This window comes from Haloferax denitrificans ATCC 35960 (assembly GCF_000337795.1).
In the GTDB taxonomy this organism is placed as follows: domain Archaea; phylum Halobacteriota; class Halobacteria; order Halobacteriales; family Haloferacaceae; genus Haloferax; species Haloferax denitrificans.
Map to the genome: position 1 here is coordinate 115,344 of NZ_AOLP01000001.1, position 56,649 is coordinate 171,992.

Here is a 56,649-nt window from a genome sequence, read left to right on the forward strand (position 1 = left end):
AGTCGTAGATTCGGTCGATGAGTTTCGTGCTCATTGTACTGCGTCGAATGTCAGTTGCTGTTCAGTCGCGGTGTCGTCTATCGTCCGTGCGAGTTCCAGCGCCGCAAGTCCGTCTTCGACGGTGACGACGGGTGTCGAGTTGGTTGCAACGGCATCGACGAACGATTCGAGCTCGTTTTTCAGCGGTTCGCCGCGGTTGACCGTCGGGCGCTCGACGATACTTTCGTGACGGTATTTGATGTCGCCGTTGTTTTCGATATACTCGGGGACCGACTGGCGGTGAATTTCTATCGACTGGTCCATGTAGTCCACCTCGACGACGCACTCTTCGGCGGTGACGACGAGTCGCCGCACCTTTCGCTGTGTCAGTCGGCTGGCCGTCAGATTCGCAATCGTGCCGGATTCGAATTTGATTGTCGCGGTCGCGTGGCGGTTGTCCCGCACGCCGGCGCTGTGAACATCGACCGGGTCGGTATCAACGAGCGAGAGGACGATGTCAAGGTCGTGAATCATCAGGTCCAAGACGGCACTGTCGTCTATCGTCCGCTCCGGCGGCGGGCCGAGGCGCTCGGCCGTGATGCTCAGGACGTTCAGGCCGGGGATGATGTCGATGAGCGCCCGAATCGCGGGGTTGAATCGTTCGATGTGACCGACCTGAATCAGCGTGTCAGCCGCCTCGCGCGCCGAGAGCAACTCGTCTCCCTCCGAGCGGTCTTCGACGACCGGCTTTTCGATGAGCGGGGCGACGCCCGCGGACAGGCACGCTTTGGCGGTCGAAAGGTGGTACTGCGTCGGAACGACGACGGAGACCGCGTTGGCGCGGTCGAGCAGGTCGTCAATGTCGAGCGCGTCGGTCTCGTGTTTGCTGGCCACCGTCTGGGCCAGTTCCGTATCGACATCCGAGACGCCGACGAGGTTCGCGTTCGAAAGTTCGCTGTATACGCGTGCGTGGTGGCGACCCATCGAACCGACACCGATGACGCCAACGTCGAGTGGAGATTGCTTACTCATAGCTGTGGACTGCGTCGATGATTTGGTCGAGGTCCGAGTCGTCGAGTTCAGGGTGAACGGGAAGCGACAGCACTTCGCTTGCGACCCGTTCGCCGACCGGAGCCGTGTGGTCGATATGTTCGTACACGGGCTGTTCGTGCATGCACGTTGGGTAGTAGACGCCGGAGCCGACGTCGTGCGCTTCGAGATGTGATTTGAGTGCGTCGCGGTCGTCGGCGCGGACGGTGTACTGGTGGTAGACGTGCGTACTGCCGTCCGGTTCGACCGGAAGCGTCAGCGACGTTGATGACAGTCCTTCGGTCAGTCGCTCGGCGTTCGCCCGGCGCGCTTCGATGTACGACGGGAGGCGTTCCAGTTGCGCCCGTCCGATTGCGGCACCGATGCTGGTCAGCCGGAAGTTGTGGCCGACCTCGGAGTGGCCGTATTTCGCCGTCCGACCGTGGTTCACGAACCGAGCGGTTCGGTCGGCGATGTCGGCGTTATCAGTAGTAACCATCCCACCCTCGCCAGTGGTCATATTCTTCGTCGGGTAAAACGAGAAGCAGCCGACATCGCCGATAGAGCCGACGCGGTCGCCGTCGTAGACCGCACCGTGGGCTTGGGCGGCGTCTTCGACGAGCGGAATGTCGTATTCGTTGGCCAGTTCGGACAGTCGGTCGAGGTCGCAAGGAAGTCCGTAGAGGTGAACCACGAGAATCGCGTCGATTTCGTCGCTCGACTCGCGGAGCACTGCTTCGGCGGCGTCCGGGTCGAGGTTGTAGGTCGCCGGGTCGATATCGGCGAAGACTGGCGTCCCGCCCGCCAGCCGAATCGCGTTGGCCGTGGCGATAAACGAAAACGGCGTCGTGAGAACCCGGTCACCGGGGCCAATGCCAACGCCTTTGAGCGCAGCGTGGAGCGCGGTTGTTCCGTTCGACGTCGCCACGGCTTCGTCGGTGCCGCAGTAGTCGGAAAACTCGTCTTCGAACGCCCGAACTTCGGGGCCATCTGCGAGCATCCCACTTTCCATCACGTCGAGGACGCGGTCTTTTTCTGCCTGTCCCATCTGTGGGTTTGCAATCGGGATCATCGAATCAGATTTGGTCCATCTAGCTTTGCTGGCAGTTCCTCGTGGCTGGTGGGGACGCCTACCGCGAGCGTGTGCGGCGGTACGTCGTGGGTGACGACCGCACCCGCCGCGACGAACGAGCCTTCTCCGACGGTCACACCAGGGAGGACCGTCGCGTTCGCCCCGATCGAGACATCGTCTTCGATTGTCGGACCATCCATATCGACCTCGGCCCGTACAGGAACGGGGTCGTTGGTGAAAACGGCATGCGGGCCGATGAAGACGTCATCGCCAATCGTAGTGTGCGTCGGAATGTATACGCCTGTCTGGAGGCTCACACCAGACCCGATTTCAACCCGGCCGTCGATGACAGTGTTCGTGCCGACGAGCACGTCATCACCGATATCCGTCAATTCGCGGACGAGCGCGTTGTGGCCAGTACTGAACCGATCACCAATCACAACGTCATCGTAAACGATTGTGCCAGCTCGAATTGTACATTCGTCGCCGATGACCGGCGGCTCTGTGTCGGAGTGGTAGGCGTGACCAACCGTGGCATTCGCTGCGATGTCACAACCGTTACCGACAATTGGAGCGACAGTCATGCAGCTACGCCCTCCTAAATTTCTGTACTTGAGGGTAGTTCACGTTATCTCGTAACTCTACATCATCTGTAAAGAATATGTCGGCTATGCCGAGATATTCAACGTGAAATCTAAATAGGCTCATGAAGACCTACCGTGGGTCAAAACCCGGATATTACCTTCATCCATCTCATACTATACACGTTATAATCATGTAGAAGAAAATGGCGTGTCGTGCAAGTACTGGGGTTGATATAAGTCGAGTCTGAACGGGGAGTTATGAAGGCCGTGATTCTGGCCGCCGGAGAGGGAGTCCGGCTTGACCCACTTACAGCGACGCGACCCAAGGGAATGCTCCCTATCGGCGGGAAACCACTTTTACAACACATCATCGAATCGGTCGCGGCGACGGGAATCAACGACATCGTCCTCGTCGTCGGCCACAAACGAGAGCGGATCCAGAGTCACTTTAAAAATGGTGGTGACTGGGGAGTCAACATCCAATACGTTGTCCAAGAAAATCCACGAGGGACCGGAGACGCACTCCTCGAAGCAGAACATGTCGTCAGCGGCGAATGCATCGTCATCAACGGAGATCGAATCGTCGAACCAGACCTCATAAAACGACTGATTGAACGTCATCAAACGAACGGCCAAGCGTGTCTCGCAATCACCGAAGTTGAAGACCCGACCCAATACGGGGCGGTCATGATTGAGGGCAACCGTGTTATCGACATCAAAGAGAAACCGAAGGAACACGAGATCCAGTCGAATCTCGTCAACGTAGGGGTCTACGCGTTTGGCCCGGATATCTTCGCAGCCATCCGCCGAACTAACCACTACGGTGAGCTCAAACTGACTGACACGCTCAGAGAGTTCATTGACGACCACCTACTTCACGCGGTTCACTACGACGGGATGTGGCTTGAACTCTCACGACCATGGGACCTCTTGTCCGTCAACAGTGGTATTCTCGCTCAAACCGACTCAGTAATCGCCGACCCAGCAGTTGTAAGCAAAGGCGCAACCCTCGGTGACCCTGTTGTCGTTGGCGAACACTCCCGTATCCAACCCGGTGCACGGATCTTTCGAGATGTCGTGATCGGGGACAACGTGACGATTGGCGCGAATACCGTCATTACGAATGCGATCATCTTCGAAGACGCGGTCATTGAACCCGGGTCAGTCATCTCTGACTGCATTATTGGTTCGGGAACGACCATCGGCCCGCTGAATTCGATCGAAGGTGGTCGAACTGATGTCCGCGTTGACGACGAACTGTATACAGATGTGAAATTCGGTGGTCTTGTCGGTGACAACGTTGAAACCGCTGGGAATGTGACAATCGAACCGGGGACGATTATCGGAAACAACGTCTCTGTCGAAAGTGGCTCAACACTAACTGGTCGCATTCCGGAGAACGCACACGTCTTCCGAGGGTAGCTAGATAAAACAGGCATACGACTGTTTACCAACCGCGCATTGTATAATCTAGATGTATATTCAGGTTCGAATTAGTCGCTCCAATAACACTAAATAGTTTCATTCTGAAATGACAGTATCAACCGACTTGGTGAGTGAACTGCTAGCGGGAAGGCTACCGCTAGCTACCTCAGCACCAAAGGGGAGAATACGTCCACAATGTGCGGAATCACCGGCTACATCGGCGACAACGAGAGCGCATCAGTTCTCTCTGCAGGATTGAAGAATCTAGAATACCGTGGGTACGACTCCGCAGGGATTGCCCTCATTGGTGACGACGTCACCGTCCACAAACAAGAGGGGACGATTGATGGGTTGACGATCCCGTCGAACGCAGACGCAACACACGGCATCGGTCACACTCGTTGGTCGACCCACGGCGAGCCGACTGACGCAAACGCCCACCCACATACCGATTGTAGTGGGGATGTTGCAGTCGTCCACAATGGAATTCTCGCCAACTACCACGAACTCAAAGAAGAACTCAATGGCCACATCTTCGAGAGTGAAACCGATACAGAAGTCATTCCACATCTCATCGAAGAGGCAATCGCTGATGGTGCAGATCTTCGTGCAGCGGTGATGCGAGCGCTTGACCGTCTCGAAGGCAGCTTCGCGATTGCTGCAACGCACGCTGACTACGAAGGAATCGTCGCAGCACGCCAAGACAGTCCGCTCGTCATCGGACACGGCGACGAAGGGATGTACCTCGGAAGCGACGTCACGGCATTCGTCGAGTACACTCGCCAGGTATCGTTCCTCGAAGACGGCGACGTAGCCCATCTCTACGACGACGATATCGAGATCTTCAATGATGGCGAGCGCGTCACTCGTGAGGTCCAGACTGTTGACTGGGACGCATCTGCCGCTGGGAAAGCTGGTCATGACCACTACATGCACAAGGAGATTCATGAGCAGCCGACTGCGCTCCGGCAAGCAATTTCAGGTCGTGTCGATGATCTCGCTGGTAACGCATCGCTCAACATCGACCTCGACGACGGCTTTCTCCAGACGATTGATGAAATCCACATCGCTGCGTGCGGAACGTCGTACCACGCTGGTCTCTACGCAAAGGAATTGATCGAACCGCTGGTCGATATTTCGGTTCGTGTCGATCTTGCGAGTGAGTACGAGGTCTACGATGGCCACAACACCCAGGATACGCTTGTCGTCGCAGTCACGCAGTCTGGTGAGACAGCAGATACGCTCTCGGCAATTCGACGTGCAAAGGCATCGGGAATGACGACGTTCGCGGTGACCAACACTGTCGGTAGTACGATTACCCGTGAAGTCGACGACTCGCTGTTTATCAAGGCTGGGCCGGAGATTGGTGTCGCAGCGACGAAGACGTTTGTCTCGCAAGTAACTGCACTCGCGTTGTTCGCAACGTATCTCGGCCGGCTCCGGGGGACGATTTCCGCCGATGAAGGCGCAGACATCCTCGAAGATATTCGGCAACTCCCGAGTGCTGTCCAGGCGATTCTCGATGAAGAAGCACAGATTCGGCGCTTGGCCGCACAGTACAGCGATAGTAAGGCGTTCTTCTTCATCGGCCGCGGACTTGCACAACCGGTCGCACTCGAGAGCGCCCTGAAACTCAAAGAGATCTCGTACGCCCACGCAGAGGGATTCGCTGCGGGTGAGTTGAAACACGGCCCGCTCGCACTCGTCACAGAAAATACGCCTGTCCTCGCGTTCTTGAACCAGAGTGCCGCTCCCGAGGAGACGCGGAATAACGTCAAAGAAGTTGAATCTCGGGGTGCCCCCGTTATCGGTCTGGCGACCGACGGTGCTGACGAGTCGTTCTGCAAGCACACGATCGACATCCCTGAACTGGGTCGACTCGAACCGCTTGTTGCGAATGTCGCACTCCAGCTGTTCGCCTATCACGTCGCCAACGAGATGGGTCGTCCAATCGACAAACCGCGGAATTTGGCGAAATCGGTGACTGTGGGGTAGCTACCGAACTACGACACCAGTTGCTTCTCTTTCGATACACCTTATGCTTCGCTTTGTGTAGCCCTCGTTAATGCTCACCACACGAGGTCAGAGGGTTGCTGGTGTCGTCGTGCTGCTCCTGTGTCTCGGTGGGTTATTGGTCTGGTTCGGCTCACTTGCACCGAACCCTGCAGTCGGTGCATATCCGGGTGATGACGAACTCGGGGCAAACTATGACGCGTACCTCGACGAGCCGGTCGCTGTTGGTGGGACAGTCATCGAGGTGGAACCGCTGACAATTGTCGTTGAGTACGGTGCTGGCGAGGTGATAGAACTCCGTCTTGTAGACGAAGACTCACAACTCACAGCGTCCCACGGAGACCATGTTACACTCTTCGGGACGGTGAAACCCGACCGGACGATCCTCGTTGAACACGCCTACGCCGTTCCGGGAGGGCAGTATCTCTACATGTATCTCGTTTCATTTGGCGGCGGCCTCTGGGTACTTGCTCGACTTATCCGAACCTGGCGTTTCGATTGGGACACATGGGCACTCATTCCTGACGATGAAAATTCCATGACACGAGGCGACGATGCCTGATCTGCTTTCACATGCGCTCATCGCCTATAGTCTCGCGACGATTGCGTCGTGGCGATACGACTGGATTACTCGCCCCTATGTGACGGCTGCGATGGCTAGCGCGTTCATTCCCGATATGGCGAAAGCAGCACTCGTTATCCCGAGCGCACGAGTTGCACAACTCATCGGAATGCCGTTTGACTGGTTCGGGCTCCACACCCTCGGTGCCGTCGTTTGTTCTGTACTGATTGGGGTGGTCCTCATCAGCCAGCACGAGCGCCGTCGTGTTGGGTTACTGCTGAGCCTTGGTGCGAGTTCGCATCTTCTCGCAGATGCGCTTCTCCGCAAACCGACTGGGCTCTCCTATCCACTCCTGTGGCCACTCTCTCGTGTGTATCCACCAACTCCTGGGCTCTACCTGAGCACGGATATCTGGCCTGCAGTCGTGTTGAGCATTGTCGCAGCCGTCGTTTGGAGCGTCGATAAACGTCTGGCACCCACCTAGGTCTCTGTTGAGTCGTAACGACTGTCTGTCTGTGACCTGCCGTCTGGTTCAGTCTTCGCCGTGACTGATTTTCAACTGAGAGTCACAACTATTTTCGTTCAACTTTCAGAGTACTACCCATGCAGACAATCCTCCTTGCCGCCGGCCAAGGAACGCGGATGCGTCCGCTAACTGAGCAGCGTGCCAAGCCGATGCTTCCTGTCGTCGACAAGCCACTTGCAGCCCATACTGCAACGACAGCCGTCAACGCAGGCGCAAGCCGTCTCATCATCGTCGTCGGCTACGAATCCGAAGCCGTACGCGAGTACTTCGGAGACGAGTACGCTGGTGTTCCCGTCGACTACGCAGTCCAGTCCGAACAACGCGGAACTGCAGATGCAGTCCGAGCCGCCGAACCACAGCTTGACGACGGGCCGTTTGCCGTCCTGAATGGTGACGCCCTCTACGATGAAGCCTCTCTCACACAGCTCTTCGAAAATGCACCCGCAGTCGGGTCGTATCGAGTCGATGATCCCACGCAGTACGGCGTCCTCTACACCGACGAGGACGATACCCGCGCAACAGGTGTCATCGAAAAGCCGGCAGACCCACCATCGAACCTCATTAACACGGGGGCGTACGTGTTCCCGGCTGCGGCCCAGTCATGGCTCGAAGTCGGCGAAAGTGAACGCGGCGAACTCGAACTCACGGACGTACTCGAACGTGCTTGTACTGAAACGACTGTCTCTGCGGTACCGTTCGAGCGCTGGTTAGACGTCGGCCGTCCGTGGGAGCTCCTCGAGGCAAACGAATGGAAACTTGAGGGAGTCAGCCGGTCGCTTGACGGCGAGATACATGAGGATGCCAACATTCGCGGAAATGTCGTCGTTGAGGAAGGGGCGACTGTCGACGCGGGCGTGGTAATCGAAGGCCCGGCGCTTATCCGCGAGGGTGCAACCGTTGGCCCGAACGCGTACGTCCGTGGGCACACGCTCATCGCTCGGAACGCAACAGTCGGCCATAGCGTCGAAGTCAAAAACAGTATTCTCATGGACGGGGCGACGGTTGGTCATCTCTCGTATGTCGGCGACAGTATTCTCGGTCGTGATGTGAATTTCGGCGCGAACACTACAGTTGCGAACCTCCGTCACGACGACGAATCTGTGCGTGTCCAGGTCAAAGGTGAAGAGACGACAACCGGACGCCGAAAGTTCGGTGTCGTTTGCGGTGATGATGTGAAGACGGGGATTCAAACCAGCTTGAACGTAGGCGTCAAGCTCGCGAGTGGTGCTCGAACGAAACCTGGTGAGGTTGTCTTAGAAGAGAACCGGAATTAATGCCAGCGCTCGTTGCCCCACAGCGGGCTTCGGCCTCACTGATGTAACTCACATGAACGACTTTCTCGGTCGTTTCGACCGATAGCTCACCAACTTCGTCTTCAACCGTGTGTTCGTCATCACTCTCTGATTCCTGAGTGTCTTCGAAATCGTCGCTTTCCATAGCGCTCGGTACGAAGGTCCGGTAGATAACCGTTACTGGGAATTACGCTTGCATGTGCAATGATTCAATTAAAAATAGTCACGAGACCAAGAATGACGACTAAACGAAGCGAACTAACTATGAAAGGGCTACTCTCTTTCGGTCTTCTCAACGACGTCACGTGCAGTCTCAAGTAACGCATCAGCCTGCTTTTCAGATCGCGCCTCGGACGTGAGCCGAATCAATGGCTGTGTGCCGCTCGCACGGACGAGGATCCAACCATCGTCGTGCTCGACGCGAACGCCGTCAAGCGTGGAGACCGCCGTCGAATCGTACTGTTCGAGCAGTGACGAGCGGACGGCTTCCATTATACCGTGCTTCTGGTCAACTTCGAGGTCTGTCCGACGAAGCGGATACGACGTGAGCTCGGAACGCTGGGTTGCAAGCGAGCCACGTTGTTCAACGAGTTCGACAAGTTTACACGCCGCAAGCGGGCCATCGGGACACAGCGTTTCGTCGGGCCAGATCCACGCACCACTCGGTTCACCGCCGAAGACTACGTCATTGTCCTGTGTCGCTTCGGCGACGAACACATCACCCACTTTCGTCCGCGTGAGCGATGCACCCTGTGACTCAAGCACGTCGTCGACGAGGAGACTCGTATTCAGTGGGGCAGCGACACGCTCACCAGCAGAAACCACATCACGGCCGAAGAGTGCGAGTAGTTCGTCGCCCTCAACGAACGACCCCGTTTCGTCAACTGCCATCATTCGGTCTGCATCACCATCGTGGGCGATTCCGAGGTCAGCACCAGTTGCTTCAACGACGGAACACAACGTTGCACACGTCTCTGCTGTCGGTTCACTTGGCCGTCCGGGGAACCGACCGTCTGGCGTTGCATTAAGCGTCTGAACATCACAGCCCATCTCCAGTAGCGCGTCAACGGTTGCACCACCCATCCCGTTTCCAATGTCGACGACAACAGAGACATCGCCATCGATATCGACTGCGTCACATAATTGACTGACGTGAGATTCTGTAAGGTCTGAGACGGTCGTTTCGTTGCCAACAGAGTCCCACGAAGCGGTAATCTCGTCATCTGCTTCAAGTGCGCCCTCAATTGCGTCACGACGTGGTTCGTTGAATGCTTGTCCCGACGGCGACCAGAGTTTGAATCCGTTATCTGCCGGTGGATTGTGTGAGGCGGTGACCATCAGGCCCGCGTCGGCGTCAGTCACCGACACACCGCGCGCAAGCGTCGGTGTTGCGACACGGCCAGCACGGATGACATCGACACCTGCCCCACGAAGTGCCGAACTCGCGGCGTCTGCGAGGAGCGGACTCGTTGTCCGTGCGTCGCGACCGATGACAATACGGCCGTAGTTACAGGCGGCAAGCGCGTGCCCGAGCGATGCGGCGAACTCAGGAGTGATGGTGTCTCCGAATCGACCTCGAACCCCACTCGTTCCGAACATACAGACAGATTCACATATTTCGCAATGAACGCTTCGTCTCTCAGATCATGTTCATTTTAATAACTAGGTTGTGACTGAGAATGTAGGATCATTCGGTGCGTTCAAGTTGATGTCATTGAATGTGTGTGCAAACCAGAACATGAACCTCACCTTCGTCTCGAACGTCGTTTATCCCTACATCACTGGTGGCGCAGAAAAGCGTATTCACGAAATCGCCACCCGACTCTCACAGAACGGCCACGACGTGACCATCTACGGCCGCCACTTCTGGGACGGCCCGAAAGAGACGACCCACGAGGGCGTCACCCTCCGTGCAGTCGCCCCCGAAACAGAACTCTACACCGACGACCGTCGCTCGATCACCGAAGCGCTCGATTTCGCCGCCCGTCTCGCCTACCCACTCGCCAAACGACTCCACAACGAGAATCACGACCTCGTCGTCGCCTCCGTCTTTCCGTACTTCCCTGTGCTCTCCTCGAAGCTCGCCGCCCTCGGGACCGACGTGCCCGTCGTCACGACCTGGCACGAAGTGTGGGGCGACTACTGGGACGACTACCTCGGCGTGCTCGCCCCCTTCGGGAAGTTCACCGAACACCTCACCGTTAGAGTCCCCCAACACCCTATCGCCGTCTCGGGTATCACCGCCGACCGCCTCGCCGATATCGGCCGGGACAGAGACACTATCGAAGTCGTCCCGAACGGCATCGACGTCGACCAGATTCGAAACGCGCCGCGTCCCGACGAGGGCGACTCGTTCGACGTGCTGTTCGCCGGGCGACTCATCGCCGACAAGAACGTCTCCACCCTCCTCGACGCCTTCGACCGCGTGGCCGACGACTACGACGACGTCACCCTCGGCATCGTTGGTGATGGCCCGGAGGTCGACCGTCTCAAACAACAGGCGAACGCGTTGGATCACGCCGACCGGGTGAGTCTGCTGGGCTTCCTCGACGAGTACGAGGACGTGTTGGGGCAGATGCGCGCCGCGGACGTGTTCGCCTCTCCCAGTACGAGAGAAGGATTCGGCATCACCTACGCCGAAGCGATGGCCGCCGACTGTACCGTTATCGGCGTTCAGCATCCCGAATCTGCGGCGAGTGAGGTCATCGGCGACGCGGGGTATCTCGCCGAACCAACCGTCGATTCAGTCGCAGACTCATTAGACCGAGCACTTGCGGGTGAACGACCACCGACGGAACCCACGAAACGCGCTGAACAGTATGATTGGGATAGCGTCACCGACCAGGCTGAAGCGGCGTATCGCCGGGCAGTTAACGGCAGCTGGTAACTGCCGAGGTGAACTTGGGGGCGAACCACAGTCGTGAACACTTATCGGCCACCCTCCAAAGTAACATCCAATGCCCAATTCTCCACGTCGGCGTATTGTTGGTATCCTCGTCTTACTGGGGTGTCTGTTCGGACTCATGGTTTGGTTTGGGTCACTCGCTCCTGCCCCAGAGGCGGGCGCATATCCTGGGTCGGAAGAGTTGGGAACGGACTACGACGCATGGGTGGGCGACCAGGTGAGTCTCACGGGCACCGTCATCGATACTGACCCACTCACGATCAGCGCCGAGTACGGAGCTGGTGAACAGGTCCGCCTTCGCGTCAGCAACGCTGCTGTCGATGCACAACAGGGCGATACTCTCTCAGTATACGGCGTCGTCGAACCGGATCGGGAACTCAGTTCGTTGAACGCCTACACCGTCCCGCCGGGGAACTATCTGTACATGTACGCCGTTTCGTTCCTCGCTGGCCTGTGGGTGCTTGGGAGGATTATTCGGTCGTGGCGTCTCGACGAGACGTGGTCGCTCGTGCCGCGGGAGGCACCACTCCGAATTCGTGACATCATCTCCCGACCTAAACACACGGAGGACCACGATGCCTGACTTGCTCGCACACGCTCTTCTCGCATACACGATTGCCACGGTCGCCTCGTGGCGCTACGAGTGGATCACGCGTCCATACGTCACTGCCGCGATGGCTGGGGCGTTCATCCCCGACATGACCAAGGTCAGGTTACTGATCCCGAGCGCTCGAGTCGAGCAATTGCTTGGCATTCCGTTTGATTGGATCGGCCTTCACACAGCAGGCGCAGCACTGTGTTCGGTCCTCATTGGTGTTCTTCTTGTCTCTGAGACAGAGCGCCGCCGTGTCTTCACGCTCCTTTCAGTAGGTGCTGCGTCGCACCTCATCGCGGACGCCTTCCTGTTGAAACCGACCGGGTTGTCGTACCCACTCCTTTGGCCGGTTACTCGCATCCACCCGCCGACTCCAGGCTTGTACCTGAGTACTGATTTCGAACCGGCGCTCGTCCTCGGGATAGTTGCACTCGTCGCCTACGGTGTTACCCGAGTTAAGACAGATCAAGGCCGTTCGTAATTCAGTCGCTTCGTCTGCTCCTGTTGTATCGCCCTCCAGTTAACCTTCACACCCAGGCAACCGGCCAGCCTAGATTACCCACACCGACCCACGAATTGGGTTGACACACACGATACCATCGAGTGTGAGAGTACAGTTCGTCTGCTACGGCTCTGAAATCCTCAGCAAGTGAGATATTCTGTCCCAGTCACGGTTACTACAGGACGGGAACCTATCGTTCGGTCCTAGTGAGACTGAGGTGCTGGACTGTATTTATTAGCGAGGTGTGAGTTTCAATATCTCGCTTCGAACGTCGTCGGCAGAGTCGTATGTTTTAGTATCGGATGAAGAAAACACTTCTTCAAGAGATTTCTGTCCGTTTTGAGTTTTGACCTCATAATTGCCATAGGCATCAACCAATTCGTCAGTTGTGGTTGGGTAGTTATGCGTTTCGAGCGCGTTATTTAGGTCACCAAGCCGCTCGTCAGGGTTGCCGCGTACCGGCTCATTTTCATCGGCGCGGTCAAGTGCCTCCTCTTGCATCCGCTCTTGCTGGCGTCGCTCTTCATTATTCACTTGCTCGTCTCGGCCCTGTTTGTTATCTGCCATCCTTTCTACTAGGAGACCCATTCGGATAACCGTGTGGGTGCTCATTGGTGGATATATTCACCCATTGTACGCAAAAAACGCACGACACACACGCGGAAAGCATACGAAATGTACTCTCTAACGTAGAACGCGATGGCCTAAGCGGGACGGGATAGAGTGCATTTCGCATGCTTTCGTTCGTAGTTGGAAACGCAAGACGGCATCGAGGAGAGCATACGAACTGTACTCTCTGACTCGGCCGTCAGTTCGACGTTAGTATTGTTCGTCGGGAGGGTGCAACGCTGTCCGTCGCTGTGTCTGCCGAAGAAACTGACGCCAGCGAGTGTACAGATACATCCCGCCGAAGATGAGGCCGACGAGCACCACGAGTCCAGTCACGTCCGTTTCGGGCACACCAATACGGAAGGGAGGTGTTTGGAGGGCCACCCCAGACCACAGGAGAGAGATCGCGGGCACAGCTAGCAGTATCGAGCGTCAATTGAGTTAGTGGTTGTGTCCATCGTATCGTCGCGCTCGCGTCGTCGAACGGACCACGCCGAACAGTACGAGCGGGGGCCGCGTCGCTAACTAGCCAGTGAACACCGCAGTCGAGAACTACAGTAGCGTTTGCAAGTCAATGCACACTCAATCGCATGCTACCGTGCGATTGGATGTGTAACCAGTTGCAAACGCTACTATAATCGAGGAGGTCGAACCTCCTCCCCCCATGACTTCATCTGTTCTTTCAATGTCGACATGGGGTGACTCGTCGACCAATCGAAGCCAATGCAGTCAGGGAAAAACACACAAAGTACTGTCTTTCAGAGCAGATGGAATCCGCTGAGAGACCTGAGTCGAGCTGATACACAGTCGTGTGCTTCCGAGTCATAAACGTCCGTGGAGACAGCCCACTCGGTGGGCTATGGGAGTCAGGCGTCGATCGCAGAAGCAGACGAGACGAACAAACACCGGTTTCGGGTATGAAGGCAGACGTCGCGTGAGACAGCAGTTGAGGACCGGGGGTACTCCACCACTACATCTGTTTTTCGAGAGACAGAACAGAGCCATGACCACCCACACCCCGTCACTTCATCTGTTCTGTGGGCTACTGCTCCGAGGAGTTCTTGGCGAACGATTGAATCGAGCGGTGGACGCCGATTTCATCGATTGTGTCGGCGAGGGTTTCCGTAATTAACCCGAGGTCGTAGTTGAGTCCGTACAGCACCTTCTTCCCGCCACGACGACCCAGATTCCGCTCTTTGCCCGTAATGACACCCATCATTTTCAACTCGGAGAGATGGCTTTGCATCTGTCGATGTGAAAGCGGGTCGATGCCACTCGAACTGCAGAGTGCGAGATAGCGTTCGCGGATTGTCGGTGAAGTGACTGGCGTCTCACCGTCTGCGGCGAACGTCGTAAGCGCGTACAGCGTCAGTCGGGCGTGCTCTGTGAGTTTCGACACGCCAGTCGTGATTTGGTCGGATTCGAGCTTTCGTTTGGCTTGGTCGACGTGCGGTTTCGTTACCTGTGGCGCGTTCTCGTTCCGTGCGATATCCCCCGCCTCCAAGAGGAGATTAATCGCCTGTCGAGCGTCGCCCGAATCCTTCGCACCATAGGCGGCACAAAGCGGGATGACATCTTCCGAGAGAGCGTCATCACGGAAGGCGACTTGGGTCCGTTGTTCGAGCACTTTGCGGAGTTCTCCCGCATCGTACGGTGGGAAATAGACCTCTTTTTCGCACAGACTCGACTGGACCTTTGCCGAAAGCCCTTCTCGGTACGACAGATCGTTCGAAATACCGATCAGCCCGATCTTCGCTGACGTGACGTAACCGTTGTCTCGTGCGCGCGGAATTTGATACAGAAGTGAGTCGTCGTTGACGTGGTCGACCTCGTCAAGGATGATGAGGATGGTCCCGTACTGATCGAGTTCTTCCCACAGGAACTGGTACACCTTCGACTGGGGATAACCAGTCATTGGAATCTGGTCTTCCGGACTACGCAGACAGTTAATGATCGTTACAGCGACTTGATAGCTCGTGTTGAGCCCGTCACAGTTGACCCGTACCGCGTGCAAGTCGAGGTGTTGAATCGACCGAGCGGCGTCTCGGAGTCGATCCAGTAAGAATCGTGTTGCGGCTGTTTTCCCGACACCGGACTTACCGTATAGAAAGATGTTTGAAGGGAGTTCGTTGTTGATTACCGGCTGGAGAGCGGAATGATACTCACTCAGTTCTTCATCCCGGCCGACGAGTTCTTCGGGGGTATAATCCTCACGTAGCACATCCCGATTTTTGAAGATCTGATTTGATTGCGAGAACTCGAAAGATCCCATATGTATCGCAGACCCCTATACCACATATATCCACCGTTTCATCTGTTTCATCTGTTCTATAAATATATAAGTGAGGAACTCCGTGACTTCATCTGTTCTATGCTGTGTGATCTGTCTACGACTGACAATGATGGTTAAGAGCCAGCGACCACCCGAACTATCGAGCCCCAAACCACACAGAAACAGTGCAGATAATCAGAACAGATGAAGTGGTGGGGTGGGAGAGTCTCCAACATTGTTGGTCATGGCTGTTCAGGTAGCCGAGAGGATTTGGTAATCGTTCTACCCCCACCACTTCATCTGTTTAGCAGCCATACAGGGGTTCAAGATGCCAATATCTTCGAGTCGAAGCCAGTTCGAGACGGAGATCCCGGTGGTAGTGCAGCGCTGCTGTAGGTAGAGACGAACCACAAGAACACATGAAGCGATGGGGGGAGACAACCAAACTGTAAACTGAACCAGTTCGTATACCCGAAACGAAGGAAATAGACTGCAAAGAAATCGTTCTGAGAATCCGGGACAAAAATCTGACCCCCACAACTTCATCTGTTTAGATGCGTCTCAGGAAGTGGTACACACGAAATCGGCAACAGAGACTCCGAGGCCGATGCGAAGGACACGAGATCAGATACACTCGAAGTCGTGGAGATACATTCGAAACGGTACTCCCCGAGGAACCGTCATGTCGTCATCGCATCTGCAGTGACCTGTACAACGCGATACATTCAAAACTCCACACCCTCCCCCCTCGTAGAACGCTTCATATTGAGGAAAGCATGCGAACTGTACTCTCTCACTCAGCAGAGATGACCGAAGACGGGCGAGTCAGAGTACGTTTCGTATGCTTTCTTTCTTGGTTGAAACCGCAAGACGGTACAGACGATAGCATACGAAATACACTCTCTCACTTGAGTTTCAGTTCGATGACGGACAAAATCCAGACGTAGTCGTCATCGCGAGAAAAACAAAGTCCAGTTCGTATGCTCGAGTCTGTGTTTAAAAACGACAGGCACCGACGTGGAAAGCATACGAAGTGTACTCACGCAGAACGCGATGGCCTAAGCGGGACGGGATAGAGTGCATTTCGCATGCTTTCGTTCGTAGTTGGAAACGCAAGATGGCATCAAGGAGAGCATACGAACTGTACTCTCTGACTCGGCCGTCAGTTCGACGTTAGTATTGTTCGTCGGGAAGGTGCAACGCTGTCCGTCGCTGTGTCTATCGAAGAAACTGACGCCAGCGAGTGTACAGATATATCCCGCCGAAGATGAGGCCGACGAGCACCACGAGCCCAGTCACATGCGTTTCGCGCACGCCGATGCGAAAGGGAGGTGTTTGGAGGGACACGCCGGACCACAGTGGAGGTACTGAGAACACAACTAGCGGTGTCGAACGTCCATTTAGTTAGAGATTGTGTCCGTGGCATCGTTGTGACCACATCGTCGATCGGATCACGCCGAACAGTAACGGGGCCGCATAGACAACAGAGAAGGGAGATATAACATCCATATGTCCGGTACACCGGTTCGTAGTTTCCGACACTCACTGGGACACCACGAGTCGGACACAGCCATGGTTGATTTTTGGAATTCTGGTGGCCACGTAGTGTGTTGTGTGGATCTTCCGTCATGACCAAAAGTGAGTGATTACTGTCTAAAAATGGGAACAGTCAGTTTTCATACTGTTGTATCTGTTGACTAGGTATATTGTTCAGCATTTGGGTTGGAGAGACGGGAAAATAGTGGTTTGATGTGTCTACCTCTACCTATTCAGCCGTTGAGCAGTATGTGAGCCATCGTGTCGGTGACGTGTCAATCGACAGTATTTCTAGAAGAGAATCGTCTATCAGAAACCGTTGTGTCGACAGATCATAGCAGTCTATGCGGTTGTCTCTACTTCACCACCGTTGGTACACTCGTTTTCAGGATTCGAACTGAAATATACTATATCAATAATACTCAATAAGTTGGTAGCTCTGCGTTAAATATAGGTTTGCTCTGATAACGTTTGAGACTCGATTTATCCACGTCGACAGTCGTGTATCTCAATCCGCTCTGGCAGCCCCACCGTGCCACACGCAGGACACGCCACGAGCGTCGTCGGCAACTCCTGACAGGACTCCAACGCGGCGTTCAGATGCGCCTGTACGTCGGGTTCGGTCGTTCGCGTCAGCGCTTGAGCGAGGTGCATTCGCAACTCTTCGTGGGCACTCATACGCGAGGGGTCTCCTTCCGCTCAGAATCCACTCGAAGCCCGAGGGGTGCAAGTTGGCCCATCGAGGCCCACCCACGTTTTTGAGAGACGAACGCCTTCCACTCAGTGAGGGGCCGGCCATCAAGCGCCTGGTAGTGATCGAGAGTTCGGCCGTCAAAAACGACGACGGCGTCGGCCCGGCGGTAGTAGTGATGTGTACAGCCCTCAGTGTCGATACCAAGGGTAAACGAGCGTGCGAGGGCGTTGATAAGGTGGTCGGCTAGCGATACGGTACGCTCTTGTGCCGCGGTGTGCGTAGTTGACATTGGCTTACTCTGATCTGAGAAGCCACCGGTCACGTGTTCTAGCACGTGGCCTTTCTACAAAAGGCGAATCCAGTGCTTCTCAGTTCTACCTACGTTCTTCGATCACTTAATACTATGCACAATGCCAAGTCAGATTGCATATTAGTAATGCCATTCTTTATAGCACATAGTGGTCTAGTAGCAACTATGAGCGCCTCAGATCTCACTGGGACGGACAAAGCAATTCTCGACGTACTCAAGCGAGGACGCGATGGGGATAGTCCGTGGGGAATTGCGACCAAAGGCTATCTCGTCGACGAGACTGGGTACTCACGAAATAGTGTGTATAATCGCCTCGAAGTGCTCGAAGCTCGTGGCTATGTGAAACTCATTCATGAGCCTACGCGACTCTTCGAATTCGTGAGTGATCCGCGAGAAGAGTGAGAAGAGATCAGTTACTACAGCTCGGATGCGTCGACATCCCCAGATAGATAGCCACGTCCGGTTTCGCTAATCTCGTATTTCCCCCTCTCAACGCGATCTACAAGCCCCTTCTCGACGAATTCTGATAAGCGTCGGTTCACGTGGGACCGATCAAATCCAGCATTGAATGCGACAACAGTAGGCGTTAATACGAGACCGGAATCACCCAATATCTCTAGAATCTGGTCGTCAGTCGGCTTCATCCAGTCACCCCGTTTTCGCATACAGACTCAATTCAGAACATCCTGTTAACAGAATCGATATATTAGATATTAGTCACCATAATGTAGATTACAGGCATCAATTAGTGACCAAATTGAAGTAGCTGGACTGAATTCACTAGCGTAACGACTCATCGGATTTCCAAGTCCTCTCAGAAAGGACCCGTGCTGAAGACACGGATCCGGTGCGGTCTAACCCCAACCGCATGTCTTCGAACACACCACCCACGCAAAAAGGTCTCGTCGCACAGCCACCCCGTACGGAGGGACACGAATGACCTCCATCGAGGACCTCGCCGCCCGGATCGACGAACTCGAAGATCGCGTCGACGAACTCGAAACCGACACCCAACAACTCGAAGAGACACTCGACGCCCAAGCACAGACAATCGCGTCCCAACGCGAGGAACTCTCCCAATACAACACTCACACCCAAGACCTCGAAGCCCAACTTGACGCAGCAACCGACCACCGCAAGCACCTTCAACAGCGCCTCTACGCCGTGGAATCCGAGGATACCCCCACCGACGAATCCACCACCCCAACCTCCCCACTCCAACAACTCATTCGACTCCCCTCGAAAGCGCTCTCAAAACTCACTGCCAATCAAAAACGCGCTCGCTTCATCGCCAAAGACATCAGGGAGTACGCTACGAACGTCCCCGCAGGCTTCGCACTCGATTCGAGTACTATCAGGACCGTCCTCCACGCAAAGGAAGGCCGAACACCCCATACCCAAACCGTCACTCGCGTCATGGACTTTCTCGATGACCTTGGCAAAGAAGGCGTGAAGATCGTGAAACGCCGCGGGACGAAACGCGTCATCTTCTCTGAACACGCCGTCTCAGAACTCGCAGAGACGTCACCTGCGTCCGCGGGTGGAAGTGGGATCACGGACGTTGTGATGGGGTGGCGCTAGCGAGCGTGTGATCAGCGAACGATAATCGGACGCACGCCACAAGTCGTCGACACCCACTGCGGGTACAGACGCTCGTTCTAGCAGCAGCACTGGAGAAAGCCCCTTTGTGGACAACGGTAGTGTGAGTGAATAAAACGAGTTTGTGGTGGTGAGTCCATCGAGACAAATCACAACAGGTGTGATTAGTAGGCTCTGTTGAATGCCGTAGAGCCTGATAGAACCTGTGTGACACAGACAGAGGGTGGATTTAGCACGTGGGTGTCGTTCGTTTCATAGCCTCGTGAGCGAAAATGACTGTTACGTAGGGTTGCGAACACAAATTTCGAAGGACACTATTCGAGCCACGTCAGGCCGTCTCTCCCTAATAAAATCGCCTCCACTTTGTGAAGGTGTTCGTGGAGGGTCGAAGTGGTAATCCCCAATTCATCCGCTAATTCGCCGGCCGACGTTTCCTTCGGATACTCGTAGTACCCCATCTCACGAGCGAGTTGAAATACCTCTAACTGACGCTTCGTGAACTGATCCACTGGCAGTGTGGTTGGCGCATCTCCCCGATTCTGCTGTTTCATACTCCGCACATGAATCTCCGCACTCATCTGCTCACGAACTTCATCAAGCTTGATTCGAGCCGTCTCCCGGTCGTGGTTCGTTACGAGACTCCAATACTCCCTCCCATCTCGAATATCAATCGGCCCCGTACACACGAATCCACGAGAAGTGAGTGGCTGACTAATCTGCTTTCGCCCATCGTGAACAACGAGGAGTTCGCGCGTTGCATTTCCGGGCTTTGGAATCGATGCCTGTCGGAAACCAGTCGCCATCTGGGAGACAGAACGAACGTGTTCAGACGCACGAATAGCTTCGATACCCTCGGTAACCGATTCGTGATTGTTCGCGTAGATAGTGAAAAGCGTCGCAACCTCGCCGCCAGTCATGTAAATCCCATAACCGAGAATCCCGACGTCGAGACGCTCCGTGATTTTGATTTCCCAGCATTCTGGGTACCAGAGATCAAGAGACACCTGAAGTGCTTCGTCAGACCGCTCGGGAGACATCGTAATATCGAATATCCCTATAGCCCGATAACGGTTCTGTGAGCCGGGGCAGACAGCCGACGACCCTCTTGGTCGGCTCTGTTGAAATCCTTCAGCGTTGACATTGGAGAGAGCGCTCTTTCTGGCTAGTTTCCGTGGATCACAGTGAAAGCTAGTCTCTCAACAAATCGCAAGACAGCGAGAGGACTTCAACAGAGCCTCTTGGTCAGTTATCATGTCGCTCGAAGATGGCCTCAGCAAGCGTGTTCTTGTGACCTTCGTTCGGGCCACCGGCAATCGTGAGGAGTTTCGCGTCGCGCAGATACCGCTCGACATGGTGCTCAGTCGTGTAGCCGATACCACCGTGGAGTTGAATCGCGTCGTTTGCGTTGTCCACGGCGGCCTGTGTGGCGTTGATTTTCGCCATGCTGAACTCGCGTGTGACGTCGTATCCACGTTCGGCACGGTCGGCCGCGCGGAGGGTGAGTAACCGGGCGGTATCGACTCGTTCAGCCATCTTCCCGACCTCCCATCCTACACCTTGGAAGTTGCTGATGTGCTGGCCGTACTGCTTACGTGCGCTCGTGTAGGCCACCGTATCTTCGAGGGCAGCGCGGGCGATACCGATACCGCGAGCTGGGACGTTCACACCCGTATGTATCTCTCCACGCTGAACGTAGCCCTCGCCCTCCTCGCCGACGAGTCGGTCATCGGGAACGCGAACGTTCGAGAGGGAGACGCGCGGGGATTTGACGCTGTTCGCGCCCAGTGTCTCCCATACTGTCTCGATTTCGAAATCATCGGTTGGTACGAGAAACGCGCTGATGTTGTGTGGGGCGTCCTCCTCGGGGCCAGTTTTCGCGTACGTAAGGACGTAGTCAGCGTCAAAGAAGTTCGTCACCCACTGTTTGTGGCCGTTGAGTACCCACTCATCCTCGTTACGTTCAGCGGTAGTCTCCATCTCCAATTTATTACACCCCGCGTTCGCCTCACTCAAGCCGAGTGCGCCGACAGTGTCGAAGGACACCATCTCTGGAAGGAAGTCCTCGCGCTGCGCCTTGGTTCCGAAGCGCTCGACGACTGTCGCAACTCCGATGTGGAGTCCGATGGCACTTGCCACGGACATGAGTCCAGCCGATAGCTCTTCGATCATCAACGCGAGTTCGACGAGGCCTTCGCCCCGGCCCCCGTATTCTTCCGGAAGCGTCACGCCCGTCAAACGACGTTCGCCGAGTTCGTCGAAAATCGTGCTCGGGTACTCCTCCTTTCGGTCGAGGTCTCTCGCCTTTGGTTCGATTTCCGTTTTTGTAAACTCCCGAACCTCATCTCGAAACTCCCGTTGATTCTCCGTCAGGCCGAACCTCATATATCATGGGTATGCACCTAACCGAGTAAATGTGGAACCTGCTATAGCAGGCTATCTGGAGATACCCATCAAGATGATTTTCTATACTAAACGAGTTTTCATCCAACTCTGTGACCGACTTGCGACCTGTATTCAGCACGGCCGCAGCAAGCTGTTAGTACTGAGGATTTCAACAGAGCCGAGTAGTATTGATTGGCCATCCTCTGGCAACGACGACTGCCTGCCGAAATATCCAACTGTGAGCCACGAGTGGATTCGCTTACGATGTCGGTCGAATCGTACGGTCCCACGCGTCCAGACCCGCTCACTCGATTCATGGCCGCCTGTCAGGGTGCCGGTATTGCCTCCATCGCGTCTCCAACGGTCGGAAGTGCGTCGGTCCTCGCCGTGAGTGCAGTCACTCACTGGACGCCAAGTGAGCTCCTGCGTTGGAGTGGACAAACGCTGTTGTTGCTGTTCGTGTGTGCAATCGCCGTCGGCTTCATCGCGGGGTCGTACTGGCCGGTGGTCGATGGCCACCCACAAGAACGCGAGCACGAGCTGTACTGGGTTCGAAAGCGCTTCACCATGTGTCTGTTTGGCGGCCTCGGGTGTTACGGCGTGTTCTCGCTTATGTTCGTCGTGACGGTCACAGACCTACTCCAGAATATGGTCGGCCTTGGCGCGGCGATTCTCGTGTGTACCTATTTGTATGCGTACTCCACGGACCGACGTGGGGTGAGGTGAGCAGTCGAAGTCACGCGTCAAGACACCACAGAGAATCGAACGATCGGGACTCCCTTCTGGCCGTTCGAATCGCTTACTGTAGAGGGTTTATTTTCAATTGAGAGTAGTAACAGTATTGAACCACTTTTGTCGAGGACAGTACGCTAAGGCGGAGATGGATACAACCTGAGAACTGACCGAAACGTCTTTATGACACAATCGACTACATTCGGGTACATAATGCCGGTGCTCCTCAAACATCACGACGCTGAACTCAGTCTTCGGCCAGGGACCACGAAATCAGATCTCGTGGCGTACCTGTACCAAAATTCTGAGTGGGGATACTCCCCCCAGGAGCTCAAGGAAGCACTTGACATCCCTCGAGGGACCGCTACGACTACACTCAAGCGTCTCTACGACGACGACTACATCGGAAAAACGGATGACGGCTACTACTACGCGCTGAGCGAACGAGACGACATCCGGCGGTACGTCTCCAGCCTCAACCAAGTCAATCGACTGTTCGGTCACCACCGCGATGCGGACGCCACTCCCGAAGAACCCGACAAACAAATCGGAGGCGGTCGCACTGACGAGGAACTCGATGCAGAACTCGCAGAGCTGGAAGCCGAAGTAGATGAGTAACGTCGAACAGACAGATTACGATTCCAGGCCGTCCCCGCCAGTAGTTCGATCTTGAGAGAGGACGAAACTTGCTGATCGTGCCGACCGATTTCGGACTCGTACTAATGAAAATCGGGTTGCCGCCAGTCACGGAGTTCCAGCAGCGTGTAAAAAAACGTGCCAGCGAACGCGAATGCTTGATGGACGAGATTACTCAACTCGTACACGACGCCCGAACTGACGACTGAAGGCCGTCCTCGGTACGAACGTTCTGGAAGACTCGGCACGCAGACCACCAGCGACTGCGCGTGAACGAGTGCTTCGAATTCGAAGGCGCGCCGAACGGAGTGCTCTGACCAAAACGAATACGTCTATTCCCACTCTATGTGGGAATATGACCAAGGTAGACTCAAAAGGGCGAGTCGTCCTCCCAAAGGATGTACGAGAGCGTCTCGGTATTGCGCCCGGCACAGAAGTAGACATCCACGAAGAAGACGGGAAAGCAGTTGTTGAACCGAGAGACGACCCCGGCGAAATTCTCGCCCGCATGGAGCAACTCATTGAGGAAACGTCTTCGAAGCGAGAAGAGACGACGCCGCGTATCGAAGGGGCCGACCCAATTGCCCAGAAGCACAGAGATGCGGTTCGAAAGGGAGCGGAGAAACACTGCGATGAGTGACGCTGGTGGTCCCTATCTGTTTGATGTCGGTGTGATTGCCCTCGCACATACCGATGCCCCGGTTCGTGATACTGCGCTCTCATATGTCCGAGACGCCATCGTTGGCGACATCGATGCTGTTGTTCCGTATCCTGCGGTATTCGGAGCACACACCGTCTTGACAACGTACTACGGGCGCTCAAACACAGACGCATCTCAGCTCCTACAGAATTTCATGGATGCACAACGAATCCATTGGTACGACGAGATGCCCGAAGACGTAGTTCGGGGTGGGCTCTCTCAGGCGAGTGATGCAAACGTTGGTGGATGGGACGGGTACTATGCTCGGGTGGCGATTGACCAAGGGGTGAATACTGTGTTGACGATTGATGATGACTTCGAACGATTTGATGTGTTCGATACTGAGGTGATTCTCTCACCCGACGAATTTACCGAACTGAACCGGTTTCTTGGAAACTGACTCCCAGAAAAAACCGTCTCTGACCACCTCGAAAATCAAACGCAAAACCGCCCAGCCGAACCACGAACGCTTCCGTCAGTCGAGATACGGCTCACAAACCCGCTCGACACCTTCTTCGAACGAAACCTCGGGCTCCCAGCCAGTCGCCTCGTGTATCTTCGAGTAGTCCGCCTTCGTGTCGTGGACGGACACTTCGACGGAAGGAACCACCGACACGGAGTTGACTCGGCGCTCCAACACGACCGAAAGGTTCACCCTACTGGGTAAGGAATTCTTACGTAGACCCAACATGAGCACAGATGATCCCGAGGTGACCACGGTAACGTCGAAAGGACAGATCACGATTCCAAGCCGTCTCCGCAAGCAGTTCGGTCTCGAAAAGGGGACGAAACTGATGGTCGTTCCGACCGATTTTGGACTCGTACTGAAGAAAATCGAGTTGCCGTCAGTCACGGAGTTCCAGCGGCGTGTTGAAAAGCGTGCCAGCGAAGACGAACTCTCGATGGACGAGATCAACCAACTCGTACATGATGCCCGAACTGACGAATGAAGGCCGTCCTCGATACGAACGTCCTGATTTCGAGCGTTATCGCGACCGGCGTTCCTCACGACATCGTTGTCAAAGGATTCGAAGGCGAATACGAACTCGTCGTTTCGGTTGACACACTCACCGAGTTCCGAGAGACGCTCCTCAAGTACCCAGACCGATTTCACCTAAATGAAGACGAGGTACAACAAGAAGTCGAAACCATCCGGTACTTTGCCGAGTTTGTTGACCCCCAAGAAGAGATTCGCGCAGTTGCAGACGATCCAGACGACGACAAATTTCTCGAGGCTGCTGTCGCTGGAAACGTCGACTACGTCGTCTCAGGTGATAACCACCTTCTGACACTCGATTCGTTCAGAGGGATTTCGATTGTTGACCCACGCACGTTCTACGAACACCTCGAAGCGTGAACCAAAACGCCCGGTTGAAACACAACCGCAAGTGCCGTCGTCAGTCGAGATACGGCCCACAAACCCGCGCGACTCCCTCCTCGAACGAAACTTCAGGCTCCCTCCCTGTCGCTTCGTGGATCTTCGAGTAGTCCGCCTTCGTGTCGTGGACGTACACCTCGAAGAGGTTTTCCACATACTCAGGCTCGATGTCCGTCCCAAGCACCTCGTTGATCATCTCGACCGTCTCGTTGAACGAGTAGCTCTCGGCAGTTCCGAGGTTGTAGATACCCTAGAGTCTTTCGTCTGCGGTGAGTCTGAACCCCCGAACGATATCATCGACGTGGGTGAAGTCCCGAGTTTATGACCCATCACTGAACAGTTCGGGCGACTCGCCGTTCGCAATCTGGTCGGTGAACTGCGCGACTGTATTCGCGACCTCGCCTTTGTGTTCTTCTGCACCGCCGAAGCCCTGGTACACCGAGAAGAAACGCATCCCTGCGAGTTGCATGTCGTAGTGGTGGAAGTACTCCGTGTAGCGCTCCCGCGCCAGTTTCGACGCTTCGTAGCCCATCCGGGTTCGACCGGCATATCCTTGGGCGACGGTTCCGTCCGCGACCCGTAGATCGAAGAGGTCGTCGTCAAGGACCGTCATGTCGTGGAACTCCACAGAACTGTGTGACCCAGACAGCGGGTGGTGAATATCGTATGTATACGCTCGCCATCGAGTGAATAGCACACGTATCTGTGTCCATACTTGCTGTCGAAGTAGAGCACACCACCATCCAAACTGATCCGTGTGTTCTGGTTCTTTATACGACACCCACACAGTGTTTTGCAAGTGTTTAACTAGAAGACCCAGACAAGCGTGACTTGGCGTCGGCTGTATTAAGCGGGTTCTCTGATAGAGAAAAAACACATGCAAAACGGTGTCTTCGAGGGTGTAGCTGAGTAGCCGCACACGAATTTGCGTCCCTCGCTACGACAGTCGTTCAGAGACGGCGTCATACACAGTTGGGTGAGACGTGACGGCGAGGCCGCCAGCTGGTTACCGTCGCAATCCAACAGTGGCGGCTCCCTCAAACTACATTCACCCGCATACACAACGTATGCACATGAGCACATCAATCCGCGTCTCTGACGAGACAAAGGCGAAACTGGCGCGGTTAAAGCGTGAAAATGAAAGTTGGGATGAGTTCCTTGACCGGTTGGCGAACCAGGGTTCGGGAATGACGGCTGGTGCGTGGAACGGAACTGACAAAGCCGAACCGGCGCGCGAGGCAATCAAACGTTCCCGAGAGAGCTTCCAGCGGTGACCATTCTCGATTTGTTGGTTATCATCGATTACCTCGATGGTGTTGAGGAAATCGTGGAGTTTGTCGATGAACAACCGACGTTGGTCACGTCCAGCATCTGTATCTATGAAGTTCTCGCTGGAGAGGTGTTTTCAGCGGGTGAGACAGACCTCATCGGGGCGCGTAAAAACTTCGGGAGGGTCACTGCTCTTGACTTCTCCGAAGACGTCGCGTTCGAAGCTGCACGGACGCAGAACCGCCTTCTCGAATCTGGCACCCCCATGTCGCCACGTGATTTCATGATTGCAGCGACGGCCCGATCTGAAGGGAAGGAACTGGTCGTCTCCGACGCTGACTTCGATACAGAAGGCCTCGGTGAACTCCTCTCTATCCGGAGATTTGGACCGTATTAGCTAAGTGGGTATCAGGGTGATTCGACTCGCTATACGGCCGTGGGCGTGAACGAGTTCGGCTAACAAGACAAATACACTCAGTCACCGTGTGAAGAAGTATTGCCGAGGTAACGAGGGGGGTTCAAGCGAGCCCAATTTGCCGAAATTGATTTGGTAAGACGTGCGTAATACCAACGTATGTCTGGAGCAACTACGAACTCAAACGGTGATGACGAAATTGTCACAGTGAATTTCAAAGTCACACAGTCATTTCTCAACGAAATTGATAGCACATGGCAGGGGCGTGGGTTCAACAGCCGAAGTGAATTCATTCGCTACACCCTCCGAGATGCGATTGAATTCCCGACGTTCGACCGCGATGAACTCATCGCACTCCTCCAAGCAGAAGGGGACATCCGTGATCGGCGGACGATGAGTGCCGACGAAGCTCGCGAGCAGTTCGGAACGGACAGCGATGAGTGAGTCTCTTGTTGCGATTGAAAAGCGGATTCCAACAGAGTGAGTCGATGCTGACCGAGACGCGACCTGTATGCAGCCCGACGTGCACAAAATAACGGGTGGCGCTCAGATATCCGTGCACCCACAAAGTAATATTAGCGGAACACATAACACCGGTCATGACTGAAGAGACGCCGACGCCACCGGACGTGAACCTCACCGAGGAGTGGGAACGCGCCGTTACACAGCGGACTGTGAAAGACCGTGTGTACGAAGCGGCCACGACGCTCACCACACCAACGACTGTCGCGGATATCGCGGCTCGCGCTGATTGCACGAAAGAGGGTGCTCGCCCCCACCTGGAGTGGTTCGTTGATCTCGGCGTCCTCGAGAAGGTCGCTGACAACCCTGCACTATTCGTTCGGAACGAGGCGTACTTCGAGTTTCGTCGGGTCACCGAACTGATTCGCGAGTTCGAGACGTCTGCAGCGATCGCTGAGGCGATTGACGAGTATCGAGCCCGCGAGCGCGAACTCGCAGCGCACTTCGACGAACCGTCACCGGACGCGGTCGCGTACGCTGGGATTGCTGCTCGCGACGACGACGCGGCAGAGCGCCTGCGTGAGTGGCGAACGGTCACCCGTCGGCTCCGGGAACTTCGGGAGGCGAAACTCCGACTTGACTCCGATGGTGGTCACAGCGCTGCGTCGCTGTTTCCCTAACGATGGGTCGGCGTGATGACCTCAACGAAGAACGAATGTGGATGCTTGGCTCCCGTCTCGCAGCGCTCTCGATGGTTGAGTCGGTCCACTATTTTCCCCTCGAAAAACCCGACCGTGTTGTTGCATCGTTCGAGGAGACGTATTATCCAGACGTGGTTGACGCTGCGGCTCTTGAGCTTCGATTCCGGTTGAATGGCGAGTTCAATCTATTATATCGCGAACGATGGGCGGGTGACCGCTGGGTTTGTCGATGGGACCGTCATCCGAATACACACAACACGGACGACCACTTCCACGTCCCACCACGACCCAGCGAAACGACCGCACTTGACGCGGAATATCCTGCCGATATAAACGACGTACTCCGACTTGTCTTCGAGACGATCGAAGCGCGAGTTAACGAGGTGTGGGCGGAGACGACAGCACCGGTATACCCCACAGAATATGAATTTGAACGACAATACGAACTGCCGTACCTCACAGACACGTAAATCTTCTCCGCGGTCGGCCAAGTACTACCGAAAGCGCCCCGTTCCTGCCTGTTCACTCGACGGCGATCGGCTGGGGCTGGAAGGCGGTCGGCCGCTGTGCGTTCGCCCACCGTCGGTAGTCCCAGAAGACGACGAGTGCCAGCAGCAAGACGAGGAGCGTCAAGTCACCGACTGGCGCACCCGTCTCGCTGACGACGAAGAGTGGGTTGAGGTCGAACGTCCCGTGGAACAGCCCGACGAGGACAACATTCCGAGTCAGTTCGTAGGTCACACCGAGCAGCAGCGCGTACACGGTCGTAAGCACAGGTGGGCGTTCCACCGCTTGTTCGAGTACGTCACGTACAAAGCCGAGTCTGCAGGACTTGTGGTGAAGCAGATTAATCCAACGTACACGAGCCAACGTTGCTCAAAGTGTGGGTTCACCCACGAGGATAACCGGCCACACACCAACGGTCAAGACGAAGTTGGTTGTCTGAAGTGTGGATACGATGTTCACGCAGATTACAACGCGGCGAAGAATATCGGCTTGAAGTATCTCCGCGACCAGCAAAAGTCTGGACGTGGAGGCGCACCCGTAGGCGTGCGCTTGAACAGCGGGATGTTGAACGTGAATGGTGGGTATTCACCTACTGTCTTGAGCAGTTAGAACGGGAGTCCACGCTGAATGCCACGCTCTTCGGGGCGTGGGAGCTTACTTCGATCACGGTGTGGGTCCCCCTCCGTGACACCGTCGTAGTCGAATGCCTTCGACTTCCCACGACGTGACGAGAACACTTGCAAACCGGTGTGAGAGAGGACATAAAGAGACAGAACACGGAACACATTGGAGGGTGGTCTTTGTATGCATCGTCAGGAGCGACAGTCACAGGCGTTCTTGCATGGCCAGCGATACGCTCTTCGTTGGTCCTGTTGTGTGTGCTGTTCTACGACTTCAGGCGTCACAACGCCGTCACTCACCAGTCTGTCACTCGGTACGAGGGGTGTGGGTTACCACGTTTGAATACGGTATCCCCGTGACCACAACCGAGACGCCGAGTCCACGACCGACTGTTCACTCGCGACCGACGCTATTGAGCGCGCTGTTCAGTTCAAAGAGTTCTCGGACGACGGTGCTGTCTGTGAGCCGGTACCGGCGCGGGGACGTGTCCGGTACTTCTTCGATGAGTTCAACCTCAATCAAGAGGTCCGTGTAATTGCCGACAGTCTGGCGTGTGACGCCGGCGTGGTCTGCGAACTCTGTTTTGTTGAACTCACGGTTTGGCGGAAGATCGAGCAATGCGTCTACGAGAATCGGGATGGCGTCGTGTTGCGTGAGATAGAGCCATCCACTCGGGTGCTCCTTTCGGAGTTCCTTTTTGTCTCCTCGATCAGCCGCGTGCTCTATACTGCTCATACAGAGATTCACCCATTCTGCGTGTATAAACGTTTCCACTAGTGTTAACGACCATTAACAGCATTTATATGCGGCCGACTTGATTCTTCGATCATGGAGAAGCCGTCGGTGAAATGCGCCCTCTTAGCAACAATGATCGCGAAACACAAGTGGGGGACACCGATTACCGAAGAAGACCTCCTCAACCTCTCGGCTATCGGCAATGACTACCCAGTCGCACGTGAGGTCTACGCCGATCTTCGGAGCGAGCCCTATATCACTCACCGTGGAAATCGTGGTATCGAACTCGACAAAAGTAATTTCGACAAGCTTGCTGATGTCCTTTACCATGAATGTCGCTGGGAAACGTGGGAGATTGAGACTCGTCTGAAACACTACGAAGGGATCAAAGATCACGACTGGGGGTGAGCCGACCGTAGAAGATTGAGCGGGAGAGCGTCGAATTCGTAGTGGTAACCTGAGCTGTCTCCGTTCAAAAACGGTGTGTGAGGGTGCCAACAATCGGCCTCGGATTGGGGAGATTTCGTTTCGATTGTGGTGTGGGTCCCCCTCACCGTGACACCTTCTCATGGATGACTATCGACCCCGCGACGTGCTGAAGAACACGTGCAAACCGGTGTGTGGCACCATATAAAGAAACAGAACACTCAGAACACATTGGAGGGCGATCTTTTTACGCATCGTCAGGGGCTGCGGCCTCACAGTCGTTCTTGCATGGCCAGCGATACGGTCCTCGTTGGCACGAGTTGTGTGCAGTTCTGTGACTGCGGGCGTCACAACGCCGTCACTCGCCAGTCTGTAACTCGGGTGCGAGGGGTGTGGGTTACCTCGTTTGAATACGGTGTCTCCGTGTCGACAATCGAGTGCAGTATCGAGTCTACGACCGACTAGAACGCCACCCCACCCTGTTCGAAATGAAATTTGCTGAGACGAGTCGACCACCCAATATCGACGCAGACGACCGTCAGACCGGGTTTCACGGAGTGAATTCAAATCGAACACGGTGTGCGAAGAACCCTCCCGTCGTGGGGTTCTGCCTTCGTGATTGACCCGTAGAGTTAGAGTTTAAACTATTATAGCTCAAACTATTATAGTTTGATTCCTAACTTCGGAGCACATATGTAGCTCCCACCACGACATGGAGGTATGGACCAGTTCGTCAATCGTATCGAGGAACTCGATCGGTTACAGGCCCTCTACGAGAGTGGTACTGCAGAACTCGCGATCATTTATGGCCGCCGCCAGATCGGCAAGAGCGAACTCGTCCGCCAATCGATTGCCGACCGCGACGATGCTGTGTACTATCAGGCAGTCCAAGGAACAGCGACGACACAGCTCAGGCGATTCGTCGAGGCAGCAGCGTCGACCTATCCAGACATCACAGCCGTCAAAGAGGAATGGGAACCACTCGTAACGTACCTCACCGACAGAGACGCAGTCATCATCATCGACGAATTCCCGTACCTCATCGAATCGAACGAGGGACTTCCCTCGGTCATTCAACACCTGTGGGATACAGCTGTCGGTGAGAGTCAGGCAACACTCGTACTCACAGGCTCTGCAATCGGCATGATTCACACCCACGTCCTCGATGGGGGTGCGCCGCTCTACGGCCGGGTATCCCAGACACCGAATGGTCGCCTCGAACTCACGCAGCTGCCGTTTCGATCCATCCAAGAGTTCGTGCCGACGTACGATCCCGAAGAACGGGTGTTCGTCTATGGCGTCTTCGGTGGCACACCCCGATATCTCAGCCCACTTGATCCATCACAGAGCCTCGGAGAGAACGTCACGCGGCTACTGTGCGACCCGGATGGCCCACTCCACGACGAGCCCGAGACCGTCCTCCAGATGGAGCTCAACGAGGTGAACACGTATTTTTCGGTTCTCGAGTCGATGGCCAGCGGGAACCGCAGTCGAAACGAGATTGCGCAGGGAGCTGGCATCGAGAGCACCAATACGTCGTACTACTTCGACCGGCTGGAAACCCTCCAGATCATCGAGAAACAGCATCCGGCACTCGCCGACCCGGCGCGCAGCAAGCGGACTCGGTACAAGATTCGAGATCCGGTATTCCGGTTTTACTTCCGGTATCTCTACGGCCGCGGGGGACAGTACGAACTCTACGGTGAGAACGCCTACGCGGATCTCATCGAACCGAGATTACCAGACTTCGTTAGTGAAACGTTCGAATCGCTCTGTCACCAGGCAGTACCGGCGCTCTATACAGACTACCAGCTCACACAGGTGCCAAGTCAGTGGTGGTACAAGGGCCAGGAGATAGATGTCGTCGCACCAACCGACGAATCAACGCTGATCGCTGGCGAAGCGAAATTCACCAACGCTCCCCTCGGTTATGACGTGCTCGCGGATCTCGAAGACGACGTGGAGCACATCGATTGGACACCCACGGGGGGTGGTAAGCCGACGTATGAATTCGCCTTGTTCAGCCGTTCTGGGTTCAAACGCTCCGTCGAGGAAGCCGCAGACGAGCGTGATGACCTCCGCCTCTTCGATCTCTCGGATATCGTTACTGCTCTCGAAAGTTAGACATTCACGCTTGCCCCCTGGGAACGGGATTGAAGAAGGGTCTGCACGGGACTTTTCACCGTCCGAACGCTTATCGTCTGAGATCGATTCGAGTTCAGTATGGCAAGTGCGACCCGGAACGGTGAGCCCAACGGAGTTGAGTTCGTCCGCGAAGATGATGGGAGCATCACCGCCCGCGATACCGAGACCAATCTCGCACGTGGTGGCGACACCCGGGCGGAAGCACTCTCGCAACTTGCGGAGGTTCTTGTTCTCCACGAGGGAGGTGGTGAACCCCTCACCGACGATGACCTCGAAGAACTTGGCCTCAACCCCGATGAGTTCGAGAACCGCGACCTGCCCGACTTCACGCAATAACGCGGCGTGCTCAGGGTACTCGATGAGTCCCTTGTTGCCTTTGAGCAGATGACGCAGACAGGATGATGCGGCTGTCTCCCACCCCTCGAACCGAGTGATAGACTGACGAATACAGGCGTCTCCCGCCAGACAACTGCATCGCATCGAACGAGTATCCATGCACCCAAACTCTTGCTCATCACCATGCGAAACCCCGTATTGCAGGGCTAGACGACTGAGAATACGAGAACGTTTGCCAATCCCTCTCAGACCTCGGTGAGGCCGAGACTGTATTCGAGTGCGGTATCGACCTCGTCCATCCGCTCTTGCGGAATCGAGCCGATGTTCTCTGTGATGCGGTGCTCTATGGAGACGGTTCGAACCTGGCTACAGAGCGCGACAGAATCCTCCCGAAGCGCACACTCTTCGGCTGGGACGAGCACTTCGAACGGGTAGAGCTGCTCTCCGAACGAGGTAGTGAACGGAACAACGATCGTTGTCGGTGCGTTTGCATTCCCGACGTTATTCTGCACGACGAGACACGGACGCGTTTCCCGTTGTTCGGATCCCTGCGTCGGGGTGAGTTCAACAATAACGACGTCTTCGACGGACAGACGTGGCCATTCACTACCACTCTGGGGCATCGCCCAGGTGTTCATCAGCCTCCGCCGAGACACCCTCCAGTTCGTTTGCGAGTTCGCGGGTCCGTTGGGCACGCTGTCGGTACCCCGCGGCCAACTCTTCACGAGTGATTGACCGCTCGATAACGAGCTTGCCCGCCTCTTCGTGGATCACGACGTCGTCTCCTCCCTTTATTCCGAAGCGTTCGCGGAGCTCTTTGGGAATCGTTACCTGGCCCCGCTCCCCGACTTTCCGGCGTTCACCCTTACTCATACATATTCATACTGATAAGCACTTCGGGCGGAAGGCAGTCAGTACAGACCGATGTGGGAATCTGTCGAAAGAGCTCTGTTGAAATCCTCAGAAAATGATAGATTCTGACCCAGTTGTGGTCAATACAGGAGTTACACCGAGCAGGGGGGAGTGGCGACTGAAAGACGTATTAGAGTTGGCAGGGTCGCCCGAGTTCTCGTTCGTACTGCGATTTAATTTGCTCGAACAGGTCCTGGCCGACTTCTGTCTGGAAACGAGGCGCGGCGGTAGCAAAGAACTCGTCCAGATTCTCGAACTCGGCAAAGTGGTCGTTCGCTTCAGCGTCGTCGTACCGACCTTGGCACTCGTACTTGAGCGCTTGGAGACAATTATCAATCAGATCCATGTCCTTGACGAACTGTGCTGTCGGGGTGTCACGAGCTTCGTACTCTTCCCAAAGCGACAGCAGTTCGGTGTCCGCGAACGGTCCGACGAGATCGGTTACTGCGCTCCGTTCAGCCGACTCCTTCTCGGACGTGGGGATGGTCTGGCGTCCGTCCTCCACGCGGGTTGCGATATCACCCGTTCGAGCTTCGCCGAGGTCGTGAATGAGTGCCATCGTCACTGCTTTCTGACGGTCAACATCTTGCTGGTCGGCATAGAGCAGACAAAGCGATGCTGTCCCCCACGTGTGGGCTGCGACCGATTCAGGCGAGTCGATATTCCGAAGCTCCCATCCCGTCCGAAGTTCGTCCTTCAACTCGAACCATTCAAGCAAGGAGTCGAGTTCGTTGGTCATCATATCGGAGAGAAGGGAAGTGGCCAGTTCAACTCATCGAGACTAGTCCGCCGGGTTGCCGACATTCAACTGAAGCGGTAGCGCGGAGTCCCCTTCCTCAACGAACGAGCGAAGCGAGTGAGGGAGGGGAGGAGCGCGTTCGTATTGGCTACAACCACCAACCTACAAATAGCCACGTATCTACATTGAAACTGTGGCGGATGACTACGTGCGTCGGACAGCAATAACCCGCCTCTCGGTAGACGGTGAGCAACGCGAGTTGCTCGAGGAGACCATCTCCGAGTGGAAACGTGGGTGCCAAATCGCCACCGACATGGCGTGGGGCAGGTGCAACGCGAAAAGCGACGTACAGCCCCTCGCCTACGACGACGTGCGCGAACACACCGGCCTCGGGAGTCAGCACGCGATTCTCGCCACTCACCAGGCCGCAGAGGCCATCACTGGCTGTCTCGAACACCGGTCCAACGGCAAGACGGTGAGCAAGCCGACCTTCACCGCACCCACAGTGACGTACGACACTCGAACCATGACGCTGTTCGATGATGATACGGTGTCGCTCACCACCACGGAGAGTCGCGTCCGGTGTCCGCTTGCGCTCCCCGACGCCGACGATGGCTACCAACGGCAGTACCTCGACTCCGACGAATGGAGCGTCACCGAAAGCACGCTCACTGCCCGCAACGGCGACTACTTTTTACATATCGGCTTCCGCCGACCCAAGACCGATACCGAACGGAACACCGCCGAGGACGGAACGGTCCTCGGGGTCGATCTCGGCATCGAAAACCTCGCCGTCACCAGCACCGCCTCATTCGTCAGCGAGCGGGAGTTGACCCACAATCTCCGCGAGTTCGAGACGGTTCGCGCCGGACTCCAACAGACCGGCACACGAAGTGCTCACCGAACGCTCGAACAGTCGAGTGGCCGAGAACTGCGATACATCCGCGACGTACTCCACAGAGCGTCGAACGCCATCGTGAACGAAGCACGCCGTTATGAGTGCGACGTGATTGCGTTCGAGGACTTGACCCACATCCGCGACCGCACGGGTGCGTCGTGGGGACACAAGTGGGCGTTCCGAACGCTGTACGAGCAAGTTGAGTACAAAGCCGAATCGGAAGGCATCGCGGTGAAACAGGTGGGGTCGGCGTACACGTCGAAGCGGTGCGCCGAGTGTGGATTCACGGCAGACGAGAATCGTCTGACTCGAAACGAGTTCCGATGTCTGAAATGCGAGTCGGAAGCGAACGCAGATTATAACGCGGCAAAGAATATCGGAATGCGGTATGTCCGTCGGGGCCAACAGTCGTCTCGGCGGACGGGCGACAGTCAGCTTGCCCTAAAGTCTGGAACAGTGACGCTGAGCGGCGAGTTTACCGCCCACCCAGACGGGTTCGAGGCCGAGTTCATGGACAAGCCCCACCCTCCACGAGCGAACCCGCCAGGGTGAGCGAAGTAGGGTGGGGTAGTTGACTCTGAAGTTGCGGGTTTCGGTCTTGAAAACCAATCAATTAGTTGCCGACGAGATAGTCTGCGCCGTCCTCTGCTCGAATTCGTATTCCGACGGAAAAACCAGATCTGTTGTCGCCCAGATATCGTTGATTCGCTTCTCGATACTCTCAAGAACATCCGAAGCACGTCATTCGGAGCATCTGGATAGACTGCATCAATCGCACGCTCTTCTCCTGGCTGGGGTGGTACGTGGTAATGGTCGCGTGAGTTGTGTATTCACCTTTCGTTCTCGAAAGAAGACACACCGCACACCGAGTGAGCAATGCAGCGACAGATGAGCAGGGAACCGGCCTCACTGAGTAGCAGTAAACGCACATTCGGCCACTCACGCACAAACAGAAGGCTCGTTCGTGGTGCGATCTGGAGTTGAAATCTACAGTAACTCTCTCGTACACAAGATGGTCTTGCAAAAAAGAACTACCACTAGAATATAGATATTTCACAGATATTAGCACCCAATCCACACATTCCACAATCAAAAGAACTTAATTATCGCTTGAAAGTTGAAAGTGTAGGAATTGTAGCCAACCGGCACAATTCACAAGCAACCCACATGTCGAACGAAAAAGACAGCCCACCCAATACAGTAGTCAATTCAGATCCCGATTCAATTCGAGTTGTTTCGTCCGGACGCCTCGCGGTGATGATTGCCCTCGTTGGACTCGTTGTTCTCACACAGCCTGTTGCAGCCCAAGATGGAGTCATCTGCAGTACAAGCAAACTGCCACAGATGCTCGAAGGCTTCTTCCAATTAACCACGGCCCTCGGGCTGATTGGTCTCGTCGTTGTCTGGCAGGGTGATTCGCTCTTTCAGATGTTCACGACCAACCACGAGCAGAAAGCCAAACTCAAAGAACACATGCGGGCGACATTGAAATCCGCAGTCACCCTGCTTGTACTCGGTCCCCTCTACACCGTTGCGGGGTCGTTGATGGGACTGCCACTTGCAGAGTGTGTCGATCTCGCGCCCTGGTGAGTGCGGGCTTCACAGTGCCGTCCCACATGCGCACTCCCGCGTGGGCTGTCGTCATCGGGTGCCTCCTTCTCACGAGCGGGCTCACCGGTCTCGTCACAGCCACGCCACCACGCCCGGGAACAGAAGACAATGGCTTGACCGAAAACGAGACCGCAACGCTGTGGTCTGGTGACGCAGATGCGTACATGAACGAGACGACGTATCGCCACCGCTACGGAGAGGGCCGAACCCCAATCCAGCAACTTGCGAATGGGACAGATATCACGTTCACACGCCCACCGGCGACCGCAGCGACATGGACACGCAATGACTTCCGAGACCTGAACGCAGGCAGTACACAGACATCGCTGTATCCGGCCCACGCGTCTCTCGAAGATGGCGTCTACATCGACGATGCACACGCGACGTTCTTCGGCGTCCATCCATCGACACGAGGGCATCTCGAAGCAGGTGACACCCCACTGTACGTCGCACCAGCGGGGACTGTCCGTGGCTTTGTTGACTATCGTGTTCGGATTCCGGACGACAGACAATCGGCCAGTTCGTCTGTTCGGTGGTCACTCGTCGACGACGAGATCGCAGCAGTCCGCCTGAAATCGGATGATGACGTGATTGTCCGAACAGGCGGCACGCACACGCCGACACTCGAGTACCAACTCGACGAAGCGTGGAGTACAACGCTCACCCTCGAAGCCGACATCGAGGTCCGACTTCAAAAGGAGACGACGGTCTCAATCGGGAATCGTACCCAGACAACGACCACCTATTCGACTGAGACGATGACCGTTACCGACGAAATCGATGTCGAAGTCTACAATCTCCATGCGTACGCCTACGACGCCGACTATCCAGACGGCGATACTGGAGTTGCAATCTTCCAATCGCGGCCGTGGCAGGGCTACACGCTCACCGAAGACGGCGACGAACGCGTCCGCGGTGTGTGGCGCTTCTACACGGCTCGTGACCCACGCTGGGACCGGCTCACGCAAGCAACGGCCACGGGCGAGACCGAAATCCACTCCGAGGCACTGCCGGTGTATGTCCATGCCTACCCATCACGCATCGGTCCGCGAACCGAGCCACTTCGTGATGGCCCGACGATACTCGACTCGTGGGGGAGAACACGGAGGTCACCACACTCGACGATCCCAGACACGGTCTCTGTCGAGGTCCTTACCCAGTCGTATACGCCAACCTACGGACTTGCCGTCCGAACAGATGACATAAACCTCGATGCACTCCGGGTGAGTGGGATCGTCCGTGGCGTCGACGCAACACCCATCACGTCAACGGTGGGCACTCCTCGTGAACTTCGCGAGAGTCAACTTACCGCCGAAGTGGTCTCGCAGACGACCGATCAGGCGACCATCCACATTGAGCTCCGCGATACCGAGACTGGCTCTCCGATTGACCTCACTGCCGACGACCGACACGGTTCGCTCAATGGTGAGTCTGGAGGCGGCTATCTCACTGTTGCCGACCAGCGTGTTCGGACGAACGAGTCTGGGATCGCGGTCGTAACTATCGACCAACCCGGAATCTACACAGCACGCTATCATCCCGGCACGTGGTTGGTCGCAAATCCAGCCTATGTGTCCGACACGGCGACGGTGCGATGGCATCCACTCGGCACCCTTGATGGGTGGGTTGGATTGCTCATCGAGGTCGGCTGGCAGTTCATCCCCTTCGTTGTCGTGTTCTATGCAGGGAGGCAGATTCTCCAATTCTTCGGGCCACGAGATGATTCTGAACGCTATCCATGAACCACAAACAATCACATTTCAATCGACGAACCGTCCTCCGAACCGCAGCCGGGCTCTCCGTTGGTGGTCTCGCTGGCTGTCTCAACGGCAGTGGTGAGACTCGTGCTGGGACTTCCATCGTAAACGACGATGCTGACGACCAGGGAATCCTGCGTCAGGTTGCTGTTGACGGAACCGAACTTGTTGTCAAGCTTGGTTCTGCGGCTGACGTAGACCAGCTCAATCTCATCCAGCCGAACGGCGAGCTATTCGGTACACGGGAGCGTGCGGCCGGTGTTCGACAGGTCTCATTCGATATCGGGACTGCGTACGACCCCGGTGAGTACCGGATTATCGCCGTTCACGGCGAAGAGATGGTGGCCGAGACGAGTGTGGAGATTCGACCGCAACTCGAAATCGTTGCCGTCGGGCTGTTCAGGAACAACCCAGACAAGCCGTGGGATGAGGTGTATGGGGAGAGTGAGACTGATACAAAAAAGAACGGTGAAGCGTTCGTCACTGTGATGAATGCTGGAAGTGGTCCAGAAGCTGTTATCGAACTTCGGTTTGTGGGAGATATACCGAACCCGTCAATGAGTCCTCGTGGAAGTGGCATTCACGACAGCGATAACGTAGTCATTCCACCTGGAGATGAAATCGATCTATTCAGCAGCTCGTTCCCGTTCGGCGCAGAGATCGGAGACAATGGAATGGGTTGCTCAATCACCAGTAACAATGGGCGGTTCAAAATCACACTTGAAAGCCGCACCACGGCACAAAATGTTGAGAGCGAATTCAACGTGCAGTATTCGGGATCTGACGTGATGCATGATTGCCGTATCGAAATCACTGAGGCGTAATCAATGGTTGATCTCATTGACGTTGTTCTGGAGGGATTCAAAGACGTCATCGGATGGGTTACTGATGTTTTCAGAGAAGGACTCTCAACCGGCTATCAGAATCTCACTGAGGCTATGTTTGGAACACCCACTCCTCAAACAGATGGAGTCTTCATGTTTGGTACACCCTCAAACGCGCCGTGGCCGTCGATAAGAGATGCTCTCATTGGTGGTGAGGTGATGCTCCTCGCCTTGTTGCTTCTCTTGACGAGTGTCCAAGGTCGACATGTAATTCGAATATTCAATTTCGGGAGTTCATATGAGGCCAGCAAGACCAAAAAAACCGCTTGGACTGGTGCTGTCGCGATAATCTTGTGGTACTGGATCGGTGTTTTAGCACTGAATCTGATCGATGGATTCACGATTGCCTTGCTCCCAGATCTGACTGCACTTCGCGGTGCTATGGTCGGGTTCCTGAGCGTAACAGTGATCAACCCCATTCTCGGCCTGCTACTCACAGCACTTGGCGGCATCTCAATGTGGGCGATGCAAGCGCTCTTTTTCATCCGCGAAATCCTGCTGTACGTCTATGTCTATGGGATGCCCATCGCCATCGCACTCGGCTATGGAAACATCCCAGTGCTCTCTGACATCGCAACCGGATTCGCAAAGCGATTCGTCCCATTAGTCGTCCTCCCACTCCCGGCAGCAGTCGTGTTCAAAGGCTACGACCTACTGTTCGCCAGTGGGACGTTCTCGCCGGAAACTGCGTTTCTTCAATATCTCGTCGCCGTCTCACTCCCTGTCATCGCACTCTATCTGACGTGGAAGACGTTCGCCTACGCAACCCCGCTTACTGCGAAAGCCATTGGAACCGCAAGCAGAGGCGCGGTCATCGTCGGAAGTGTCGCCGCAGGCGCGTCCATCGGTGGTGCGGGCGTCGCCACGACCGCCGCCCGCTGGGGCCCAAAAGCCGCTGCTGGCCAAGTAATCGCACAGAAAGCCGCCGTCCGGGGTGAAACCACCACACGCGACACGGCCTCGTATCGCCGGACCGAGAACGACCCACACAACGCCAATCGCTAATTCATCATGTCGACTGATTCAGACGCTGCAGAACGCCGTATCATGGACGAATTCGGAGAAGAAAGCCGGATCCCAGGGCTCAATATCGAAGAAGGGGACGTTGGGGTCCTCATCGCATTCCCACTTCTCGGATTGTTCATCGCCGGGCTCACTGGAATCGACTCACTCGCAGTCCCACTCATCACAGGGGGTGTTGGACTGGGTGCCGCAGTCGTCTATGTCACCCCAGACCACCTCACGGCGTGGACGTGGGCCAAAAACGTGTCTCACTTCACGACGCGGCCACGTCGAACGTTCAGTGCTCCGAGCGCAACAGACACCCAAGAGGCCGTCCGAAACGAGGGTGGCCTTGCGAACTACACACCGTTCAAACCAGATGAACGAACACAGGATCTCACCAACATCGAGCGCGCCTGGCCCGGTGTGGGTGCGATCCAGCGTTCGGATGGCGTGATGGAGGCATTTATCGAAGTCAACCCAGGGAATATGGACTTCGCCATGTCAGATGACTGGGCGAGTCTCCAAGACGCAGGCGCGGCGTTCGCGAACAAGGAACTCGATTCAAAGCTGAAGTTTCACGCGACGACGCGGTCGTTCCCAGTCGAACAACTCACAGAGAACATCGAACAGCGCCTGTCGGATGAAGATGTTACCCAAAACCCAGTCTTCCGTGAACTCCTCGAAGAATATCGCGGGACACGTCCAAAGGCGATGCAAAGCCGTGGAACCCAACAGATTCGCTTCTTTATTGGTGCCGAAGTCTCGCCATTGGAAGTCTATGACCGCTTTCGTGACGAACGAACGCCCGCAGAGAAGTTGACCGAAATCCCCGGTCTTGGCTTCCTGTTCAACCCATTCGTCACGCGCCGAGAAGATCTCTCGAACGCCGAAGAGCGTGCACGGATATTCGAGCGATTAGATACCCGAATCACGAACATCGAGTCCGGATTCATCCAACAGGCGTCAGGGTGGTCTGCTCGTCGATTGAGCACAGTCGAACTATTCGTGTTGGCGATGGACTTCTGGAACGGTCACGAACACGACTACGACAATCCACGACGAGTCATCCGTGACCAACCGATTATCGGGCGTTCCCGCCGAGAGGGCGATCTCGATGCGTAATCTCACGCTCCAAGTTGCGAGCGAACTCGCTCGCCAACTCGTCGAGTGGTTGCAACAGCCAACGTCACCCGAAGGGGCTGCGGTGTACGCTGCCGGTGTACTCATCTCCATCGTCATTGCCATCGGTGCACAGAAACGCCGCTCTCCCGACGAAGAGCCCGAAGTCGACTTCGCAGCTGTCCTCGACGAAGAGACGATCCAAACAGGACATACTGAGCGACGGCTCCTCGAGGACGTTGCCGAGTCACACAAAACGACGATTGCACCCGCAGCTATCGAATGGGAGACGCGTGCAGCCCGCGTGGGCGAGCAGTGGACTTCAACACTCACGATCACCGACTATCCTGATTACCCGAGTGACGGCTATCTCAGTGATCTGTTCCAGCTAACAGATGTCGAGTTCGACCTCACGGCCCACATCCGGCCAAAGAATCAGCTGCGTGCTCGAAACGAACTCCAAGAGATCGCTGATGACCTCCAAGTTGATGCTGACCTCGAAAAGAGCGTTCGAAGTGGGTATCTCCAACAACGAGCACAGCAAGCTGCGGCGACATACAATGCTGTCGAGAGTGGGACTCGTGTCTTCGACCAGTCGCTGTTCGTCACTGTCCGGGGCGACACACGCGATGAGCTCCACGATGCCGTCCAAAGCGTCAAAAGCGCACTTCGCGATGAGCCGGCCAGCCTCACACCGAAAACGGCGATTTGTAAGCAAGACCTCGCACTCCAATCTGCAGCACCGATTGGAGAGAACATCGGCGGTCGCAGCGCAATCGCACTTGGTGGGGCCGTCGGTGCACTCCTTGCCTCACCACACAACGCGACAATTCTCGAAGAAGGAGGCGTCGAATTCGGCATCCACAAAGACACCCACAGCCCGGTCGTTATCGACCCGTTTGCTCGCGAGAACGGCTATGCGATGTTCACCGTCGGCGATACCGGCTCTGGAAAATCATTTGGCTCGAAGCAGAACTTCATCCGGTCGATCGAACAAAGCACAGACCGGATCGGCATCATCCTCGAACCGCTCAACAATTGGGCTGGCGTCGCCAAGGCCTTGGACGCCAAACGCATCACCGTTGGTGGGACACTCGGGTTGAACCCCTTAGAGATTCGCCAGACTCCCGAACACGTCCAGCGAGCGATGGGTGAGGATGCGAGTCCGTTTAACGAAAAACTCGACGACGCAATGAGCTTCTTGACGAACTACTTCGCGCTCCGCGGCATCTCACTTGGTGACCGACGAACTACCCTTGAGCTGGGGCTTCAACAGGCGTACGAACGACAGGGGATCACCGACGAGATTGCCACGCATGGCAATCCAAGCCCGACGATTCGCGATATGATGGACGTCTTCGAGGAGATGATTGAGTCACCCAGTGAGTTCATCGTTCGGACGAACGCCGAGGCGAACAAACTACGAGAGGATGCAACGTGGCTCCTTGGACAACTTCGGCTGTTCGAGGAGGGTGGGCGGTACGCAAACCTCGGAAGAGCATCCGAATTCAACATCCGCGACGAGAAGGTCATCTACCTTGACCTAGCCCAACAAGAAGGCAGCGTCAGCAGTAGTACCGCGCTGACGATGCAACTGCTCATCTCCTTGGTGTACGAACGTGCCAAAGAGACAGACAAGGAAGTCGTGTTCGTTATCGACGAAGCACGGTACATCATGCAGGATGCCGCGAGTTTGGCGTTCTTGGAGACGGTGTTCCGTCATCACCGCCACCACGATCTCTCGATTCGACTCGTCACACAGACGGTCGACGAGTTCTTCGAACACACGGAGTCCGAAGCGATTCTTGACCAGTGTGCAGTCAAGCAGTTCCACCACCTTGACGGAATGGACGAAACGTGGGCGACAGAGTTCGGGCTGAACTACGCGCAGATGCGATTCGTCCAAGATGCGATTCCGGGGAATGAAGACGCTGGCTACTCCGAAGCGCTCGTTGGCGTCGACGGTGAGTGGCGCGGGATTCGCGTTGAGGCGATGCCCAAGGAGAAAGAAGTCATTGACTTCGACCCAACGGAATCGGCTGCTGGGTCGTTACCCGGTGGTGAGAGCACTCGTCGAGCGTACAGGCACAGGCGTTCGTAGCTGAATTGAGGCGAGAGGTCCCCTTCTTCAGTGAGCGACCACCGCTCGGCGTCAGTTTGGTGAACTTGTCAGCATGTCTATTTTTTGCAGGTCAAAGAGTGTCCACGACGCATCGAGTTTGTCGGAAAGGCCGTCTGTGAACCCACTCTTCGAAAAGAGCACAAACCGTTCAGTCCGGTCTGGGCTGCCCCAGCGGACATGCTCTGTCTTCGCTTTAAGATCTTCAACAAGCGACTGCCCGGCTGGGGACGAGGTCCATTTGCACTCCCCGAAGAGGATTCGATCATCAGCTGGTGACAGTCCAACGATATCGATCTCGTGTTCACCGTACCACCATCGTCCAACAGTCCCGTAGGGTTCGAGTTCATCACGTCGAACCGCCTCCCAGACGACCTCACGACAAACCCGTTCGAACACCGTCGAAACATGTGTTTGGAGGTCCGGGAGGATTGTTTCTTCGAGGACAATGTCTGGTACTTCAGTAATACTCGATCGGTTTGGTTCGACGTATCGGAACCAAAACCGAAGGAATTCGTCTGCAATTCGGTAGAGAGATCGCTTCGACTGTGGTGACGAGACAGTAACCGGCGTTTCTCGCTCGATGAGTCGAAGGCGACGCAGCGTCTGTAGATATTTCGAGAGTGGACCTGAGTTAATCCCAGTCATCCCCGCGATTTCATTCGGCGTCGTGTGTCCGGTTGCAATCGCCTCAAGGATACTCAGATACCGAGCTGGTGATCGAAGCTCAGTCCGCAACAAGAACTCCGGTTCATTGTACAACAATGAGCTCTGCGAGAGGACCTGAGATTCAATGTTCTCTGCGAGTGTCTGTGAGTACGCAAAGAGTGTGAGGTACATCGGTGTCCCTCCGGTGATTGCATACGACCGAATTGCATCTTCAATATCGTAGTCGATGACTGCCCGTGCGTCTCGAAAATTGAATGGCGCGATGTCTAGTTGCTGTGTACGACGTCCGTAGAGTGGGCTTTTGTGACCGAGGACATCGGACTCCATGACGCTAATACTTGACCCACACAGAATGAGCATTGCATCTGTCTGCTGGAGACGCTCATCAACGAACGATTGTAGATACGACAATATCGACTCATTAGCGTCAATCAGGTACGGAAACTCATCGACGACGATGATGCGTGATTCTGATTCGAGTTTGTCTCCGAGATAGTCGAACGCCTCATCCCAGCCGTCGATGCGTGGAACCCGGTCGTCGAACTCTGCTGCGATTTGTGTGACGAACTTGGTGAGCTGTTGTGACTCTGCTTCTTGTGCAGCAAGATAGTATACGTGAGGATAATCACGACAGAACTGCTTCAGTAATTCTGTCTTTCCGACACGTCTGCGGCCGTAAACGACGATAAACGAGTGTGTGTCTGCCTCGAACCCCTCCTCCAGCGTCGTCAGTTCTGCATCGCGGTTGTAGAAGGTCATTATCTAGGTAATCATTACTACGATAATGACTTATTGATGCCGGTGTGGTACACTCACACAGCGTGTGGCAAAACTCCAAGCACACGAGGTATCTTCTCACAGACAATCTCCGCGTTCTCACACGGATTCGACTTGGCTCTTACCTCAATAAGCGGGAAGGCCGTGGGATACAACGTTGATTCTGTGTGGATCCCCCTCGAGGTACTCCGCCTTGTTATAATTGTAGCGAAAATTTGGGAGGTGGTGTCGGGGTGGAAGACACTGGAGCAACGCGCGGCCTTGGTAGATGCGGCGCACCGAGGTGAGTTATCGGGTGGGCATGCTGGGAGTGTCAATGTCTGAGAGAGACTCCGACAGTACAGGTAGTATTGACAGCGATGTACTAGAGCGGATTGGTCGGCGATTGCGTGGCAGTGCTCGGTTTTCCAATGTGGAGTACCGCCCTTCGTATGCACCGAATGCTGTCGTCGCTGATTTCGATACTGGAGGCTTTGTTGAAATCCTCAACAAGTAACACATTCTGCCCCGGCTGCGGTCAATACAGAGGATTCATCCATCCAGTAGTTCGGTCAGAATTCCGCTGAGTAGATAGAGTGGAATCACCCACATGAGAATGAGACTGAAGATGCCAATTACCATCTTCACTGGTCCATTGCTTCCGGACGCGGTCTGCACAAAATCATCACGACGAACCAGAGCGTGAGTGCCTGAAAGAACTCTGACTTGTTCATGGAGAACGTGCCACTCGTCGATTGTGTTTTCAAAATCACTTCCAATATATTCGCAGGTTTACTGAACGCTCAAACTCGTGTCAGACGTTGCGGATTTCAACAGAGCCATACTGGATATCTTCCAGCGAGTGTGGAGCGTGCGTCTCTCCGTATTCGGTGGTTTGTGACGGATGATTTTAGCGTGCACTATTTGGAACAGTATCGTGACGGAAGATCGTGGGAGTGGCAGTGGGATCGACATCCGAACAGCCACAACGACCGCGAGCATTTCCATCCGCCGCCAGATGCGGCGACGCCTGGTGAGAATATGGCGTTTGGAAGTGATTGGCGTGATGTTGTTTCGCACGTGGTCTCGAAAATGAGTGAGCGAATTCAGTCGTTCTGGAACTAGGCGATCGACTTTCTTTCTGGGGAGTGACATCCATCTCGTCAGAACCGACGAGGCTTCCCCCACATGAGGAATACCAGTCAGTCGTCGTTCGGACACCGAAACTCAACCTACTCGTTTCTCAAACTGACTTGACATCCTCCCCGCGCTGAGACACGAGGATTCCTCCCGCTGGAGTGGGATAGTTACTAGATTGTCAGAAACCGTATCGCTTGTGGGCATCGTCGATTGGTAATATCTCGAGGACGCGAACCTCTCTGTCCTCTTCTAAGACGGTGTAAATCGCAGTGTAGGTCCGCGAGACGTGCATTCGGAATCTATCGCGTCGCCCGTCGATGGGCAACTTCTCTTTATCGCCGCGTCGGCATCCCGGATATGGACTTTCGCCCAAGTACCCCAGCTTCTCCTTGCAAATTCGTGTCGTCTTCTCATCGGCGACACTCAAGAACTCGCGTGGTTGATCAGCAAGAAGAACAGCGTAGTCGTCCTCAGACATCCTCAATCGGGGTTAGATCATCACTATCTGCGTCCTCCAACTCTTGGAAGCGCTTTTCGAGGTCTTCACGACGACGGCTTTGGGCAAGTTCCTTGAGGAGATCGTCGTAGGTCTGCCCCGGCTTTTTCAGTTCGTGAAGTTCCTCCCGAGTCTCTTCAGTCACTGGAATTCGTTTGTCAGCGGACATGCGTTGTAAGGACGTATCGTCCTGATAGTATTAACAGTTTTGTCACCCCGCGGCTCGATGAGCCGATACTGGATCCCCCGCGTCGCACCTTCTTGTTCGATGAGTCAGTCCCCAAGCGCACCGAGATACTATATTCCTCAGCGGTACACATCAGTCGATTCACGAACGCTCGGAACACCCAGAAATTGTGCGTTTTCGCGTTCGTCTCGACCGACCAGTGTGTTTCCAACACGTCCGTCAACGCCCAGACATACACCGATCCAAACACAAGTCTTACCTCTAGCAATCGGGTATGATGTCGTAGCGGGATGGGATAGCCAGGAGATTCCGCCGGGCTCATAACCCGGAGATCGGTAGTTCAAATCTACCTCCCGCTATGGTTTTGCCGACCGCAACTCCTGAGCGACGAGTCTCTGCTCGGCGCGACCCACGAGGTCGGCCACAGAGAGCCGTGGATTTGAACCGGGGAGCGTCAGCGACCGGGGTGCAAATCCACCTCACCTCCCGCTACTGCTGTTGAAATCCCCGATCCGAAATTGTGGAGTACGTCTCCCGAATGGTGTGGTGAAAAGGTGAACTCCGGTTTCGGCGTCGGAAGGTGGGTGACTGGCGGTTCAATTATCGGCCAACTCATCGAATCTCTCGGCGACAACCGACCCGACTGCAGACCGCAACGTCTTCCAATCGATGTTTCCGTGTTCAAGTCGGGTGTACTCCTCTCGAACAATCATCTCGAATACACGTTCGTGAATCTCGGCAGTTGTGACCGCTTTTCCGTGCGTTTCGATGGCTTTGATGGCTCGGTTGACTCGTGGCTTGGTTACAAGGCTGTGAGAGACGACTGTTGGCTCACCGTTGAGTGGCTCGTGGTCGACCTGCTCTTCGATTCGGGTTTCTTCGATGAGTGCGCTTCCACCACGTCGGTTATTGATTACAACACCTGCGGCGGGTCCGTCGTACCATGCAGATTCGGGAATCTCGAAGCGCTCGGGATGGAAGTCCCGGACGTTCACCTCCTTCTGGAAGACGTTCGCTGGCGCGAGGCCCAGACGCTCGAACACCCGTTCGGCTTTGTCGATGGGGAGGAGTCGTTCGTTGGCTTCGTCCCAGACAGCACAGCCAAGAAACGATGGGAGTCGGTCCCAGTCATAGTCGAGACCGACGTTGCACGGAGCCACACCGAAGAAGACGTACGCTGACGGGTCGTCAACAGCATCGTGGAACGCGTCACGGTCGAACTGCTCTCGGACGTGCCGAACAGCGTGTTCGTACGGCGGTGGCACGTCGTCGAAGACTCGGTCTCGGTCTCCGAAGACCAGAAGCCCCGATAGTTTCATCTGAAACCGCAACCGAAGTCCAGCGACGTACTCACGGAGCCACAAGTGCCCGCTCGACAGCAACCCTTCGGGGGCGTCTGCGAGTTGAGGCGTCGATGGATACGGTTTCATGAATAGATATGGCCACCTTCCACCGCGAGACAGATAGTCTTGGTCGTGCCCTGATTCATCTCGTCGATATTCTGGACACGTGGCTGAGTGGTATCTACAGCACTTGCTGTGTCGGTTACAGAAACCCCTCCCACGTTGAGCCGTGGGAGGAACGTGACCGAAGCGTTGTATCGACGAGAACAACAAACACAGGATGTCACTCGAACAGCGCTAACACATCTGACGGGGTGAATAGATGGACATCCTCGCGCTGTGCTGCACGCTCCACAAGTTCGTCTGTGAACCCAGACCGCGAAAAGAGCCCGTACGCAACGTCTCGATCAGAACCTTGCCAACGCACGTCCGGTTCAGTCGCTTCGAGGTCGTCTAGGAGCGACTGACCAACGGAACTAGTGGTCCACTTGCATTCCCCAAGGAAGAGCGTCTTGGTTTGCTGGTTCAACCCAACCACGTCAATTTCTTGCTCGCTGTACCACCAGCGGCCTACTCGAGAACTGGAAACAGGGAATGACGGCGCTCGGACGGCCTGTCGACAGACTTCTTCAAACGCGAAGCTTGTGTGCGTTGGTAATGTCTCAGCAATCGATTCTCGGACGGGTTCGGTTCGGCCTTGTTCGAGGGTTCCTCGGTTCGCCGAGACGTAGCGAAACCAAAACCGGACGAATTGGTCAGTCAGTTTGTAGACACCGCGTCCGTCAGGATCTGTGACTGGTGTTTCGCGCTCGACAAGCGCTAACTGAGTCAGGTTTTGGAGATACCGTGAGATGCCACTTGCCTGCTTATCGATACGATTCGCGATATCGGTCACACGAGTTGCACCGTTGGCAATCGCTTCAAGAATCGCCATGTAGGTGGTCGGTTCTCGGAGTTCCTGTCGGAGCAGGAATTCAGGCTCTTCGTAGAGGAACTCACCCTTGGAGAGAATGTGTTGTTCGATGTTCGAAAAGAGGCTTTGAGTCTCGTCAAATTGCTCGAGATAGGCTGGAACCCCACCGAGCACACTGTAGGTCTGGATTGTTGTGTCAGCATCATACTGCGGGAAGAATTTCGCCACGTCACCGATGGTGAGTGGTTCGAGTCGCCACTGTCCAGTTCGGCGTCCATAGAGTGGGCTCTCGTAACTCAAGACACCCTCTTCGATCATCGAGATCGACGAACCCAACAGAACAATCGAAATCTCTGTATCAGCGAGCACTTCGTCGACGGCAGTCTGAAATACAGATGGGATTGTCTCATCTTCCGCGACGAGATAGGAGAATTCGTCTAAGGCGACGACAAACGGGCCGTCAACTCGCCCCTTGAGATACCGAAACGCGTCCAGAAATGTGTCTACATCGGGTGGAACATCGTCGAAGTGGTCCGCGCACTGACGTGCAAATTGCGTTGCGTTGTGTTCTGGCCCTCGTTGGTCACAAAGGTAGTATTGGGTATCCTGCGCGAGCGAATCGAGTGCGGTCGTCACGAGCGTCGTTTTTCCGACTCGGCGGCGACCATACACAACGAGAAACTGCCGGTCATCTCGTCTGAGGTGTGCGGTCAGCCACTCCAATTCCCGCTCTCGGTTGATCATTATGCAGTAGATTATATTATCTTGTGCATAAGATTTGTGGTGGGGTCGAATACCGTGATTTGGCTCTGTTGAAATCCTCAGTCACTGAGAGTTTGTTGAGGTCGTGCTGAATACAGCGCGCAGATCTCGTAATGAAATTTTACAGTACCTTTCTCTACGTTATCTGGCTTTCAGTACCTCCGTTCCGAATAAGCCCCACGGATCATCTCTTCTCGCGAATCAGTTTCGTAAACAGACCGACCAGCTGCGAATCTTTCGAATAACTCGGGTCGTTCACTTCGAGTGAGTTCCACGGTGTCAACCAAGGGTAGGGCTTTGATGAAGACTGGGTTACCTCTGTTGTCAGGGGGCGAACTCGCCTCGATCGGGACAGCCTGAACCGTCGCATCGGGTGGACAAATCCCGAGCACCATCGCATCGTCAAGGTTGTAGGGATCATTGTTATCCCGATTTTCTTTGCGCCGCCCATAATACGCAGCGACTAGAGCACCAGATGCGGCGTTCTCCATCGCGTTGTAATCCTTAATAGCAGAGGCGTTGTCAATAGCAGCGAACTCATTTTTCGCCCAGACTGGACCGGTTCCCCAATCAATACCGAATACTGCCTCTGCTCGATTGATGCCGTGACCAGCATAAAGCTGTGCTCGCCCGTAGTGAGTGGAGTTCAGAAAGTGAACTGCGCGCATGACTGCCATTGAATCCACATCAAGATTCCGCGCGACAGTCGTTACCACGTGGCGGTTCGCGTACTCAGTTCCGAGTGTCAAACGGCCTCTGTCGTCAGTTTCGCCAGTTATCTGATCTTGCATCGGTTGTGGTTATATGTTTCATAGTCTGAATTACTTAAGTCCTTTCCCGCACACCCCCACACCCACAAAACAAGGTATATGTTTTGCCGATTGAACCCCAAAGTGCAGGTACTGAGCAGACCCGGTCGTTCTGCTGACTATACCCTCTGTCTGTGTCACGCGGATTCTGTCAAAAAATGAGTATTTCAATAGAGCCCGTGATTTCAGCCCGACTGGACGGTATCTGAAGAGCGCCCGCATACCCGAAATCCTCGGTCATGAGCGGTCGAAGGCTTTCGTCCTGTACGTTTCCGCCTTGAGTTGGTCGGTCGAATGTTGCGAAATGCCGAAGTGATTTATCGGCCAACTCATCGAGTCTCTCGGCGACAACCGACCTGACTGCAGACTGCAGTGTCTTCCAATCGATGTTGCCGTGGTCACGTCGGATGGACGCCTCTCGAAGTATCTCAGGACCGATACGGACTATCGAGGTTCGAAACGAGACTGGAAGGTCAACATGAGATGTCGACTCTACCAGTAGGGTGCCTCTGTAACTGCAAGTGTCGGTGGGGTCTAATTAGTGAACTACCCCACCCTACCGCTCGCCTGACGGCTCGCGCTTGAGGTGGGGGCTTCCTGTTTCAACGACGCGCTTTGCAGACACAGGTGTATCCACAGGGAGCGCAGTCTCCACAGGCGTTGATTCGGAGTGTCCCGCTCCTAACCGCTTCTTGATACCGCGAGAAAGAATGTTCCACGCCGCGTTCGCGTCTCTATCCGCTTTAAACCCACACGCCGGGCAGGAGTGTTCCCGCACCCACAACGGTTTGTCCGTCGAGACACCGCAGGACGCACACTCTTTGGTCGTCCCTGCCGGGTCTACTGCCACGAAGTGAGTCCCTTCACGTTCGCACTTGTATTCGAGCATCCGCAAGAACGTCCCCCACGCCGCACCTGCCCGGTTTCGAGAGTTGCCCGGAAGTTCGACTAACCCCTTCGCGTCCAAGTCCTCGACGGTCACGAGGTCATACTCCCGAGCGTAGTAGTTCGAGAGTTTGTGCAAGAAGTCGCGGCGCTTGTTCTTCAACTCGGCGTGGCGTTCGGCCACGACCTTTCGCTGTTTTTGCCAATTCGCAGACCCGTGTTCTTTCCGCGAGAGGTCGCGCTGTGCGCGCTCCAAGCGTTCGCGCTCGTCGGAGAGGTCGAGAGATTCAACAGCGTTTCCGTCCGTGTCGTGGGCGTACTTGAGAATCCCCACGTCGATACCGACGCACCTCTCGGGATTCTCAGGCTTCTCCGATGGGTCGTCCGGGGTTTCGACGCCGAGGACGGCGTACCACTTGCCGGTCGGTTCCTGTTTGACCGTGACGGTCTTGATTTCGACGTCGTTGGGCAGGTCGCGGTGGAACGTGAGCGGGATTTCACCGATTTTCGAGAGCCACAGTCGAGTCCGACCGCTCGTGTTTTTGAGCTTGAAGCCGGATTGACTGTAGGTGAAACTGCGGTACTCTCCCGGTGCTTTCCACTTGAGCGTCCCCACGCGGTAGCCGTTCTCTTTGCGTCCGCGAAGCGTCGATAGGTTATCGTACAACCGCTGAACGACTTTCTGAAGTACCTTCGAGTGAACGTCTTTCAGGTCGTCCCACCATTTCTTGAGACTCGGCAAGAGTTTCTGCTCGCTGTATGCCGAGGTGTCGTCGGTGCGGTTGAGTCGGTGGAGGAAGTGGTTGTAGACCTGTCTACAGGTATCGACAGTCCACGTTAACTGTTCGAGGTGGGCGTCGGACGGTCGGAGTCGATACCTGTAGTTGTAGTTCATCGGGTGTGCTACTCGTCAGGTTCGGTGGTTCGGACGATTTTCACGTCTGCGCCACGCCATCGTTTCGGGACGAGGACGTGAGCGCCGTTGCCGGTGGCTTTGACCGTCCCGTCGATGACTTCGTGGCCTTCGATTTCATGTCTATCCATCACCTATGTTTATACATAGTTTCAACATAAAGATGGCGGTGGGCCTGTGGGCCGAGCGTCGAACGTGTTTGCTACTCGTGCGGCGCTGTATCCCCTCCCTACTCGCTCGTTGAGGAAGGGGCCTTAGCGCCTCAATTCAGGTAAAAGCGTTCTCACCTACTGTCACTGGATGATTACGTTGGGAACTCGCCAAGCTGCTAGTATCGGGGGGGAAACAGACAGCGTGCCATCAGACACTAACACGCCGACCTGGTAAGACGCAGGGTCGTATTGCTATCGACGTGCTCGGACTCTTCGCGAGCAGTCACTCAGTCGCCGAGGTTACTGTACACGTCGCCGGCTGTACGGACCCAGACGCCAACCGAGTCACAAACCAGTAACCGTGTCAGTTAGAAATCGATTGAGAGTACAATTATCAAACAAAGATGCAATTCTATCTAGTTTTATTTCTGAAGTCACAGATATAGGAGGAATTATGTCCACTGAGCGAGAGTGAAATTCATTATTTCGTCCAGCACCGACCGAACCTTCATTCACCTCTCGCCAACTGCAGATTCGTTCTCTGCTTCGACTGTCACTGCACAGTTCACTCGATTGTACTACCTCTTAGCGTCGACACAAACTTCGTCCCCCCTCGAATGGTTACTCGTCACTGACGGAGCAGACACAGGACCCATCGAGTACGTCCTGAGCGTCGACACTGACCTCGCATCGACGATTGAGACGTGGTGTCGAGAACTCGTTCCAAATTCGTTCGACATTTCGACCACAACGACAGACCCACTGTGTTGTCTCTCACCGACTGAGTCTGACGCCACCACCAACCCAGACGATGGGGCCCTCGAATCGTATTCACCACCACGATACCGAGCCGTCGAGTTCGTGGGCGTTACAGACCGACGCGAAGACTGGCAAACGACGCTCACTCGATACGACGAGTTCACCGACAAACACAGCCGTCTTCCACTCGCAACGGTGGTGAGTACGCTTGCGGACGCGTCCGTGCCGATGGCAGTCCAGATACTCGTGAGCCCGTATCCAGACTGGCGACACCACGCCATTGACAGAACACAACGACTCAAACAGCATCGAGATACAGCCTTCCAGCGGTTCTTCGAAGACTGGATGACGACGACAGACACTGAGACCAACGACGCTGACCCAGAGATTCGCTCGCGCGTGGATGCACTCGACCAAAAAGACGCACAACACAGTTATGTGGTCACCGCCAGGGCAGTTGCGACGACGACCGACCAGCGTGCACAACTTCCCGTCTTCACTCCACTCTCGACTGCGTTTTCGCATCTCAATGGCGACTACTACCGAATCGAAGGTCGCACACACGACGGCGATCGCGCAGCATCAGTGTACGAATCACTGCGCAATCGGGTCGTGAGTGAGCCAGAACACTCAAAGTTCACTGCCAGACTGCCGTGGACGGAGAATGCCAGTCGTGGACTCGTCATGGATAGCCATGAACTCCCGTTGTTGTGTCTCGTAGATGCAGCTACTCTCCCGACAAAAGCCCACCGCGCACTCGCCCCGACACCGACAGACGAACACGGGCTTCCACGCCCACCACGTGATCGGATCGAGCGGTATCGAACAGCGGGGTTCACGCTCGGACATGCACAGACGGCCGACGGCGATGCCGAAGCCGTCCCTATCTCACTGCCGCCAGCACTCCAACCACTCCATCTCGGTCTGTTTGGCCGGACTGGATCGGGTAAGTCATCGAGTCTCGTCGCAGCACTCCTCGCGAATCACGCAGCAACCGACGGCGCCGACATCTTCATCGACCCCAAAGGCGACGGGATGGCCGACGACTATCTCCGAGCACATTATGCGAAATACGGCTCACTCGATGACGTCTATTATTTCGATTGCACAGAGACACTCCCCGCACTGTCGTTTTTCGATATTCGCGACCAACTCGATGCAGGTATCGACCGCACGACTGCTGTCGAAGACGTCGTCGACCACTACATCGATATCCTGATCGGCATCATGGGCCGGGACCGATTCGAACGAGCCGTCCGTTCACCCGATATCATTCGCTACGTTCTCAAAGCGATGTTCGATCCGATTCATGGGTCGAACGCCTTTAGCCATCGCGAGTTCCAGACGGCAGTCGCCAGACTACACGAAACGCGCGACCCACCACCGGTCGTTGATGAAGACCTCCAAGCGATGCTCGCAGGTGTCGCTGCCAACTCGAAGCGCTCGTTCGATGAACTCATGCAAGGGGTTGCGAATCGAATCGAGAAGATCCCCATCGATGCACGACTTGCGCAGGTATTCAATCACACCCCAGACGACGACAGCGACGACCCGGAGTTCGACCTTCGGAGGCTTATCGACGAAGATGCAGTCATCATTATCGATACGGGCGGTCTCAGACCAGCCTCACAACGCGTCACTACGCTCGTCATTCTCTCGGCATTGTGGACTGCGCTTCAACGCCGGACCCAGCAGGGTGACGACGAGACTGACCACCCACTCGTGAATCTGTATCTCGAAGAAGCCGCGCAGTTATCGACGTCATCGCTCTTGTCAAACCTCCTTGCTCAGTCTCGTTCGTTCGGCCTCTCGATTACCCTGGCGATGCAGTTTCCGGCACAACTCAGAGACGGGAACCCAGAGGCCTATCGTGAAGTCCTCAATAACGTCTCGACGATTGTTACTGGGAACGTCGCAGTCGACCCGCAGTTCAGTCAGCGATTTGCAACAACCGAAGTTCCCGCAACGGAGGTACAAACCCGACTACGCGCGCTTCGACGTGGCCAGTGGCTCGTGACGCTCCCTGCAGAGTTCGGACAACCAGAGCCACAGCCGTTCGTCCTCCAGAGCCCACCGCTCCCAGCTGGCCATCCAGAAAGTGATGAGCCGTTTTCGCCCGCTCGGGAGACTGCATACACAGCAGCATTCGAGTTGCTTACTGCTCGGTCCGCACACGCGTATGGTCTCGATGTCTCGGGTATCGGCAGTCGAACCACGACAGAGCACACACAGGCGCCAATGGGCCACCGCGAATCGACACCGCTTGATGATTCCGAAGAGTCGACACACCACGCGACTCCCACGGCCGCACAATCATCATCTGCAGACGCACCAACAGAATCCTATCCAACGCGGAATGCGCCGACACCTGATGCGCGTATCAACTCCGCGCTGCCGTACACGTCGCGGCTCCCGTCGATGGTGGGGTATGATCCCGAAGTCCACGTCGTCGTTTGTGATACGTGTTCGACTCGATACGATCCAACACTCACAGGCATCAAAAACGCCATTGAATGCTGTCATAGCCTCGAGGCAGTCGATCGCGATGAGATCCCAATCTCACAACTCCCACTCAAACTTTCAGCAGTCGAACGCGGCAGTAGCGCCTTTACTGACGCACAACTGCGGTTCCTCCAAGCGGTCTACTCGGCACACCAGCGTCGATTCGATCCCGAATTCGAGTACGACCTCTTGTATGACAGCATGGTTCGCCTCCAAGAGTACACCGGCATCAGATATCAGGAAGTCCAAGAACTCATCGATGGGGGATCGCTCTCGGTCGATTGCACGTATCCTCACAAACTCTATACAGTCACACCAAAAGGCCGTCGTGCGATTGCTGTTCGCCACCGCGAGGGTGTCGCCCACGGCC

Annotated in this window: 54 protein-coding genes, 1 tRNA gene and 4 pseudogenes (2 of these 59 running past the window's edge); 33 read left to right on the forward strand and 26 right to left on the reverse strand. The window is 55.4% G+C overall.

Annotated elements, in window-relative coordinates; translation table 11 throughout:
- The 4 genes in view from C438_RS00445 to C438_RS00460 are tightly spaced (each overlapping or abutting the next) and all read right to left on the reverse strand, a layout consistent with a single transcriptional unit that may run on beyond the window.
- Positions 1-34 carry the start of a nucleotide sugar dehydrogenase gene (locus C438_RS00445; protein ID WP_004967232.1) on the reverse strand. 1,340 nt of this gene lie to the left of the window's left edge, so the window shows 34 of its 1,374 coding nt (coding positions 1-34); it begins with the start codon at positions 32-34; the stop codon falls past the left edge of the window.
- Positions 31-1,011, reverse strand: a complete 981-nt coding sequence (locus C438_RS00450) for a Gfo/Idh/MocA family protein (protein ID WP_049917609.1) — start codon at positions 1,009-1,011, stop codon at positions 31-33. Before C438_RS00450 ends, C438_RS00445 begins: the two co-directional genes overlap by 4 nt.
- Positions 1,004-2,080 carry a DegT/DnrJ/EryC1/StrS family aminotransferase gene (locus tag C438_RS00455; protein ID WP_049917610.1) on the reverse strand — a complete coding sequence of 359 codons (1,077 nt, stop codon included), beginning with the start codon at positions 2,078-2,080 and terminating at the stop codon, positions 1,004-1,006. Before C438_RS00455 ends, C438_RS00450 begins: the two co-directional genes overlap by 8 nt.
- Positions 2,077-2,664 (reverse strand): acyltransferase, encoded by a 588-nt coding sequence (locus tag C438_RS00460; protein WP_004967235.1) that lies wholly within the window; start codon positions 2,662-2,664, stop codon positions 2,077-2,079. The genes C438_RS00455 and C438_RS00460 overlap by 4 nt, the downstream gene beginning before the upstream one ends.
- A 258-nt stretch (positions 2,665-2,922) precedes the next feature.
- Between C438_RS00460 and glmU (C438_RS00465) the strand changes: the two genes are divergently transcribed.
- From glmU (C438_RS00465) to glmU (C438_RS00480), 5 genes are all read left to right on the forward strand, one after another.
- Complete coding sequence (glmU, locus tag C438_RS00465) at positions 2,923-4,086, forward strand: bifunctional sugar-1-phosphate nucleotidylyltransferase/acetyltransferase (protein ID WP_083899891.1); 1,164 nt, start codon at positions 2,923-2,925, stop codon at positions 4,084-4,086.
- A gap of 198 nt (positions 4,087-4,284) precedes the next feature.
- On the forward strand, positions 4,285-6,084 hold the full coding sequence (gene glmS, locus C438_RS00470; RefSeq protein WP_049917611.1) for a glutamine--fructose-6-phosphate transaminase (isomerizing): 1,800 nt from the start codon (positions 4,285-4,287) through the stop codon (positions 6,082-6,084).
- 70 nt (positions 6,085-6,154) lie between these two features.
- On the forward strand, positions 6,155-6,664 hold the full coding sequence (locus C438_RS00475) for a hypothetical protein (RefSeq protein ID WP_004967240.1): 510 nt from the start codon (positions 6,155-6,157) through the stop codon (positions 6,662-6,664).
- Positions 6,657-7,148, forward strand: coding sequence for a metal-dependent hydrolase (locus C438_RS18660; RefSeq protein ID WP_004967241.1), 492 nt, complete (start codon positions 6,657-6,659; stop codon positions 7,146-7,148). Before C438_RS00475 ends, C438_RS18660 begins: the two co-directional genes overlap by 8 nt.
- 119 nt (positions 7,149-7,267) lie before the next feature.
- Positions 7,268-8,464, forward strand: coding sequence for a bifunctional sugar-1-phosphate nucleotidylyltransferase/acetyltransferase (gene glmU, locus C438_RS00480; RefSeq protein WP_004967242.1), 1,197 nt, complete (start codon positions 7,268-7,270; stop codon positions 8,462-8,464).
- A 291-nt stretch (positions 8,465-8,755) separates the two neighbouring features.
- On the opposite strand, the gene glmM is transcribed toward glmU (C438_RS00480), so the two are convergent.
- Positions 8,756-10,081: a phosphoglucosamine mutase gene (gene glmM, locus C438_RS00485; protein ID WP_049917612.1), complete on the reverse strand. Its 1,326-nt coding sequence runs from the start codon at positions 10,079-10,081 to the stop codon at positions 8,756-8,758.
- Between the two features lie 139 nt (positions 10,082-10,220).
- On the opposite strand from glmM, the gene C438_RS00490 reads away from it, so the two are divergent.
- The 3 genes from C438_RS00490 (at position 10,221) to C438_RS00500 (ending at position 12,463) form a co-directional block, all read left to right on the forward strand.
- A complete protein-coding gene (locus tag C438_RS00490; RefSeq protein ID WP_004967244.1) occupies positions 10,221-11,369 on the forward strand; it encodes a glycosyltransferase family 4 protein in 1,149 nt (382 codons plus the stop codon).
- A 70-nt stretch (positions 11,370-11,439) separates the two neighbouring features.
- Positions 11,440-11,970, forward strand: coding sequence for a hypothetical protein (locus C438_RS00495; protein ID WP_049917613.1), 531 nt, complete (start codon positions 11,440-11,442; stop codon positions 11,968-11,970).
- Positions 11,963-12,463 (forward strand): metal-dependent hydrolase, encoded by a 501-nt coding sequence (locus C438_RS00500; RefSeq protein ID WP_004967246.1) that lies wholly within the window; start codon positions 11,963-11,965, stop codon positions 12,461-12,463. Before C438_RS00495 ends, C438_RS00500 begins: the two co-directional genes overlap by 8 nt.
- Before the next feature lie 255 nt (positions 12,464-12,718).
- Here C438_RS00500 and C438_RS18665 read toward each other — a convergent pair whose 3' ends face one another.
- From C438_RS18665 to C438_RS18680, 3 genes are all read right to left on the reverse strand, one after another.
- Positions 12,719-13,051, reverse strand: a complete 333-nt coding sequence (locus C438_RS18665; RefSeq protein ID WP_083899904.1) for a DUF5789 family protein — start codon at positions 13,049-13,051, stop codon at positions 12,719-12,721.
- A 1,084-nt stretch (positions 13,052-14,135) separates the two neighbouring features.
- A complete protein-coding gene (locus C438_RS00505; protein WP_049917614.1) occupies positions 14,136-15,365 on the reverse strand; it encodes a Cdc6/Cdc18 family protein in 1,230 nt (409 codons plus the stop codon).
- A 2,956-nt stretch (positions 15,366-18,321) separates the two neighbouring features.
- A complete protein-coding gene (locus tag C438_RS18680) occupies positions 18,322-18,549 on the reverse strand; it encodes a MarR family transcriptional regulator (RefSeq protein ID WP_004967249.1) in 228 nt (75 codons plus the stop codon).
- A gap of 292 nt (positions 18,550-18,841) precedes the next feature.
- Between C438_RS18680 and C438_RS00515 the strand changes: the two genes are divergently transcribed.
- Positions 18,842-19,486, forward strand: a complete 645-nt coding sequence (locus tag C438_RS00515; protein ID WP_004967250.1) for a hypothetical protein — start codon at positions 18,842-18,844, stop codon at positions 19,484-19,486.
- Between the two features lie 332 nt (positions 19,487-19,818).
- On the opposite strand, the gene C438_RS00520 is transcribed toward C438_RS00515, so the two are convergent.
- A complete protein-coding gene (locus C438_RS00520) occupies positions 19,819-20,541 on the reverse strand; it encodes a helix-turn-helix domain-containing protein (protein WP_004967251.1) in 723 nt (240 codons plus the stop codon).
- Positions 20,542-20,746: 205 nt separating this feature from the next.
- On the reverse strand, positions 20,747-21,886 hold the full coding sequence (locus C438_RS00525) for an acyl-CoA dehydrogenase family protein (RefSeq protein WP_004967252.1): 1,140 nt from the start codon (positions 21,884-21,886) through the stop codon (positions 20,747-20,749).
- Between the two features lie 387 nt (positions 21,887-22,273).
- Here C438_RS00525 and C438_RS00530 point away from each other — a divergent pair, with 387 nt between their 5' ends.
- From C438_RS00530 to C438_RS00540, 4 genes are all read left to right on the forward strand, one after another.
- Complete coding sequence (locus C438_RS00530; protein WP_239640617.1) at positions 22,274-22,612, forward strand: hypothetical protein; 339 nt, start codon at positions 22,274-22,276, stop codon at positions 22,610-22,612.
- Positions 22,613-22,831: 219 nt separating this feature from the next.
- Entirely contained in the window at positions 22,832-23,236 is a 405-nt protein-coding gene (locus C438_RS00535; protein ID WP_049917615.1) for a winged helix-turn-helix transcriptional regulator, read from the forward strand.
- Positions 23,237-23,609: 373 nt separating this feature from the next.
- Positions 23,610-23,894, forward strand: a complete 285-nt coding sequence (locus C438_RS18690; RefSeq protein ID WP_004967255.1) for an AbrB/MazE/SpoVT family DNA-binding domain-containing protein — start codon at positions 23,610-23,612, stop codon at positions 23,892-23,894.
- Positions 23,887-24,354: a hypothetical protein gene (locus C438_RS00540; RefSeq protein ID WP_004967256.1), complete on the forward strand. Its 468-nt coding sequence runs from the start codon at positions 23,887-23,889 to the stop codon at positions 24,352-24,354. Before C438_RS18690 ends, C438_RS00540 begins: the two co-directional genes overlap by 8 nt.
- A gap of 75 nt (positions 24,355-24,429) precedes the next feature.
- On the opposite strand, the pseudogene C438_RS00545 reads toward C438_RS00540, so the two are convergent.
- Positions 24,430-24,549, reverse strand: a pseudogene (locus C438_RS00545) (UDP-glucose 4-epimerase); the annotation flags it as partial.
- A 94-nt stretch (positions 24,550-24,643) separates the two neighbouring features.
- Between C438_RS00545 and C438_RS00550 the strand changes: the two are divergent.
- On the forward strand, positions 24,644-24,904 hold the full coding sequence (locus C438_RS00550) for an AbrB/MazE/SpoVT family DNA-binding domain-containing protein (protein ID WP_004062838.1): 261 nt from the start codon (positions 24,644-24,646) through the stop codon (positions 24,902-24,904).
- Positions 24,901-25,311, forward strand: a complete 411-nt coding sequence (locus C438_RS00555; RefSeq protein ID WP_004967257.1) for a putative toxin-antitoxin system toxin component, PIN family — start codon at positions 24,901-24,903, stop codon at positions 25,309-25,311. The genes C438_RS00550 and C438_RS00555 overlap by 4 nt, the downstream gene beginning before the upstream one ends.
- A gap of 40 nt (positions 25,312-25,351) precedes the next feature.
- Here the strand turns inward: C438_RS00555 and C438_RS00560 are convergent.
- Positions 25,352-25,929 (reverse strand): annotated as a pseudogene (locus C438_RS00560) (NAD-dependent epimerase/dehydratase family protein); the annotation flags it as partial.
- Between the two features lie 476 nt (positions 25,930-26,405).
- Here C438_RS00560 and C438_RS18695 point away from each other — a divergent pair.
- The 5 genes from C438_RS18695 (at position 26,406) to C438_RS18700 (ending at position 28,649) form a co-directional block, all read left to right on the forward strand.
- Entirely contained in the window at positions 26,406-26,606 is a 201-nt protein-coding gene (locus C438_RS18695; RefSeq protein WP_083899894.1) for a DUF7557 family protein, read from the forward strand.
- A complete protein-coding gene (locus tag C438_RS00565) occupies positions 26,603-26,998 on the forward strand; it encodes a type II toxin-antitoxin system VapC family toxin (protein ID WP_004967258.1) in 396 nt (131 codons plus the stop codon). Before C438_RS18695 ends, C438_RS00565 begins: the two co-directional genes overlap by 4 nt.
- Before the next feature lie 177 nt (positions 26,999-27,175).
- Positions 27,176-27,460 carry a ribbon-helix-helix domain-containing protein gene (locus C438_RS00570; protein WP_049917617.1) on the forward strand — a complete coding sequence of 95 codons (285 nt, stop codon included), beginning with the start codon at positions 27,176-27,178 and terminating at the stop codon, positions 27,458-27,460.
- A 155-nt stretch (positions 27,461-27,615) separates the two neighbouring features.
- Entirely contained in the window at positions 27,616-28,158 is a 543-nt protein-coding gene (locus C438_RS00575; RefSeq protein WP_239640618.1) for a DUF7342 family protein, read from the forward strand.
- A 2-nt stretch (positions 28,159-28,160) separates the two neighbouring features.
- A complete protein-coding gene (locus C438_RS18700; protein WP_167321087.1) occupies positions 28,161-28,649 on the forward strand; it encodes a hypothetical protein in 489 nt (162 codons plus the stop codon).
- Positions 28,650-28,701: 52 nt separating this feature from the next.
- Here the strand turns inward: C438_RS18700 and C438_RS00580 are convergent, their stop codons facing one another.
- Positions 28,702-28,920: a hypothetical protein gene (locus C438_RS00580; protein WP_239640619.1), complete on the reverse strand. Its 219-nt coding sequence runs from the start codon at positions 28,918-28,920 to the stop codon at positions 28,702-28,704.
- A gap of 30 nt (positions 28,921-28,950) precedes the next feature.
- Between C438_RS00580 and C438_RS18705 the strand changes: the two are divergent.
- Positions 28,951-29,295, forward strand: a pseudogene (locus C438_RS18705) (zinc ribbon domain-containing protein); the annotation flags it as partial.
- A 405-nt stretch (positions 29,296-29,700) separates the two neighbouring features.
- Here C438_RS18705 and C438_RS00585 read toward each other — a convergent pair.
- The gene (locus tag C438_RS00585) at positions 29,701-30,042 is read right to left on the reverse strand and encodes a hypothetical protein (RefSeq protein ID WP_004967263.1); all 342 of its coding nucleotides are present in this window, start codon (positions 30,040-30,042) and stop codon (positions 29,701-29,703) included.
- Between the two features lie 93 nt (positions 30,043-30,135).
- On the opposite strand from C438_RS00585, the gene C438_RS00590 reads away from it, so the two are divergent.
- The 3 genes from C438_RS00590 (at position 30,136) to C438_RS00600 (ending at position 32,949) form a co-directional block, all read left to right on the forward strand.
- The gene (locus tag C438_RS00590) at positions 30,136-30,450 is read left to right on the forward strand and encodes a hypothetical protein (RefSeq protein ID WP_049917618.1); all 315 of its coding nucleotides are present in this window, start codon (positions 30,136-30,138) and stop codon (positions 30,448-30,450) included.
- 738 nt (positions 30,451-31,188) lie between these two features.
- On the forward strand, positions 31,189-32,592 hold the full coding sequence (locus C438_RS00595; protein ID WP_004967265.1) for an ATP-binding protein: 1,404 nt from the start codon (positions 31,189-31,191) through the stop codon (positions 32,590-32,592).
- A 99-nt stretch (positions 32,593-32,691) separates the two neighbouring features.
- Positions 32,692-32,949, forward strand: coding sequence for a type II toxin-antitoxin system HicB family antitoxin (locus tag C438_RS00600; RefSeq protein WP_004967266.1), 258 nt, complete (start codon positions 32,692-32,694; stop codon positions 32,947-32,949).
- 245 nt (positions 32,950-33,194) lie between these two features.
- Here C438_RS00600 and C438_RS00605 read toward each other — a convergent pair whose 3' ends face one another.
- The 3 genes from C438_RS00605 to C438_RS00615 form a co-directional block, all read right to left on the reverse strand.
- Positions 33,195-33,587, reverse strand: a complete 393-nt coding sequence (locus C438_RS00605; protein WP_239640620.1) for a type II toxin-antitoxin system PemK/MazF family toxin — start codon at positions 33,585-33,587, stop codon at positions 33,195-33,197.
- Positions 33,556-33,822 carry an AbrB/MazE/SpoVT family DNA-binding domain-containing protein gene (locus tag C438_RS00610; RefSeq protein WP_004967268.1) on the reverse strand — a complete coding sequence of 89 codons (267 nt, stop codon included), beginning with the start codon at positions 33,820-33,822 and terminating at the stop codon, positions 33,556-33,558. The genes C438_RS00605 and C438_RS00610 overlap by 32 nt, the downstream gene beginning before the upstream one ends.
- 169 nt (positions 33,823-33,991) lie before the next feature.
- Positions 33,992-34,603, reverse strand: coding sequence for an HD domain-containing protein (locus tag C438_RS00615; RefSeq protein ID WP_004967269.1), 612 nt, complete (start codon positions 34,601-34,603; stop codon positions 33,992-33,994).
- A 190-nt stretch (positions 34,604-34,793) separates the two neighbouring features.
- On the opposite strand from C438_RS00615, the gene C438_RS00620 reads away from it, so the two are divergent.
- The 7 genes from C438_RS00620 to C438_RS00650 all read left to right on the forward strand — a co-directional run bounded on the left by C438_RS00620 (position 34,794) and on the right by C438_RS00650 (position 43,975).
- Positions 34,794-36,050, forward strand: a complete 1,257-nt coding sequence (locus C438_RS00620; RefSeq protein ID WP_004967270.1) for an RNA-guided endonuclease InsQ/TnpB family protein — start codon at positions 34,794-34,796, stop codon at positions 36,048-36,050.
- Positions 36,051-36,755: 705 nt separating this feature from the next.
- A complete protein-coding gene (locus C438_RS19875) occupies positions 36,756-37,088 on the forward strand; it encodes a hypothetical protein (RefSeq protein ID WP_394295244.1) in 333 nt (110 codons plus the stop codon).
- A gap of 185 nt (positions 37,089-37,273) precedes the next feature.
- The gene (locus C438_RS00630) at positions 37,274-38,851 is read left to right on the forward strand and encodes a hypothetical protein (protein WP_152421724.1); all 1,578 of its coding nucleotides are present in this window, start codon (positions 37,274-37,276) and stop codon (positions 38,849-38,851) included.
- Entirely contained in the window at positions 38,848-39,690 is an 843-nt protein-coding gene (locus tag C438_RS00635; protein WP_004967273.1) for a hypothetical protein, read from the forward strand. Before C438_RS00630 ends, C438_RS00635 begins: the two co-directional genes overlap by 4 nt.
- Positions 39,691-39,693: 3 nt before the next feature.
- Positions 39,694-40,755 carry a hypothetical protein gene (locus C438_RS00640; protein ID WP_004967274.1) on the forward strand — a complete coding sequence of 354 codons (1,062 nt, stop codon included), beginning with the start codon at positions 39,694-39,696 and terminating at the stop codon, positions 40,753-40,755.
- A 6-nt stretch (positions 40,756-40,761) separates the two neighbouring features.
- Positions 40,762-41,877: a hypothetical protein gene (locus C438_RS00645; protein ID WP_049917620.1), complete on the forward strand. Its 1,116-nt coding sequence runs from the start codon at positions 40,762-40,764 to the stop codon at positions 41,875-41,877.
- A complete protein-coding gene (locus tag C438_RS00650) occupies positions 41,870-43,975 on the forward strand; it encodes a VirB4 family type IV secretion system protein (RefSeq protein WP_004967276.1) in 2,106 nt (701 codons plus the stop codon). Before C438_RS00645 ends, C438_RS00650 begins: the two co-directional genes overlap by 8 nt.
- A 51-nt stretch (positions 43,976-44,026) precedes the next feature.
- On the opposite strand, the gene C438_RS00655 is transcribed toward C438_RS00650, so the two are convergent.
- The 4 genes and pseudogenes from C438_RS00655 to C438_RS19880 all read right to left on the reverse strand — a co-directional run.
- A complete protein-coding gene (locus C438_RS00655; protein ID WP_004967277.1) occupies positions 44,027-45,421 on the reverse strand; it encodes an ATP-binding protein in 1,395 nt (464 codons plus the stop codon).
- A 1,315-nt stretch (positions 45,422-46,736) separates the two neighbouring features.
- Positions 46,737-47,036 carry a hypothetical protein gene (locus tag C438_RS00660; RefSeq protein WP_004967278.1) on the reverse strand — a complete coding sequence of 100 codons (300 nt, stop codon included), beginning with the start codon at positions 47,034-47,036 and terminating at the stop codon, positions 46,737-46,739.
- Positions 47,029-47,223, reverse strand: coding sequence for a hypothetical protein (locus C438_RS00665; RefSeq protein ID WP_049917621.1), 195 nt, complete (start codon positions 47,221-47,223; stop codon positions 47,029-47,031). The genes C438_RS00660 and C438_RS00665 overlap by 8 nt, the downstream gene beginning before the upstream one ends.
- Positions 47,224-47,323: 100 nt before the next feature.
- Positions 47,324-47,482, reverse strand: a pseudogene (locus C438_RS19880) (IS200/IS605 family transposon protein TnpB); the annotation flags it as partial.
- Positions 47,483-47,525: 43 nt separating this feature from the next.
- On the opposite strand from C438_RS19880, the gene C438_RS00670 reads away from it, so the two are divergent.
- A tRNA-Met gene (locus tag C438_RS00670) sits at positions 47,526-47,600 on the forward strand.
- A gap of 237 nt (positions 47,601-47,837) precedes the next feature.
- Here the strand turns inward: C438_RS00670 and C438_RS18735 are convergent.
- The 5 genes from C438_RS18735 to C438_RS19220 all read right to left on the reverse strand — a co-directional run bounded on the left by C438_RS18735 (position 47,838) and on the right by C438_RS19220 (position 52,997).
- Entirely contained in the window at positions 47,838-48,560 is a 723-nt protein-coding gene (locus C438_RS18735; RefSeq protein ID WP_083899908.1) for a hypothetical protein, read from the reverse strand.
- Between the two features lie 307 nt (positions 48,561-48,867).
- Complete coding sequence (locus C438_RS00680; protein WP_004967280.1) at positions 48,868-50,241, reverse strand: ATP-binding protein; 1,374 nt, start codon at positions 50,239-50,241, stop codon at positions 48,868-48,870.
- A 170-nt stretch (positions 50,242-50,411) separates the two neighbouring features.
- On the reverse strand, positions 50,412-50,936 hold the full coding sequence (locus tag C438_RS19215; RefSeq protein WP_152421725.1) for a hypothetical protein: 525 nt from the start codon (positions 50,934-50,936) through the stop codon (positions 50,412-50,414).
- 688 nt (positions 50,937-51,624) lie between these two features.
- Positions 51,625-52,848 (reverse strand): RNA-guided endonuclease InsQ/TnpB family protein, encoded by a 1,224-nt coding sequence (locus C438_RS00685; RefSeq protein WP_004967281.1) that lies wholly within the window; start codon positions 52,846-52,848, stop codon positions 51,625-51,627.
- A gap of 8 nt (positions 52,849-52,856) precedes the next feature.
- Entirely contained in the window at positions 52,857-52,997 is a 141-nt protein-coding gene (locus tag C438_RS19220; RefSeq protein WP_004967282.1) for a DUF2080 family transposase-associated protein, read from the reverse strand.
- Positions 52,998-53,489: 492 nt separating this feature from the next.
- On the opposite strand from C438_RS19220, the gene C438_RS18740 reads away from it, so the two are divergent.
- Positions 53,490-56,649: the 5' portion of a type IV secretory system conjugative DNA transfer family protein gene (locus C438_RS18740; protein WP_239640621.1), read on the forward strand. Its footprint extends 467 nt past the window's final position; the window shows 3,160 of its 3,627 coding nt (coding positions 1-3,160); its start codon is at positions 53,490-53,492; its stop codon lies beyond the right edge, outside the window.

What these genes read in the sequence shown, in the direction of transcription:
- C438_RS00450 (WP_049917609.1), bottom strand. Translation starts at nt 1,011, where the DNA reads ATGAGTAAGCAATCTCCACTCGACGTTGGCGTCATCGGTGTCGGTTCG.
- C438_RS00455 (WP_049917610.1), bottom strand. Translation starts at nt 2,080, where the DNA reads ATGATCCCGATTGCAAACCCACAGATGGGACAGGCAGAAAAAGACCGC.
- C438_RS00460 (WP_004967235.1), bottom strand. Translation starts at nt 2,664, where the DNA reads ATGACTGTCGCTCCAATTGTCGGTAACGGTTGTGACATCGCAGCGAAT.
- glmU (WP_083899891.1), top strand. Translation starts at nt 2,923, where the DNA reads ATGAAGGCCGTGATTCTGGCCGCCGGAGAGGGAGTCCGGCTTGACCCA.
- glmS (WP_049917611.1), top strand. Translation starts at nt 4,285, where the DNA reads ATGTGCGGAATCACCGGCTACATCGGCGACAACGAGAGCGCATCAGTT.
- C438_RS00475 (WP_004967240.1), top strand. Translation starts at nt 6,155, where the DNA reads ATGCTCACCACACGAGGTCAGAGGGTTGCTGGTGTCGTCGTGCTGCTC.
- C438_RS18660 (WP_004967241.1), top strand. Translation starts at nt 6,657, where the DNA reads ATGCCTGATCTGCTTTCACATGCGCTCATCGCCTATAGTCTCGCGACG.
- glmU (WP_004967242.1), top strand. Translation starts at nt 7,268, where the DNA reads ATGCAGACAATCCTCCTTGCCGCCGGCCAAGGAACGCGGATGCGTCCG.
- glmM (WP_049917612.1), bottom strand. Translation starts at nt 10,081, where the DNA reads ATGTTCGGAACGAGTGGGGTTCGAGGTCGATTCGGAGACACCATCACT.
- C438_RS00490 (WP_004967244.1), top strand. Translation starts at nt 10,221, where the DNA reads ATGAACCTCACCTTCGTCTCGAACGTCGTTTATCCCTACATCACTGGT.
- C438_RS00495 (WP_049917613.1), top strand. Translation starts at nt 11,440, where the DNA reads ATGCCCAATTCTCCACGTCGGCGTATTGTTGGTATCCTCGTCTTACTG.
- C438_RS00500 (WP_004967246.1), top strand. Translation starts at nt 11,963, where the DNA reads ATGCCTGACTTGCTCGCACACGCTCTTCTCGCATACACGATTGCCACG.
- C438_RS18665 (WP_083899904.1), bottom strand. Translation starts at nt 13,051, where the DNA reads ATGGCAGATAACAAACAGGGCCGAGACGAGCAAGTGAATAATGAAGAG.
- C438_RS00505 (WP_049917614.1), bottom strand. Translation starts at nt 15,365, where the DNA reads ATGGGATCTTTCGAGTTCTCGCAATCAAATCAGATCTTCAAAAATCGG.
- C438_RS18680 (WP_004967249.1), bottom strand. Translation starts at nt 18,549, where the DNA reads ATGAAGCCGACTGACGACCAGATTCTAGAGATATTGGGTGATTCCGGT.
- C438_RS00515 (WP_004967250.1), top strand. Translation starts at nt 18,842, where the DNA reads ATGACCTCCATCGAGGACCTCGCCGCCCGGATCGACGAACTCGAAGAT.
- C438_RS00520 (WP_004967251.1), bottom strand. Translation starts at nt 20,541, where the DNA reads ATGTCTCCCGAGCGGTCTGACGAAGCACTTCAGGTGTCTCTTGATCTC.
- C438_RS00525 (WP_004967252.1), bottom strand. Translation starts at nt 21,886, where the DNA reads ATGAGGTTCGGCCTGACGGAGAATCAACGGGAGTTTCGAGATGAGGTT.
- C438_RS00535 (WP_049917615.1), top strand. Translation starts at nt 22,832, where the DNA reads ATGCCGGTGCTCCTCAAACATCACGACGCTGAACTCAGTCTTCGGCCA.
- C438_RS18690 (WP_004967255.1), top strand. Translation starts at nt 23,610, where the DNA reads ATGACCAAGGTAGACTCAAAAGGGCGAGTCGTCCTCCCAAAGGATGTA.
- C438_RS00540 (WP_004967256.1), top strand. Translation starts at nt 23,887, where the DNA reads ATGAGTGACGCTGGTGGTCCCTATCTGTTTGATGTCGGTGTGATTGCC.
- C438_RS00550 (WP_004062838.1), top strand. Translation starts at nt 24,644, where the DNA reads ATGAGCACAGATGATCCCGAGGTGACCACGGTAACGTCGAAAGGACAG.
- C438_RS00555 (WP_004967257.1), top strand. Translation starts at nt 24,901, where the DNA reads ATGAAGGCCGTCCTCGATACGAACGTCCTGATTTCGAGCGTTATCGCG.
- C438_RS18695 (WP_083899894.1), top strand. Translation starts at nt 26,406, where the DNA reads ATGAGCACATCAATCCGCGTCTCTGACGAGACAAAGGCGAAACTGGCG.
- C438_RS00570 (WP_049917617.1), top strand. Translation starts at nt 27,176, where the DNA reads ATGTCTGGAGCAACTACGAACTCAAACGGTGATGACGAAATTGTCACA.
- C438_RS00575 (WP_239640618.1), top strand. Translation starts at nt 27,616, where the DNA reads ATGACTGAAGAGACGCCGACGCCACCGGACGTGAACCTCACCGAGGAG.
- C438_RS18700 (WP_167321087.1), top strand. Translation starts at nt 28,161, where the DNA reads ATGGGTCGGCGTGATGACCTCAACGAAGAACGAATGTGGATGCTTGGC.
- C438_RS00585 (WP_004967263.1), bottom strand. Translation starts at nt 30,042, where the DNA reads ATGAGCAGTATAGAGCACGCGGCTGATCGAGGAGACAAAAAGGAACTC.
- C438_RS00590 (WP_049917618.1), top strand. Translation starts at nt 30,136, where the DNA reads ATGGAGAAGCCGTCGGTGAAATGCGCCCTCTTAGCAACAATGATCGCG.
- C438_RS00595 (WP_004967265.1), top strand. Translation starts at nt 31,189, where the DNA reads ATGGACCAGTTCGTCAATCGTATCGAGGAACTCGATCGGTTACAGGCC.
- C438_RS00600 (WP_004967266.1), top strand. Translation starts at nt 32,692, where the DNA reads ATGGCAAGTGCGACCCGGAACGGTGAGCCCAACGGAGTTGAGTTCGTC.
- C438_RS00605 (WP_239640620.1), bottom strand. Translation starts at nt 33,587, where the DNA reads ATGAACACCTGGGCGATGCCCCAGAGTGGTAGTGAATGGCCACGTCTG.
- C438_RS00610 (WP_004967268.1), bottom strand. Translation starts at nt 33,822, where the DNA reads ATGAGTAAGGGTGAACGCCGGAAAGTCGGGGAGCGGGGCCAGGTAACG.
- C438_RS00615 (WP_004967269.1), bottom strand. Translation starts at nt 34,603, where the DNA reads ATGATGACCAACGAACTCGACTCCTTGCTTGAATGGTTCGAGTTGAAG.
- C438_RS19875 (WP_394295244.1), top strand. Translation starts at nt 36,756, where the DNA reads ATGATTGCCCTCGTTGGACTCGTTGTTCTCACACAGCCTGTTGCAGCC.
- C438_RS00630 (WP_152421724.1), top strand. Translation starts at nt 37,274, where the DNA reads ATGAACGAGACGACGTATCGCCACCGCTACGGAGAGGGCCGAACCCCA.
- C438_RS00635 (WP_004967273.1), top strand. Translation starts at nt 38,848, where the DNA reads ATGAACCACAAACAATCACATTTCAATCGACGAACCGTCCTCCGAACC.
- C438_RS00640 (WP_004967274.1), top strand. Translation starts at nt 39,694, where the DNA reads ATGGTTGATCTCATTGACGTTGTTCTGGAGGGATTCAAAGACGTCATC.
- C438_RS00645 (WP_049917620.1), top strand. Translation starts at nt 40,762, where the DNA reads ATGTCGACTGATTCAGACGCTGCAGAACGCCGTATCATGGACGAATTC.
- C438_RS00650 (WP_004967276.1), top strand. Translation starts at nt 41,870, where the DNA reads ATGCGTAATCTCACGCTCCAAGTTGCGAGCGAACTCGCTCGCCAACTC.
- C438_RS00655 (WP_004967277.1), bottom strand. Translation starts at nt 45,421, where the DNA reads ATGACCTTCTACAACCGCGATGCAGAACTGACGACGCTGGAGGAGGGG.
- C438_RS00660 (WP_004967278.1), bottom strand. Translation starts at nt 47,036, where the DNA reads ATGTCTGAGGACGACTACGCTGTTCTTCTTGCTGATCAACCACGCGAG.
- C438_RS00665 (WP_049917621.1), bottom strand. Translation starts at nt 47,223, where the DNA reads ATGTCCGCTGACAAACGAATTCCAGTGACTGAAGAGACTCGGGAGGAA.
- C438_RS18735 (WP_083899908.1), bottom strand. Translation starts at nt 48,560, where the DNA reads ATGAAACTATCGGGGCTTCTGGTCTTCGGAGACCGAGACCGAGTCTTC.
- C438_RS00680 (WP_004967280.1), bottom strand. Translation starts at nt 50,241, where the DNA reads ATGATCAACCGAGAGCGGGAATTGGAGTGGCTGACCGCACACCTCAGA.
- C438_RS19215 (WP_152421725.1), bottom strand. Translation starts at nt 50,936, where the DNA reads ATGGCAGTCATGCGCGCAGTTCACTTTCTGAACTCCACTCACTACGGG.
- C438_RS00685 (WP_004967281.1), bottom strand. Translation starts at nt 52,848, where the DNA reads ATGAACTACAACTACAGGTATCGACTCCGACCGTCCGACGCCCACCTC.
- C438_RS19220 (WP_004967282.1), bottom strand. Translation starts at nt 52,997, where the DNA reads ATGGATAGACATGAAATCGAAGGCCACGAAGTCATCGACGGGACGGTC.